The sequence below is a fragment of the Thermonema sp. genome (genome assembly GCF_026003375.1).
In the GTDB taxonomy this organism is placed as follows: Bacteria; Bacteroidota; Bacteroidia; order Cytophagales; family Thermonemataceae; genus Thermonema; species Thermonema rossianum.
In genome coordinates this window covers 534544-591768 of record NZ_BPHD01000003.1, presented here as the reverse complement: position 1 = coordinate 591768, position 57225 = coordinate 534544, and the positions used below count along the sequence as shown (strand labels likewise).

The following is a 57225-nucleotide window of genomic DNA, read 5'->3' as shown; positions in this document are numbered from 1 at the left end:
ATCCTCTTCGAGCGCTTCCAGCTCCTCGCGCGATACCGATGCCTGCTCGATGCGCCGCGCCAGTTCCTCTTTGCGCTGCAACAGCTCTGCCTCGCTGTTTACTTTATGTTTTTTTTGCAGGGAATAAAGCAGGTCCAAACGCTCTTGAATACGCTGCACCTCACGCGGGTTGACTTCTACCTCTTCCACGGCGTCGGCTATGTCGCGGCTCAGCTCGCGCACCTCAATCAAGACGCTTTCGGCACGTTCGTGCAGCTCGCCAAAGTCTTCGGAATAAGAGCGCAAGCGTTTGAGCGCTTCCACGGCTGTCAGCAGCACACTTTCAGCCCCGTATTCTTCATTTTCCAGGGCTTGCATGGCTTCGGCTGCCGCCTGCTGAATGGCTTCGGCATGCTCCAGCTTTTCCAAACGCTGCTCCAGCTGCTCCTGCTCCCCCTCTTCCAGCTGTGCCTTTTCCAGCTCCTGCCATAAAAAGCGTTCATAATCGAGTGCCTGCTCTTGTCGTTCTATTTGTTGCTTAAGCACTTCATAGCGCTGCAGTGTGGTGCGGTAATGGGCAAAACGGCGGCGATATTCATCCAACAGCGCCCCATTACCGGCAAACGTATCGAGCAAAGCAAGCTGGTAAGCCCCCTCGCCCAACAAAAGATGGTCATGCTGCGAGTGGATGTCTATCAAGCGGCGCCCCAAAGCCTTCAACACCTCTAAAGTTACGGGGGTGTCATTGACAAAAGCCCGCGACTTGCCGGCGGGGCTAATCTCGCGCCGCACAATGGTGAGCGCCTGATAGTCCAGGTCATGCTCTTCAAAAAGCGCCTCCAGCTGATAAGGTGCCAAATCGAAGGTAGCCTCTACAATGCACTTCTCTGCCTCATTCATCAAGGCTTTTTTGTCGGCACGCTCGCCCAAGAGCAAGCCAATAGCCCCCAACATGATGGACTTGCCGGCGCCCGTTTCGCCGGTAATGACGTTCAACCCACGATGCGGGCGCATCTCCAATTGCTCAATCAGGGCATAATTGCGTATAGACAAGTGAATAAGCATGAGCCAATGTTTTTGGATGTTTTTATGAAGCCGGCAGGTCGTACCATATTTCTTGCAATTGCCCCAGCTCAAAAGTCAGGCGCTTGCCTTTGCTGTCTATGCCTGAAAGCTCTTGTGCGTCGAGGCGATCCGCTTGTATGGTCCACACCCGTCCTTCGTTGTCAACAAGGTGCAGATGTGGCGTAGGCAGTTCTGCCCACCGCCGGGGCAAGTCTTCGGGCATTATATACGCCAAACGTTTAGGCATCGTTCAACGGTTTTGTATTTGTAAGCTGCCGGCGGCATTTTGTCCAAATGCTTGTTGAAACAAAGGTACCTTGGGCGGGTCCACACGCCGGAATATGTCCGTTACTTCTTTCTGCTGCTGCGCCGGTATTTTTTTCAAAATAGAAGCCAGCTCCTGCGCCTTGGTGTCGCTGAGTACTGCCAACAGCAAGGCGTTGGGTTTCAAACGGGCGGCTTCGCCCATGCTGCGCACCAGCTGCATGGCAGCCTCCACGGCGGCTTCGGGCTTTTCGGTGTAGTAGTCCAAGCCTTTGCGATGATACACATAATACGCTTGCAAGACGGGCTGCAGTTGCTGGCTCAACAGGTTTTCTGCCAGCCAATAGCGGTTGCGGACGTCACCACGCCGCCACCCCACATTGCCTGCGGTCTGTGCCAGATTCACCAAGTTGTTCATCTTTTGCACCCACTCATCGCCGCCCTCTTCGGCAAACGAATAGCCATCCATGGCCAGCACAAAATAGGCATAATAAGCCAGCATGGCAGTGAGGTCGTCGGTAAATACATTTTCATTAAAAATCAGCTGTTGCCCTTTTTGAAAGCGGAAATTAAACTGACGGTCCACGTAAATAAGCAAAGGGGTTTCGTAATCGCTATTGTACACGGGGCGTAGTGCCCGAATCTGAGCGGTAGCTTGGTAGTTTCCGCTGTTCACGTCGCCCTGGATAAGCGTAATTTCCAGCGTACAGTCAATGCGCTCTTCGGGCAAATAGGCATCGGTGCCCCAGCTGCGCTCGTTCATGAACACCGTAATTGCCTGCTCCATTTCGCGAAAAATGCTGCGCTCGGTGGTCTGTGCCGTCTGTATTTGCTTGTCGTTCACAATGACACGGCAGTTCAGCTCCTGTGCAGAAGCTGCCGGCACGCTTACAAGCAACGCAATAATAATGATGAGTATTTTCTTTTGCATGAGACAAAGAGCATTTCTGCCAAGTGGTGAAGTTAAAAAACAAAGCCCGCTCTTGCAAGCGGGCTTCTTCACAGCTTTATTTTACCAGTTTTTTGTAACGGAAGCGTCGTATTTCATCGCCTAAGCGCTGACGGCGGTTTTCTTCGTATTCGCTGAAGTTGCCTTCGAACCAATAGACTTGGGCATCGCCCTCGAAGGCCAGTATGTGCGTACAGATGCGGTCAAGGAACCAGCGGTCGTGCGAAATCACCACGGCACAGCCGGCGAAGTTTTCCAAGGCTTCTTCGAGTGCCCGCAGGGTGTTCACATCCAGGTCGTTGGTGGGCTCGTCCAGCAACAAGAGGTTGGCTTCTCCTTTCAGCATCATAGCCAAGTGCACGCGGTTGCGCTCGCCCCCCGACAGGTTTTTGATTTTCTTCTCCTGGTCAGAGCCCGAGAAGTTGAAACGGCTCACATAAGCCCGCGCGTTCACCTGGCGGTTGCCCAGCTGAATGAGTTCGTTGCCGCCGGAAATGGTTTCAAATACGGTTTTTTCCGGGTCAAGCACGTCATGCTCTTGGTCCACATAAGCCATCTTCACGGTTTCGCCAATGGTGATGGTACCGGCATCGGGCTTTTCTTTGCCGGCAATCAGTTTGAAGAGGGTGGTTTTACCTACCCCGTTGGGACCAATCACGCCCACGATGCCACCGGGCGGCAAGGCAAAGGTCAGGTTTTCGAATAGCAGCTTGTCTTCAAAACCTTTGGTCACGTGGTCAAACTCCACCACTTTGTTGCCCAAACGGGGTCCGGGGGGTATATACAACTCCAAATGTGCTTCTTTCTGCTTGCTTTCTTCGCTCAATAGCTTTTCGTAAGCATTGATGCGGGCTTTGGCTTTGGCTTGGCGGGCTTTGGGCGTCATGCGAATCCATTCCAGCTCGCGCTGCAGGGTCTTCATGCGCTTCGATTCGTTTTTTTCTTCCTGTGCCAAGCGCTGCTGCTTCTGCTCAAGCCAGGATGAGTAGTTGCCCTTCCACGGAATGCCTTCGCCACGGTCCAGCTCCAGTATCCAGCCGGCTACGTTGTCAAGGAAATAGCGGTCGTGTGTGACGGCAATAACGGTGCCTTTGTATTGTTGCAGGTGCTGCTCAAGCCAATGCACCGATTCGGCGTCCAGGTGGTTGGTAGGCTCATCCAGCAAAAGCACGTCGGGCTGCTGTAGCAACAAACGGCACAAAGCCACCCGGCGCTTTTCGCCCCCGGACAAATGCTCTATTTTGGCATCGGCAGGCGGCAGTTGCAGGGCATCCATGGCACGCTCCAGCTTGCTGTCCAAGTTCCACGCATCGAGCTGGTCCAGCTTTTCCTGCACTTCCCCTTGGCGTTCAATGAGGCGGGCCATCTCCTCATCGTCCATGGGCTCGGCAAACTTCATGTTGATTTCTTCAAACTCTTTGAGCAGGTTTACGACTTCCTGCACCCCTTCTTCCACTACTTCCCGCACCGTCTTGTTTTTATCCAATTCCGGCTCTTGGGGCAGGTAGCCCACACTGTAACCCGGTGACCACACCACCTCGCCTATGTAGTCTTTATCGACGCCCGCAATGATGCGCAAAAGCGTGGATTTACCCGAGCCGTTCAAACCAATGATGCCAATTTTGGCGCCGTAGAAGAAAGATAAATAGATGTCTTTTAACACATAGCGGTTGGGCGGATATACTTTACCCACCCCCGACATAGAGAAAATAATTTTTTCGTTGCTCATACAAGCCTCTTTGATTTGCTGTTGTTGTCAAATGTGCTGCAAGTTAGCAAATTTTGCGCTCATGCGCCCGGCTTCTGCCTCTTGCTCACACCCCTTGCATGCGGCATAAAAGCAGCCAAGTAAGATTTATTTTTTCAAAAAAAATTTAGAACTTAGCAAAAAAGTGGAAATTTGCAGCTTATTGCTGCCCAAAAGTGGCAAAAAAAGAACGGATTGCCTTGATTCGTTTCCTTTTTCGCTTGACAGACCCGATAAACACTTTGAATATTGGCAACCCTTAAAAAGATGTACTACCATGAAGTATGATTTAGAAACCACTTACGGCTATGTAAAAGATGGCAAGGTGTATTTGAAAGGCTACCTTGACTACCCCGACCGTGAAATAGGCTTTGTAAAAGAAACCCCTGAAGCTGCCATTGAGTACTTCGAAAAGCGCTACCAATTAGCCGTAAACAAGGTGGAAGAGCTGAAAAAACAAATAGAAGAAGCCGAAAACAAAGGCTCTTACTTAATGAAGCTCTTGCACCTGCGCGAATATCTTTTGAAATTCAACGGTTTGGGCGACTTTCCCAGCCTGCTCAAGCAACTCGACGAGCTGGAGATTTACCTGCGTGAAATGATTGCCCAAAACCGCATCAAAAATCTTGAAATCAAGCGTGAAATACTGAAAGAGCTGGAAGATATTGCCCAACAACAAACCAACTGGAAGGCCAACAGCGAGCGCATTCAAGATTTAAAAATGCGCTGGATTCGTACCGGACCGGTGGATGAAATCTATGAAGAAGAGCTCGAAGAGCGCTTCACCACTGCACTCAAAACCTTCTTTGCCAACCGCAAAGAGTTCTTCCAAACCAAGCGGCAAGAGGAGAAAGAAAAAGTCGATCGCTATCGCCAGCTCATTCAAGAAGTCAACGACCTGAAATATTCCAACGACTTCGAAGCCGTGGCCGAGCGCATCAAAGAAATTCAAGCGCAATGGAAAGAGGTAGGCAAGGTGTCGCAAAAGCGCATGGTCAAGCTGTGGAAGCGCTTCCAAAAGGTAAACAATGAGTTTTTCCACCGGTACAAGCAATACAAAGAGGGCGTGCCCGTAGAAAATATTCAGCCGCTCAACATGGATGAATACATACGGGTAAGACAAGCCGAATTTTGCAAAGAGATGGAAGCTTTGGTGGGCATCAATACGGATGAGTCTATCCAACGTGCCAAGTTTTTGCTGTCGGAATGGAAAAAGCTCACCCAAGACCCGCGCCTGCTCGACAAAGCTTTGGCACGGCGTTTCCGTCTCATCAGCGACCGTGTGTTTGAAGAAAGTTATTTGATGCGTGTGGTACGCCGCAAATATCCGGACTTTGACTTCAAGCCCGAAGAGGACCAATTAAAAATCAAAATCAGCTTTTTGCGCGAAACCATTCGCCGCGATGAGCAGGAAATAGCGGAAGCCGAACGCGACCTGGAAAAAGTACGCGCCTATAAGCCCAATTTCAACCCGCGCACACAACAACGCAAAGTGATGGTGAAGCAAGTGATGCTCAGAGAATTTGAAGAGCGCCTGCGTGTGGTGCTGGGCGAAGAAGAAAACGATAATTTCAAGTTCTTTTAAGCTTCGAAAAAAAAGCACTGCTTTTTGAAACCTTTTTTTGTAAAAATCGATTACAATTGCGATAATCGATTAGGGATAACTTAAAATTGTGTAGCGTATGTACTGGACACTCGAACTGGCATCTTATCTGGAAGATGCACCTTGGCCTGCTACCAAAGAAGAGCTGATTGACTATGCTCTGCGTTCAGGTGCACCGATGGAAGTGGTAGAAAACTTGCAGGAACTCGAAGACGACGGCCAACCCTACGAAAGCATCGAAGAGATTTGGCCCGACTACCCCACCAAAGAAGATTTCTTCTTTAACGAAGATGAATTCTAACAATCATTAAAAATCAAGCAAAAATAAAAAGAGCTGCCTTTGAGCAGCTCTTTTTATTTTGACAGCAAAGCCGAAGCAATCAGCAAGTCTTCGGCAGTAGTGATTTTTAAATTCCGGTAGTCTCCCTCTACCAAACATAAGCGATGCCCCGCTGCCTCCATTACCGAAGCATCATCGGTGAAGCGTTCCATATCTCCGGCAAGCCATGCTTGGCGGTAGGCTTCCAGCAGGTCTTGCAGGCGAAACACCTGTGGCGTTTGTACCAAACGGAAACAGCTGCGGTCAAGTGCGCGGTGTGTGCCTGTGGGCGTCACTTCCCGGATAGAGTCCTTCAAAGGCACCGCAGGAATGGCACTGCCATGATTTGCCGCCATGGTAAAAGCACGCTCAAGCAAAGCCGTATCCACCAAAGGGCGGGCGCCGTCGTGCACCCCCACCAATGTGCTTTTTTTTGAGGCACCCAAGCGCTGCGCCAGCGCCTGCAAGCCGTTCCAAACCGAATGGCAACGCGTGGCACCACCCGGCACACATACAAAGGGCATTTCCGGCTCTATCTTTTGCCACTCGGCTTGCCAATAGTCAATATACTGCTCCGGCAGCACCACCACCAAGGGCATCCGTGCATCAAACTGCAAAAAAGCCCGGATGGTATGCCACAAAACGGGCTTGCCTTGCAAAGGCAGAAATTGCTTGGGCATGTTTGCCCGCATCCGGCTACCGGAACCACCGGCTACAATAACAGCTGCAAAAGAGGTCGTACTCATTCGTTTAGTCGAAATGGCGTTTGGGGAATCCATCCATACCGAGTGCCCGGATACGAGGCAACAGCAACAGGGCTTCTTCACGTGTAGGATATGCCCCCACGATGACACGGTAAATGCGTCCACCGGACCATCCCACTTGAATATACACTTCTTCCAGCCCGCCTTCCTTTATGAGCGTACGGCACTGGTCTATGGCATTTTCCACATCGCGATACGAGCCCACCTGAAGTCCTACACCTTTGGGGAAGCGCTCTGTGCCCCACATGCTGTAAGTGTGGCCGGTCTTGAATTTTTGTGCTACCGGCGCGCTCTCTTCTGCCCCCACCGGCACGGCCGGCACCTCGCTGTCTGTGGGTTCAGGCGCTGCCACCTCTTCTACCAGCACTTTGGCGGTACCGGTGCGCACCATATCCAGCTGAATGGCTGCCGCCTTGGTAAGGTCTATGATACGCCCGTGTGCATAAGGGCCCCGGTCATTGATACGCACCACCACACTTTTGCCGTTGGCTAAGTTGGTTACCTTTACATAGGTGCCAAAGGGCAAGGTGCGATGCGCAGCCGTCATACGGGAATTGTCAAAAATTTCTCCGCTGGCCGTTTTTCGCCCGTTGAATTTATCGGCATAATACGAAGCCATGCCTTTGGCTTTGTAGGTGCGCTGTGCGTGCAGCGGAGTGACTGAAAAACAAATCATTACCCCCCACAACACACACACCCAATAAGAGCTTTTCATACACTTCATTCTCTTAACTTGCTTGATTCACTTCTTCAAAAATACACAAAACACACAAATGAGTGCCTGTTTTTTTAAAATACGAAGAATGAAGCCATTACACAATTGGGCTAAATACAAAAAAAATAATTCATTATTTTACTTGTGACTTAAGGAAAAAACTTTATATATTTACAACCGATGTTTAACCAAACTGTCAGATTTGTGGAAGAGAAAAGAGTGAACAACGGACAAAAGGAAGAGCTCTTCTCCAAGCGCGTGCGCGCCGGTAAAAGAACCTACTTCATTGATGTAAGAGCTACTCGCGGTGATGATTTTTACCTGACAATCACTGAGAGCAAGAAGCGTTTCCGCAACGGGAACTACGTGTACGAAAAGCACAAAATTTTCCTCTACAAAGAGGACTTCGCCAAATTCACCGAAGCATTGCAGGAAGCCATCGACCACATCAAGAATGAGTTGATGCCGGATGTGGACTTCTCACAGTTCGAGAAAACAAGCGAAGAGCTGACAGAAAGCTTTCTCAACGATGGCTTGGATTCGCTCGATACCGAGTTTTCTACCGAAGACAGCGACTTAAAGTGGGACTAAGCGCCCGGGCGCATAGTTCATTCACGATTTTATGATGCGGGCAGTTCTTTTAACCAAAAGGGCTGCCTTTTCGTTTATTGTTTCATTATCTTTTGCCCACGGTCAACGGCTTCAATTTCTTTTTTCCATGCAGCAGAAAAAACAAACGCGCATTATTGCTCTGGTTCGTTTTATTGACTTTCAAAAGCCTATCAACCGCATTTTGGTGCAAGGTGCCCTGCTGTTGACAGGCTTATGGTTTTTTACTTACTACTTCGGCAATATTGCTTCTTATCTCATCATTTCGCTGATACTGTCGGCCATCTTGGGACCCATTGTCAATTTTCTGCATGACCTTCAGTTTTTCGGCATTCGCATGCCCCGGGTGCTGGCAGTCATGCTAAGCTTTCTTATATTTTTCGGCTTTCTCATTACCTTTTTGGTGCTGTTTGCACCTTTGGTTTATGACCAAATACAACTCATTAAAAGCATACAGTTCGACGAGCTGCTCAAGCGGGGGCAGATACCGCTTCTCAGAATCGAGCGTTTTTTGAATGACAGCTTCGACATGCAAATCGCCGAAGGGCAACTGCTGCAAGAAATACAGCGGTCACTTTTGCGCCTGCTCGACTCGGTGCGCTTTGGTGACCTGTTCAATACCTTGCTCAGCTTCGCCGGACAGTTTTTTATCGGCACCTTGGCCGTTTTCTTTATTACCTTCTTTTTTCTTTATGAAAAGAATTTCATTCACAACCTGCTCACCGGCATGATTCCCAACCGCTATTTTGAAGTGGGTATCAGCACCATTGACAAAATCGAGCGTTTGCTGTCCAATTACCTGTTGGGCATTCTGCTGCAAATGGTGGCTATCTTCACCATCGTATCTACCGGTTTGAGCCTGCTGAATATCCCCTATGCCATCACCATCGGGGTATTTGCCGCAGTGGCCAACCTCATTCCTTATTTGGGTCCTGTGCTGGGCGGCAGCTTCGGCTTGATTGTGGGCATCTCTTCCATAGCCCTGCACGCCGAATTGAGTACCCAAGCCGTTTCTTTCCTGGCACTGAAAATACTGATTGTCTTTGCCATCACACAACTTACTGACAATGTCGTGCTGCAGCCGGTCATTTTTTCGCGTAGCGTGAAAGCCCACCCGCTGGCCATCTTCATTGCCATATTTTTTGGTGCCAACATAGCCGGCGGCATCGGTATGATATTCGCCATTCCGGTTTATACCATTTTTAAGGTTATCATATCCGAGCTGCAAAGGGGCATTAAAGAATATCAAGTATTCAAAAAAGAGAGAGAGGTTATATTGAAAGACAACAGGGATTTACTGCAACGGCTCCCCTAAGGGCGAAAGTTACGCACGCCTTCTTTTTGTCATGCAAAAGATTGCATAAGTCGTTAAAAAATCAGATATTTGCGCTTCGTATTTTGCCCGCGAAGGGTAATAGCGCTTTGAGACTTAGAGAAAATAGCCTAAGTTTGTAAAAAATTTCAAAACAGGAACGTTTCAAAACCATGGCTGACCCAAACTTTGTCAAACTGTTCTCAGGCACCAGCTCCCGCTATCTTGCCGAAAAGATAGCCGAAGCGTATGGTAAGCCCTTGGGCGCTATTACCATTCAGCGATTCAGCGACGGCGAAATATCGCCTTATTACAACGAGTCTATCCGCGGCTGTGATGTATTCCTCATTCAGTCCACCTTCCCGCCGGCAGACAACCTCATGGAACTGCTGCTGATGATTGATGCAGCCCGCCGGGCATCGGCAAAATACGTAACCGTCGTAATGCCTTACTTTGGCTATGCACGCCAGGACCGCAAAGACAAACCACGCGTGGCCATTGCTGCCAAGCTGGTAGCCAATTTGTTGTCGGCGGCCGGCGCTGATCGTCTGATGACCTGCGACCTGCATGCCGGGCAGATTCAAGGCTTTTTCGATTTTCCGGTTGACCATCTGGACGGGTCTGCCATCTTTGCCCCCTATCTTGAAAAGCTCAACTTGGATAATCTTGTATTTGCAGCGCCGGATGTGGGGGGTGTGGGACGTGCCCGTGCCTTTGCCAAGATGTTTGAAGCCGATATGGTTGTTTGCGACAAGCACCGCAAGCGTGCCAACGAAGTAGCCGGCATGCAAGTAATTGGCGATGTAAAAGATGCCAATGTGGTCATTATAGATGACATTGTGGATACAGCCGGCACCATTTGCCGGGCTGCTGCTGTCCTTAAAGAAAAAGGGGCGCGTAGCGTGCGTGCCATCTGTACGCACCCGGTCTTGTCGGGCAATGCCTATGACAACATCAACAATTCGGTATTGGAAGAGCTGGTGGTGTCCGATACCATTCCTTTGCGCCAGCAATCACCGAAAATAAAGGTGTTGAGTGTGGCTGACTTGTTTGCTACTGCCATCAAGAAAGTGCACGATTACGAATCCATCAGTTCGTTATTTATCTCAACTCATAAATAAACGTTTAAAACGAAATAAAGAAGGATTACCTAAACAAAAGAAAACAATGAGAACTGTAGAAATTGTAGGGTATAAGCGCAACGAGCTGGGAACTGCCGCAGCCAAAAAACTTCGCGTAGAAGGATATGTTCCTTGTGTGTTGTACGGTGGCGAAGATGTCGTACACTTCTATGCTCCCATGTCTTTGTTTAAAGACCTGGTGTACACCCCCGAAGCAGCTTTCGTGAAGCTGAACATCGAGGGTGATGAGTACGATGCCATCCTGCAGGAAGCTCAATTCCACCCGGTAGCTGACTACATCACCCATGCCGACTTCTTGTTGCTGCAAGAAGACAAGCCCGTGAAGATGGAAATCCCTGTGAAGGTAGTAGGTTCTTCCATCGGTGTGCAAAAAGGTGGAAAAGCCGAAATCAAGCTGCGCAAGCTGAAAGTAAAAGCTTTGCCGAAAAACATGCCTCAATATGTAGAGGTGGACATCTCACACCTGGACTTGGGTAAATCAGTAAAAGTAAAAGACTTGAACCCCGAGTCTTACACCATTCTGAACAGCCCTCAAAACCCCATCGTTTCGATCGCCATTCCTCGTGCTTTGCGTTCGAAACAAGCACAAGAAGCAGCTGCCGGCAAATAAGCAGTGCTTGCATAAAGCTGAAACCAAGCAAGAAGGCTACCTGCCGGGTAGCCTTCTTTGTTTTATGTTGTTCCAATAGACCGGTTTGCCGCTACTCTATGACAGGATAGCGCTTAAAAGGTTTTTGGCGGTCAAACAGATAGCGATACGTAATGTGTGTTTTGTAGATGCTCCCCCCTACATCTTCGGCTACGCGCATCATCTTAGGATTAAAATCACCTATCCAGTTCATTTCCATCTCTTTATAGCGATAGCCGGGCTTATGCGCCATGGTTGAATAATAATAAACAATGGCAGACTCTACGCCTTTCCCCTGGTGTTCGGGCACCACGCCAAATACCACTCCAAACAATTTTTTCACTCCCACCACGCGGCGATACCATAAAAACTTCAGCTTTCCCCACCAATTCAATTGCCCATTCAGATGCTTGACAATTTGGTTCATTTCAGGCAACATAATGAAAAAGGCAACGGGCTCACCATCATAATACGCATACAAAATAATTTCAGGATCCAAAATAGGCTTCAGCTTTTTCATGATGGTCAATGCCTGTTCGGTAGTCATAGGCTCCACACCGCTGTGTTTTGCCCATGCTTTGTTGTAAATGGTGCGAAAATCTTCGGCATACTTTTCCAATTTAGACAGGCGCATGTGGTCAAAGGTGTAGCGCGGGTCGTCGTATATTTTTTTTGCTTTTTCGTGCACCTTGGGCTTTAGCGGGTCGGGAATCCAGCGATAATAAGTGTATTGTTTAAAATAGGTTTGAAAGCCGTAATTTTCGAAAAGGGTGCGGTAGTAAGGGTAGTTATAAGGCATGCAATAATTAGGCTCGGTAAAACCATCGACCAAGCATCCCCACCAACGGTCGCGCGTACCGAAATTAATGGGACCATCCATGGCTTCCATGCCGCGAGCCTGCAACCAGGCTTTACAGGTATCGAAAAGCAGGTTGGCTGCCGCCTGGTCGTTGATGCAATGAAAAAAGCCCATGCCACCGGTAGGCTGCTCATTGTCTTTCATCGCCAGTTTTTCATTGTAAAAAGCCGCCACACATCCGATGGTTTGCCCCTGCGCGTCTTGTAAAATCCAACGGCAGGCATCCCCCCCGCGGAACAACTTGTTTTTGGTGGGGTCAAAAACTTCTTCAATGTCCTTGTCCAGCGGTCGAATATAAGCCGGATCGTTTTTGTAGAGGCGCACCGGGAACTCCAGAAACTCTTTGCGCAGCGCCTTGTTGGTTACTTCCACGATTTTCATAAGACTCTTCAAAGACAGGTTTTATTTTTTAAATTTGGGCAAAGCTATATAATTGAAAGCGCATAATAAAATGCCACGCTTACGCCAAGCTCTGTACTTCGCCTGTTTGCTGTTTGTTTGCCGGCTGTTTGCCGGCTGCAGCAGCAGCCGCATCACGCACAGCACTGACCGTGCGCCTGCAGCCGACTTTAACCAATACCGCTCCTTTGTAGTGGTTGACTATTACCGCTTTCGCAACGATAAGGACCCGGTCGTGAACAGCGACCTAAATCGACAACGGATGGCACGCCTCATTACAGACGCCCTTATAAGCAAAGGGTTGAGTCCGGCTGCCGAGCCTGCCAATGCACAGCTGCATGTGAAATTCAGAATGGACCTGCAAACGCAGCAGGAATTCCAGCAGAGCTTCAACAACAACTGGGGGTGGGTAGGCTGGCGCCCCTATCCTTACTATCCGGCGAGCATGAACACCTACCAGCGCCAATACGAAGAGCTGACCGTAGTAATAGACATTGTGGATGCCCGCAACGACCGTCTGCTTTGGCAAGGATGGGCTTTTGCCGAAATAGATAAAAAAAGAAAGAAGCTGCCCGTCCTACAGGCAGCCATTGTGGAACGGCTTTTTTCGGAATATCCATTTCCACCACAGAAAAACAAGCGCTAAATAGCTGCTTTTTTCAGCGCAAGCGCCCGTCAGCAAGCATTTGTTCTACTTTTTGCACGTCCTCCGGTGTTTCTACACACACGCTGTCGTGGGTTGTGATTGCCGTGTGGATACGATAGCCGTGCTCAAGCCAGCGCAGCTGTTCGAGCGATTCGGCACGCTCCAGCATGGAAGGTGACAAACGGCAGACGACCTCCAGTATGTCGCTGCGGTAAAGATACAAGCCTACATGTTTGTAAAAGGTATAATGCTTCCACGCTTCTTCGAGGGGCATATCGCGCACAAAAGGTACCGGATAGCGGCTAAAATACAGCGCCTCGCCGCGCGTGTTAAGCACCACCTTCACCTCGCCCGTGTCGGTGAGCTCATCCGGGCGCTCTACCTGCTTGATGAGCGTGGCAATTTCCAAGCGGTGTGCTTCATCAATCAGCGCAATCAAGGCTTCAATTTGCCCGGGCACAATAAAAGGCTCGTCGCCCTGTATGTTCAACACATAGTCGTAATGCGCACCGCTTTTTTGTAGCGCTTCAAAGCAGCGGTCGGTGCCACTTGGGTGCGCAGGGTCGGTCATAACCACACGCCCCCCCAACGCCTGCACGTGCCCGGCGACACGTTCGTCGTCGGTAGCTACCAATATATCTGCCAAACCTTGGGCTTGTTTTACACGCTCATAGACACGCGCTATCATGCTTTTCCCTGCAATAGGGTGCAACACCTTGCCGGGAAAGCGAGTCGAAGCATAGCGCGCAGGTATTACTGCCAATACTTTTGTTGCCATATGGTGGATGTGCGTTTTGTTCGAAAAGCAAAATAAGAAAGGCAGACACCGCCTGTGGTGTCCGCCCTCGGTCTATTTTCAAAATTTCATTACTTAGAAGCAGCTTCCACTACGGGTGCCCCACTCATGATTTCGTCGTTGGCAAACTCTTCGTACTTCGCAAAGTTCTGTATAAAGAGCTGAGCCAGCTTTTGTGCTTGCGCGTCATAGGCTTCTTTGTCGCTCCATGTGTCGCGCGGGTTCAGCACTTCGGCAGGCACACCGGGGCAGCTTTGCGGCACAGCCACGCCAAACACAGGATGTGTTTTGTAGTCTACGTTCTCCAGCTTGCCTTCGAGCGCCGCACTCAACATGGCACGGGTATAAGCCAGCTTCATGCGCGAGCCCACGCCGTAAGGTCCGCCGGTCCAGCCGGTATTCACCAACCAAACGTTTACTTGGTGCTTACGCATGTTTTCGCCCAGCAGTTCAGCATATTTGGTGGGGTGCAAAGGCAAGAAGGCAGCTCCAAAGCAAGCCGAGAAGGTAGCTTGAGGCTCGGTAATGCCTACTTCGGTGCCGGCTACCTTGGCAGTGTATCCCGAAATGAAGTGATACATCGCCTGACCGGGGGTGAGCTTCGAGATAGGCGGCAATACGCCGAAAGCATCGGCCGTCAGGAAGAATATGTTTTTGGGATGCCCGCCAATAGAGGGTTCCAATGCGTTTTCTATGTGGTAAATAGGATAAGCCGTACGGGTGTTTTCCGTTACCGACTTGTTGGTATAGTCGGGTGTGCGGGTGCCCTCAAAACAACGGACATTTTCAAGAATAGCACCAAACTTGATGGCATCCCAGATTTGAGGCTCACTCTCGCGGGTAATGTTGATCACCTTGGCATAGCAGCCACCCTCAAAGTTAAAGACGCCATCGGGTGCCCATCCGTGCTCGTCGTCACCAATGAGCTTGCGATTGGGGTCAGCCGAAAGGGTGGTTTTTCCTGTGCCCGACAGCCCAAAGAACACAGCCGTATCGCCTGCTTCGCCCATGTTGGCAGAGCAGTGCATAGACAAAATGCCGCGTTCGTGCGGCAACATATAGTTCAATACCGAGAATATTCCTTTTTTCATTTCACCGGCATAACCTGTGCCCCCAATCAAGATCATGCGTTTGCTGAGGTTCAGGATGGCAAAGTTTTTTTGACGGGTGCCATCTACGGCCGGGTCTGCTTCAAATTCGGGAATGCAGATAATGGTGAAATTAGGCTCGAACTGCGCCAGCTCTTCACGCTTGGGGCGCAAGAACATATTGTAGCAAAACAGGTTTTGCCATGCTTTGGTATTAATGACACGCAGATTCAAACGGTAGTCGGCATGTGCCCCGGCATAGGCATCACGCACATAAATAGTTTTATCTTTCAAATAGTCGAGCATCTTGCGATGCAGGGCATCGAATTGCTCGGGTGAGAAAGGTATATTGATATCCCCCCACCAAACGGTACTTTCGGTGCGTTCGTCTTTTACGATAAATCGGTCTTTGGGCGAGCGTCCGGTAAACTGACCGGTATCACACATGATGGCTCCGTTGTCGGCAAGTAGCCCTTCGCCATTGGCTAAGGCATGTTCTACAAGCTCTGCGGGACACAAGTTCCAGTACGCCTTGGCAGCCGTTATGTTCATGTCTGCCAAGCTGCGTTTTTCAGACTTCAATCCGAACTCTTGCATTTTTTATAAAAATTAAAAGGTTCAAAATAGACGAAAAGTCACGAAGGACGGGGCAAAGTTACGCATTTGTTTTCAAAAGATTAAATGATAAACATCAAAGCGCTGCCCTAAGGGCAACGCTTTGAGCTACATACGGTAGGCGGTCTGTCTTTTGGGCACTTTCTTTTTAAAGAGCCGCTTGGTGGCATAGCCGCTCCATGCTGCCATAAAAGCCACTATGCCCCCCAACAAAGCCGATACCAAAAAAAGCCACTCACCGATTTGGGGCATGCCCAGCATGGCCGCAATACGGCGCGAGAGCAGTTGGTCGTTTTGCAGGTCGGCAAAGAAAGCCCGGATTGCCCAAATAAAAAAAACCGCCAGAAAAGCAGAAAAAGTAGTTCCCCAAAAGCGCTTGCCAAACAAGGCAGCCACCACAAAGCAGACCACTGCCATGCTCCACCAGGGGAAAAATATTTGCACCAAGATGCTAAGTATTAAAATCAGAATAAAGACCATAATAAGCAGTGCTTTTAGTTGATTATTTAGATTTTGCCCATTGAATGCCCGGCCCAATTACAAAGCTTATACAACATGCGGGCGCCCACATTGGCGTCCCACTCATCTTCGAAGCTGCCCCCTACTTCCACCAAATCGAAACCTATGATTTTACGCCCCGAGCGTACCACTTGTTTAATCAAATACAAAGCTTCAAAGAACTCCAGCCCACCGGCTACGGGGGTGCCGGTCATGGGGCACAGCTTGGGGTCCAGTCCGTCAATATCAAAGCTAATATATACATTTTCAGGCAGTTGTTCCACGATGGCTTGGCAGTAGTCTTTCCAGCTCTTGCCTTCGTAAATGCCTTCTTTTATTTGTTGGTCGAAGAAGGTGACGATGCGCTCCGGCTGCGAACGAATCAAATCCCATTCTGCTTCGCAGTAGTCCCGTATGCCTACCTGTACCAGCTTGGTCACTTCGGGGAAGTCCTGCAGCACATTGTACATGATGGAAGCATGAGAATAACGAAAGCCCTCATACGCTTCACGCAAATCGGCATGAGCGTCTATTTGCAAAATGCCAATGTCGTCGTAGCGCTCGGCAAGGGCACGTATCAGACCGTAAGGGGTGCTGTGGTCACCGCCCAATACTGCCACTATTTTGTCTTCATCGAGCCAGTCGGAAGCCGTTTCATACACCCACAAGTTCATCTTTTCGCACTCTTGATTGACCACCGACGGTATTTCGTGCATGTAAGGGGCGCCCTCCCAGTCGGCAGGCTTGCCTTGTTCGAGCCAATGTATGTAATCTTCGGTTTCCTCGCGCAAGGTGGCACTCATCTCTGCCAGATGCTCCGGCAAGTCGAGCATGGCGATGCCCATCTTCCAGGCATCGGGAATATCCGGGTCGTAGAGGTCCACTTGCGCCGAGGCATACAATATGTTTTCGGGGGCGTCGGAAGTACCGGTACCATAAGACACCGTCACTTCCCAAGGCACGGGCACAATCACCACTTCGGCATGCTCGGGCTCATAGGGCAAGCCAAACAAGCGCCCTACCTGCCCCACATCATTGGGGTCTATGCTCTTGATAATTTCTTCTTTTGAACGCTTTGCCATATTGCTGCTTTTTTAAAAAGGCTTACTGTATTGAGTCTGCAATGTTACGCATTTTTCAAGACAAGACCGGTAGCTTCTCTATCGCTTCTTGCACTTTGCGATACACCGCTTCCAAATCTATGCTTTCCGGGTCGTTTTGTTGACGGCAGATGTCCAACAAGATTTTATTTTGCAGCTCCCCTCGTTGCTTCGCCACATAATAGGGGATTTCCGGATGAAAGGTTACCAAAGCATACTTTGAGAAGTAATCCGGATAGTGTTGCTCCAGGCGGTATTCCAGCTTGCGCATGCGCTGAAAGTCTTCATCATTCACCCGGTCGCGCATTTCATAGAAGTTATCTATGGCCAGGTCGGCAATGGCGTCGGTATCTTTTTTTCTGCTTGCCTGATAGGCATCAAAAGCCTTTTGCCAATCGCCCCGGCAGGCATCCAGGTGCTCTTCCAAACGCAGGCAGTCTTCAAAAGCGGCATTCATGCCTTGCCCGTAAAAAGGCACAATGGCGTGGGCGGCGTCGCCAATCAACAACACCTTGCCTTTGTATGCCCAAGGGTAGCAGCGCACCGTTCCCAAAACACCCACCGGATTGCGGAAATACTCTTCGGTAAGCCGGGGCATCAAGGGGGGCACATCCGGGAAGCAGGTATCAAAGAAAGCGCGCACTTTTTCGGCTGTGCTCAGCTGTTCGAAGCTATAGCCCGGGCCCTCTTTAGGCAAAAAAAGTGTGCAAGTAAAGGTGGCGTCCAAGTTGGGCAACGCAATGAACATAAAAGTCTCACGCGGCCATATGTGCAAAGCATGTTTTTCTATCAAGAAAGCGCCATCTTTGCCGGCCGGCAGGGTCAGTTCTTTGTAGCCGTAATCTAAAAAATCCACCTCTTCCTGCAGCAAACCGGCGCTCTTCAGGGCGCGGCGCACCACCGAGCCGGCACCGTCGGCAGCAAAAAGCACATCGCCTTCTATGCGTTGGCGTTGCCCATTTGCTTCTACTTCCACGGCCGGGCATTCCCAGTCCACGCCCACACAAGCAGTGCCAAAATGTATGTTTACATTCGGATATGCCTCGGCATGGTTTACTAAAGCCACGTTCAACTCCAGGCGGGAAATAGAGTTGATATATTCGTGGGGCTTGGTGCTGTAGGGCAGCAGCAGGGTGTGCCCCTCCGTGTCGTGAATCATGCGCCCACGCATGGGAATCATCAAAGGGAACACGGCATCTTGCAATCCCAAACGCTCCAGAGCGCGCAAGCCGCGGTGCGAGAGCGCCAAATTGATAGACCGCCCTTCTTCCATTCCGTATAGACGGGGGTCGCGGCGCTTCTCAAATACTTCTACTTCATAACCACGCCGTGCCATGAAAGAGGCGAGCAAAGAACCTACCAAACCGGCACCTACAATGAGCACTTTAGGCATACTACTTTTCGTTTTCTTCGTACATGAAATCGCACATAAATGAAGGGGGTAATTTAAGAAGATTGCCTGTAATTGACCGATGACTTTTCTTCTTTTGCCGGCTTATTTTTTTGTTTATACTCCCAAAAAGGCTGCGGGTCTAAATTCAACCAGGCAAAAGCATTTTCGCCCAAGAGTTTGCGTTTTTGGGCTTCGGTTAACCCTTCGGTTTGCTCTATGAGGCGCCCGGGTGTCAGCTCGCCCAAGGGGAAAGGGTAGTCGGTGCCCAGCGCCACCTTGTCTTCGCCAAACAACTGCACAATAAAACGCAGGGCTTCGGGCGAGTGCACCAGTGAATCCACCCAAAAGCGCCCAAGATACTCTTTCGGATGCACGTTGTTGTCTATGGCGCAGAGGTCGGGGCGCACTTCAAAGCCATGGGCAATGCGCCCAAAAGTAATGGGAAACGAACCGCCACCATGGGCAAAAGCTACCCGCAAGCGCGGCAGGCGCTCAAACACCCCGCCGAAAATCATGGAACAAATAGCCAAAGAGGTTTCGGCAGGCATGCCCACCAACCAAGGCAACCAATATTTGGGCATACGCTCTTTGCCCATCATGTCCCAAGGGTGTATAAAGATGGCTGCGCCCAGCTCTTCGGCTGCCTGAAAGAAAGGGAAGAGCTCCTCGTCCGACAAGTTCCAATCATTCACATGCGTGCCTATCTCTACGCCTGCCAAGCCCAAATCCACCACACAACGCTCCAGCTCTTTGATGGCCAACGAGGGGGCTTGTAAAGGCACCGTGCCCAAACCGATGAAGCGGCGCGGATAGCGTGCCACCACCTCGGCTATGTGGTCGTTCAAGTATTGACTGACGGCAAGCGCATCCAAAGGCTTCGCCCAGTAACTAAACATTACGGGGATAGTAGAAAGCACCTGCACATCTACGCCGAAGTCGTCGCACTCGCGCAAACGTGTCTCGGGGCTCCAGCAGTTGTCTTGAATCTCGCGGAAAAACTTACCGTCAATCAACATGCGGGCGCGGCAACTCTTATGATGGTCCAACGACACAAAGCCTCCATAGCCGAATTTCTCTTTGAAAGAAGGCAGCTTCTCGGGGATAATGTGTGTATGTATATCGACACGAAGACACATGAGCAGAAAAATTGAGTTGTTTGAATCAATGAAAAGATAGGACGTTTACAAGTATTTTACAAGCCGGCGCCCCACTCCTTTTCCGGGAAAATTTGCATACAAGGAATTTCTTGCTTATCATTGCGGCAACGATGCTTACGAGAAACCGCATATATTCCCTCCTCACCGGATTTTCTCTGCAATCCGCCCACCGGACTGCATGGCATCATCATGCCTTCCATCATGGCTCTCTGTCCTAAGAGAGCCAAAGCAGCAACATATTACCCCATTCCTTTTGGGGCATGTTCAAAAAAACATGCCGGCATGGTGTTTTAAAACAAACGCCCCATCAAGCAGTTATATTTTCCTTTTTCCGTTCGTCTAAAAAACACAATCATATGTTGCGCATAGCATTACAAAAATCCGGAAGGCTAAGCGAAGCCTCGCTCAAGCTCATAAAAGAATGCGGCATTAGCTTCACCAACGGCACAGGCAAGCTGAAAACCATTGCCGACAACTTCCCCGCCGAGTTTCTTTTCCTACGCGACGACGACATTCCGCGTTATGTGGCCGACGGCGTGGCCGACATAGGCATAGTAGGTGAAAACGTAGTGGTAGAAGACCGTTCCGAAGTAGTCATCACCAAAGCGCTGGGCTTTTCGAAATGCCGCCTGTCCATCGCCATACCGCGCGGCGAAACGTATGAAGGCATCGAAAGCCTGCAAGGCAAACACATTGCCACCTCTTATCCCAACATTCTGCGCGACTTCCTGAACAAAAACGGCATCGATGCCACCATTCATGAAATCAGCGGCTCGGTAGAAATAGCCCCAAGCATCGGCTTGGCCGATGCCATCTGCGACATCGTCAGCACGGGCAGCACCCTCATGAGCAACGGGCTGAAAGAAGTGGAAGTCATTTTCCGCTCTCAGGCCGTCTTGATTCAAACGCCCGTATTGAATGAAGAGAAGCAGGCTGTACTGCAAAAGCTGCTGTTTCGTATTGAAGCCGTGCAAAACGCACGCAACAACAAATACATTCTTTTGAATGCCCCCAAAGAAGCCATTCCCGCCATCATCGACATACTGCCGGGCATGAAAAGCCCCACGGTCCTGCCCTTGGCAATGGAAGGCTGGTATTCGCTTCATTCGGTCATTCAAGAAGACCAATTCTGGGAAATCATCGAGCAGCTCAAAGCGGCCGGTGCCGAAGGTATATTAGTGGTTCCTATCGAAAAAATGATTTACTGATGAAAATATTTATTGAACCTGCACCCGACCAATGGGCAGAGCTGTTGGCGCGCCCCGTGTTGCAAACGCAAGACCTGCGCGCACGCATTGCCCCCATCATTGAAGCAGTGCGCCAAGAAGGCGACGCTGCCCTGCTGCGCTTCAACCGCCGGTTTGACGGCTACGAAGGGGCTTTGCAAGTCCCCGCGCATGCCATCGAAGAAGCCCCCAAACAAATAGACGCCTCTTTGTGGCAAGCCCTGCAGCAAGCCTATGCCAACATACGGGCATTTCACGAAGCGCAAAAAGAAGAACCCAAAATAATAGAAACCATGCCCGGTGTGCGCTGCTGGCGGCGCAGCGTGGGCATCGAACGAGTGGGCATCTATGTGCCCGGTGGCACGGCGCCCCTCTTTTCCACGGTGCTGATGCTGGGCGTGCCGGCTCAAATTGCCGGCTGTAGCGAAGTGGTGCTGTGCACCCCGGCCGGTGCCGAAGGTGCCGTGCACCCCGCCATATTGGCTGCCGCTTCGCTCTGTGGTATTCGCAAAATATTTGCCGTAGGGGGCGCGCAAGCCATTGCTGCCATGGCTTTCGGTACCGAAAGCATTCCCAAGGTGGACAAGGTCTTCGGACCGGGCAACCAGTATGTAACCGCCGCCAAACAGATGCTTTCAGCCGAAGGCATCATTGCCATAGACCTGCCGGCCGGGCCTTCGGAAGTAGCCGTGTGGGCAGATGCCCAAGCCCCTGCCCCCTTCTTGGCAGCGGACCTGCTGTCGCAAGCCGAACATGGACCCGACAGCCAAGTAATATTGGTATGCGACACCGAAGCTCAAATACAAGCCGTTTTGCAAGCCATTGAAAAGCAGCTGTCACAACTGCCCCGTGCCGGCATAGCACGCGAAGCCCTGCGCCACAGCCGCGCCTTTGTCATGAAGCAGCCCGAACAGGCTTTGCGCCTACTCAACAGCTACGCCCCCGAACACCTTATCATAGCCCGTCAGGATGCAAGCCACTGGGTCAAGCACGTCACCCATGCCGGCTCGGTGTTCTTGGGCTACTACACCCCCGAGTCTGCCGGCGACTATGCTTCGGGCACCAACCATACCTTGCCCACCAACGGCTTTGCCCGTATGTATAGCGGCGTGTCACTCGACTCGTTCGTGAAGAAAATCACCTTTCAGGAAATCAGCGCCGAAGGTTTACAAAAGCTGGGCAAAACCATTGGCACCATGGCAGCCGCCGAAGGCTTGGATGCCCACCGCTTAGCCGTAGATGTCCGTTTAAATGCCTTGTCTCCCAATCCACCTCAGCTATGAACATGAACCCAACCATTCGTATTGAAGACATCATGCAGTGTGTGCGCCCCCACCTGCGGGGGCTGCAGCCCTACAGCTCTGCCCGCGACGAGTTCAGCGGGCAGGCACACATCTACCTCGATGCCAACGAAAACCCTTTTGGCAGCCCTCTGTTAAGTGTTTCTGTGTATAACCGCTATCCCGACCCCCACCAGCAGAGCCTGAAAGAGCGCTTGGCAAAGCTGAAAGGCGTGGCGCCCGGACAAATTTTCCTGGGCAACGGCAGCGATGAAGCCATAGACCTGCTCATAAGGGCATTTTGTGAGCCGGCACAAGACCGCATCCTTATCACCCCGCCCACCTACGGCATGTATGAAGTGAGCGCTGCCATTCATAATGTGGGCGTGCTGAAGGTGCCCCTTTTGCCCGAAGTGTTTCAGCTCAACACAGCCGAAATAATAGCACAAAGCCGGCAAGCCAAGCTCATATGGCTTTGCTCGCCCAACAACCCTACAGGCAATCTGCTTCGTCGTGAAGACATTCACGCCATTTTGACACAAGTACACTGCCCGGTGGTAGTCGATGAAGCATATATCGATTTCAGCGAAGACGAAGGCTGGTTGCCCCACTTGGAACATTATCCCAACCTGATAGTGCTCCAGACCTTTTCCAAAGCATGGGGGCTTGCCGGCTTACGTTTGGGAGTTGCCTATGCTCATCCGCAAATCATTCATTTGCTCGACAAAATAAAACCACCTTACAACATCAATGCTTACACCCAAAAGATGGCACTGCAAGCCCTCGACCAAAGACGCCAAGTGGCGTTGTGGATAGAAAACACACGCCGTGAACGCCAAGCCCTAAGTCAAGCCTTGACAAACCTGCCTTTCGTGGAGAAAGTGTTTCCTTCCGACGCCAACTTCATATTGGTGCGCATGCAGCAGGCAAGTGCCATTTACCGCTACTTAATAACGTGCGGCATTATAGTGCGTGACCGCAGCCGCGTTGTTCTGTGCGACAACTGCCTGCGAATCACCGTCGGGAAGCCCGAAGAAAACCGGCAACTATTAAATGCTTTACGGGAGTGGCAAAAAAATGGCTAATTTCCTTTTGCTGCTTTTGGAGTTCCTCTCGTGATTTAGTAGCTTCCATCATATGGTTCAACCCTAAACACTTTTATTCTCATGACTCCCGAAGTACAGAAAGTGCATGGCATGATTGAAAAATTTGCCCAATCGGTAGGTGTCGATCCCAAAAAAGCCTTCGACCCGGAGAAAAAGGCTTGGTATTTTCAACGTGGTTCTGCCCGCATCGAGGTGTTTGTGCAGGGCATTCCGCTCAGCAATGGCGAAATGCGCTACTTCTTGCGTATTTTCTCCCCCATTATGAAAATACCGGCCGGGCGCGAATGCGAAGTGTATAAGCACCTGCTCGAGCTCAACGATCAGTCGCTGGGCGTAAAACTCACGCTGATGCCCAACAGCAATCAGGTATATGCCACCTACGAGCGCGACATACAAGGGCTCGATGACGAAGAACTGGCTACCTGTATGCTCGACTTAGGCTGGTGGGCAGACAAGCTGGACGATCAGTTGCAAATCACCTTTTCTTCTGACCGTTAAGCCAACACAGGGGGCGGCCGTTTTGCCCGCCCGGCTGCCCGCCTGTTTTTTCTATACAACAACCCAATAGCAAACCCATGAAGCCCGAAGTGCAAAGAGTACACGATATGATTCGCCAATTTGTGGCGTCGGTAGGCTTGGACCCCGGCAAGGCATTCAACCCCGAAAAACAAGCGTGGTTCTGGGTGCGTGGTTCTGCCCGCATCGAGGTGTTTGTGCAGGGCGTGCCGCTCAGCAATGGCGATACCCGCTACTTTCTGCGCCTTTTCTCGCCCATTGCCAAAGTGCCCAATTACCGCGAAAAAGAGTTTTACCGCCATCTGTTGGAACTCAACGACTCGCGCCTGGGCGTAAAACTCACCGTCATGCCCAACAGCGATCAGGTATATGCCACCTATGAACGCGACATACAAGGGCTGGACTACGACGAGCTGGTGACCTGCATTGCCGACCTCGAATGGTGGGCCGACACCCTCGATGATCAACTCATGGCGGCCTTCCCCCCCGACGACCGCTAAAGCAGCCTTGGCTTTTTGCACTTTTTTTGCTACTTTTCTTGTTTAGAAGACAAAAAAGTAGCGGCATTTCTTATGCGTAGTATTTATTTTCTGCTTGCATGCCTCATAGGCTTTGAACTCCATGCACAAACGCCTTCCATCCTGGAAACCGACAGCATCCCCGACCTTTCGGTAGAACTGTCACAAAAGAAGGAAAAGAAAGACAAGGGGCGAAAAATAAAAAAGCGCCGAGTTTATTATGGTGTCAAAACCAAAAAGACCTTCATCAAGCATGACAACGGCACCGTAGAGATTTTTCACTACCTGCCCGAATGGCACGAGCCCTACAATAAAGTGGAAGAGATTGGCTGGTATTGGGAAAAAAGGCGCAAACTATATCATACTGAATATGGTTCCATCAAACGTGGCGAAGCCAAGTTGCTACATGGACCTTATCGCAAGCTCTACAAAGACCGGGTCATGGAAGAAGGTTTCTACTACTACGGGGCAAAGCATGGGCGCTGGGTGCGCTATGGGCGCGATGCCCTTGACCGCGACTGGGTGCTCATCGACAAAACCAAGTATTTCCGCGGCTGGCTCAAAGAGTCGAAACGCACTTACTACGATGAAAAGCAAAACAAGCTGAAGGAAGTCATCCCCATCAAGCACGGCAAGCTGGAAGGCAACTACTATTTCTTTTACCCCAATGGGCGCATTGCCATCAAAGGGCAATATGAAGCGGGGCAGCGCGTGGGCGTATGGATGGAATACTACCCCAACGGGCAGCGCAAACGGGAAATACACTACCCCCGCAAGCCGGATACCAACGAAAAGCCCTACATCTTGCGCCAATGGGATGAACGCGGCAAAGAAACACGCTATCAACCCCATGAAGTAGAGCTGGACGACTACCACCCCTTGAAAGAAGACCGAGAAGAAGCCCGCCTGCAAAATTAAGGGCTTCTCTTGCACGAGCATGGCCAATGGCTACTCTCTGCGCACTCCCTTCTTTCTGTGCGTCTCTTTTCGCTTGTCCTTTTGGGCTTTCCTTCCTACCATTCGCTCCATCCCTTCATTTCGGGCGCAAGCGAGAAATCTCTTTTTGCTTTTTGTAGCATGGCTTGATGAGATTGAGATTTCTCACTACGCTTCGCTCCGTTCGAAATGACATACTTCACTGTGCTCTGTTGCAAAAGGGCAAAGAAGTTTTTTCTTTGTGTATGAGCAATTATCTCATTCTTTCGCCCTCTTTGCCTACCTTATACCTCTTATCCTTTTAGGCTTTCTTTTCTCTTTTTGAACTCCGCCCTTGTCATTTCGGGCGCAAGCGAGAAATCTCTTTCCCCTCTTGTTACTTGGTTTGACGAGGTATCTCGCTATACTGCATTCGAAAAGACAGGATTGGCTTCCATGGCGTTCGAAACAATATATGTCGCTTTCATTTAGAGCAGCGCAATAAAAAAAGCCCGGCTTTCACCGGGCTGAAACGTGCAGTAGCTATGGACAGTTACTCGCCAATAATCTTGAACCCTATGGTAAATTGAAAAGTGCTCACACGGTCATCGGCTTCGAAAGTGCGGTTAAATACCTGATAGCTGTCTTTTCCCAACTTACTCAGGCTACCTTCATAGCGGGCATCAATAGTGAACTTGCCGAAGTCGAAACCCACCCCCGCCTGATAGCCGATGGTCGAATTTTTCACTTCATAATCGGTGGTGGTGGTTTGTCCGTTGCTGTCGGTCACCTCTTCTTTTGCAGAATAAGGGAAGCTCAAGACCGGACCGGCATTGATGCGCATCACGCCACCCAAGAAACGGCGCCCCAGCAAAATGGGCACATCCAAGCTGTTGATATTGCGCTTCACGGTTTCGATATTCGAGAAGTTGCCACTGCCTTTCATGTTGGCACCCTTCTGCGAAATCAATAATTCCGGTTGCACAAACCAGTCGCCAATGCCCAAACGCAAGAAAGCGCCGCCCACAAAACCATATTTATACCCATCGTTTTTCAGGTCGTCGCTGCTTGGTACCAGCTTATTGGCATTGATACCGGTGCGAATACCAAAGCTATAAGACTGCGCCCAAGCCGAGTGAGCAAAAAGGGCAATCACTGCCATCATCATCCATTTTTTCATAGCGAGTTTTCTTTTTGGTGAACATTGAGAGGATACGCAAAAAATAGACCAAAGTTTGCCTAACGCAGTTTCAGCGTAACCAAAGTCAAGATTGCCAGCAAGATACCTACTATCCAAAAGCGTGTTACAATCTTGGCTTCATGGTAGCCCAACTTTTGATAGTGATGGTGCAAGGGCGCCATTTTAAAAATACGCCGCCCCTCGCCGTATTTGCGTTTGGTGTATTTGAAATACCCTACTTGCAACATCACCGACAGGTTTTCAACTACAAAGATGCCGCACAGCAAAGGCAACAAAAGCTCTTTGCGCACACACAGAGCCAGCACCGCAATGGTGCCCCCCAGCGAAAGGCTGCCCGTATCGCCCATGAACACCTGTGCCGGATAGGCATTGTACCACAAAAAGCCGATGCAAGCCCCGGTAAAAGCGGTACAGAAAATGGCTGCTTCGCCCAAATGCGGGATATACAACACGTTCAAATAGTCGGAAAAGATGACGTTGCCCGAAATATAAGCAAAGATGGCCAGCGTGGTGCCTATAATAGCCGATGAGCCGGCAGCCAAACCATCGATGCCGTCGGTAATGTTGGCACCGTTCGATACGGCCGTAATGATAAACGTAACCACCAAAATATAAATCAGCGGCGTAAGCCAATCTACACCGAAGACATTGAGCATTTCATAATCGAACTCGTTATTCTTCATGAAAGGCACATTGGTCTTGGTGCTTTTGTATGTAACAGCCCAATAAGCGCTGCCCTCACGCACAACCAGCCGCTTGCCCGTCACAGCCGGCAGTGCTGCCATCTGTTCCGAGTGCTCGACAGGTATGTTCTCCTGCAAAACCACCTCTTCGTGAAAAAAGAGCGTAGTGCCTACTACCACGCCTATAATCACTTGCCCCACTATTTTCAACTTGCCCGACAAGCCCTCTTTGCTTTTTTTCAGCTTCAAGTAATCATCTACGAAACCAATGATACCCAATCCCCCCGACGTAATGAGCAACAATATCACATAGATATTCGACAGGTCGGCAAACAACAGCACGGGAATAAAAATAGACAACAAAATGATGATGCCACCCATGGTAGGCGTGCCTTGCTTTTCGCTTTGCCCTGCCAAGCCCAGCTCGCGCACCTTTTCGCCAATCTGCTGTTTTCTTAAAAATAGAATGATTCTTTTGCCCAAGATGGTGGCAATGAGCAATGAAAAAACGGCCGCCATGCTGCCACGAAACGATATGTAACGAAAAACACCGGCACCTATCAGATCAAATTCTTGGTCTAAGTAAGTAAACAGATAGTACAGCATAATAATTTTCGACTTGTTTTTCTTTCTTCATTGAAAAATGAGCACTCACCAAAGGCACAAGTTAAAGCGCTTATGGAAATCAAACAAAGAAGTCAGCGGCTTTCGGTGTTTTTTTGCCAAATAGCCTTTTGCATAGCTCTTACAAAAGACTGTTTTTCAGAGTCTTGCGATATTTTATATCCTTCAATTTCCTGTATGCTGCGCACCCCGGTTACATTCACCAGCCAACAGCCTTCGGCCTGAGCCATGAGCTGCGCAGGCTGCAACCGTACTTGGCGGCATTCAATGCCTTGCGCGTGCAAATAGCGCAGCCATTGCAGGCGCATGATGCCCGCCACGCAGCCCGTATGCAAGGCAGGCGTATAGAACACATCACCCACTGCCCAAAATAAATTCGACGAAGTGGCTTCGGCCACATGCCCCTCCACGTCCAGCAGCAGGGCGTCGTCGAAGCCTGTTTGCTGGGCATGGCGTGCTGCCAACACATAGGGCAAGGCTGCCAGACGCTTTACCCCCGCCAACGGATGGGCATGCAGGCGGTAGGCATCATAAAGCGTCACGCGTATTGCCTCCCCGTCATGAAGGCGCTCCTGTACCCTGACGCCAAGCATACAGTGGGCATCGGCATGCGTGGCTCCATAAAGCCCCCCTTCGCGCCGCCACAGCATGATTTTCAAGCGTAAGCAGGGCGCTGCCACCCCCGACAGGCGCTGCCACTCTGCTCCCCTTTCCGCCAGCCAAGCCGCAAAACCGGACGCTTTCGCCGGCAAATAAGCAGGCAAATCCAAACCCAAAGCTCCGGCACCGGCTTGCAGGCGCGCGTAGTGGTCTGCGGCAAACAATGCCCGCCCCCCACGCAAAATAATGGTCTCGAAAATGCCGTCACCATATTGAAAAGCACGGTCTTGCGGGGCAATACATGGATTTTTCACCCATTGGTTATCGAAATAATACCACATTTTCTTTGAAATATTGTGTACCTTTACCCACAACAAAACTACAAGATTATGTCTGAAGGCAGCAGCATCTTCGATATGATTGGACCCGTTATGATTGGACCCTCCAGCTCACATACCGCCGGAGTGGTGCGCATCGGAAGAGTGGCCGTCCGTTTATTGGGCGGCATACCCGAAGAAGCCACCATCACCTTTTTCAACTCTTTTGCACGCACCTACGAAGGGCACGGCAGCGACCGCGCCATCATTGCCGGCTTGCTCGACTTTAAAACCGACGACAAGCGCATCAAAGAGTCGTTTGAGTACGCCAAGCAACAAGGCTTGAAGTACCGCTTCCGGGCGGTGGGCAATGCCTCTACCCTGCACCCCAATACCGTCAAGCTGGAGCTTCGCCGGGGCGAACGCAGCATAGAAGTAGTGGGCGAAAGCCGGGGCGGCGGCCTCATCAATATTGCTTCTTACAATGGTTTTCGTGCCAACTTTTCTGCCTCACTGCATACCCTCATCGTGATGGCGCAAGACACCAAAGGGGCCATTGCTTTCCTTGCCGACATCCTTGCCCACGACGATTGCAACATTGCCACTTTATCCGTATCGCGCAAGGCAAAGAACGAACTGGCTTGCCATTGCTATGAAATGGATTCGGGCATCCGCCCCATCACCCTCGAATACATGAAAAGCATTCCGTGGATAAAAGAAGTCATCTACATTCCCGACATTGACCTGTAAGCAGCTCTTTCCCGTCGATTCGCTGTTCGATTAAGAGAGCAAAAATGCAAATCTTTTTGCCCATAGCATACTAAAAAGTAACTTGTAAGAGTTATTTCAACAAAAAACCGATACAGCATGAAGCGAATCACGGGACTTTTCCTTTTGCTTTTTATTCTTGCAGGCACGGCAAGCCACGCCCAGCAAACATACACGCTGGAACAGTGTGTAGAAACCGCCGTACAAAACAGCCTCAGCATACAACGCAGTAGCCTGCAGGTGGAAGCTGCCCAAAGTAACTTCCGTCAATCGAAAGAGAACCTCTTGCCCACCATCAACGGCAGTGCCACCGAAACTTTTCGCACGGGGCGCTCCATCGACCCTTTCACCAACCAGTTCATTCAAACCACCATCAACTCCACAAGCGTAGGCATCAATGCCGGCATGACCCTCTTCAATGGCTTTCAGCAAAGCAACAACATACGCAAGAACCGCATCGATTATCAGGCTGCGCAATACGATGTGGAACAGCAAAAGCAACAGGTAGCCATCGACGTAGCCAATGCTTACCTGCAGGTGGTCATGGCAAAAGAGCAGCTGAAAGTAGCCCAAGCACAGCGCGCCTCTACCGAAGCCCAGCTTAAGCGTGTGCAGGCGCAGTATGCAGCCGGGGCGGCAGCCGAAAATCAGGTGCTCGACCTCGAAGCCCAACTGGCAAACGACGACATCAACATAATAGCTGCCGAAAACCAATTGCGCCTTGCCAAGCTCAACCTGCAGCAAATCATGAACATTCCTTTGGATACTGCCTTCGACGTGGCAGATGTGCAAATAGAAACCATCACCAATCCTTACAGCGGGCAGTCTGTTGAAAGCCTGTACCAAATGGCTGCCCGGCATCAATACAGCCTCAAAAGCGCCGAGTTGCGCGCCCAAAGTGCCCGCATCAGCCGCGAAATAGCCCAAGGCAGACGCCTGCCCACCCTCTCTCTCAATGCCGGCTTGAGCTCGTTTTACACCAGCTCGGCACCCGAGCAGATTTTTGAGCCCGACGGCACCACCCGCACCGTAGAAGTGCCCATCGGTTATTTGCAAAGCGACCCTTCGCAGGTGGTTGTTGCCCAACAGACCGTGCCCAACGGCAAAATCGTAGATAACCGTTTTTGGAATCAGATGGATTATAACCTCAGCTCTTTCGTATCCATCAACCTGAACATACCCATCTACAGCGCAGGCACCACCCGCAACAGCATACAGCAAAGCAAAATACAAGAGCGCACGGCGCAAATACAAATGCAAGAAACACGCAACCAACTGCGCCAAAGCATAGAGCAGGCATACAACAACCTGTTGAGTGCCGAAATCACCTACAATGCACGCCTCAAACAGGTAGAAGCCCTCGAACGCACCTTCCGCAATGCCGAAAAACGCTTTGAGCTGGGCGGCACTTCCTTCGTCGATTACAACCTGGCAAAACTCAATCTTGCCCGGGCACAAGCCGACCTCATCCGTGCCAAATACGAATACTTGTTCCGCATTAAAGTGCTCGACTATCTCACCCAAGGCAACAACCCAAACGGACAGTAAAAAAGTATTTCACGCATCCCTTTTCATCCAAGAAAACAGAACTTTATTCATCATGGAACAGCATACGGTTATGAAAGAAAACAAAACTAAAAAAAGCCGCCGTTGGAAAGCATGGCACTTCATCGTGGCCGGCATCGTGTTCATTGTGCTGCTTATTGTGGCTCAAAAAGCCGGCTGGATAGGCAAAAAGCCGCTGCTTGAAGTAGAAACAGCCAAAGTGCAGCGTGCCACCATCGTAGAGAAAGTGGCAGCCTCCGGCAAAATACAACCCGAAGCCGAAGTGAAGGTAAGCCCCGAAGTGTCGGGCGAAATCATAGAGCTCACCGTGCAGGAAGGCGATTCGGTAGTGAAAGGGCAACTGTTGGTGCGCCTGCGCCCCGACCTGCTGCAAGCCGCCGTGGACCGCGCCCGTGCCGCCCTGCAGCAGCAGCAAGCGCAGCTCATGCAGGCACGCGCCCGTGAATCGCAAGCCAATGCCCGCTATATGATTGCCAAAGCCAACTTCGAACGCAACGAAAAGCTTTATGCCGAAAAAGTCATTTCGGACCTTGAGTACCAGCAGTCGAAAACCGACTACGAAGTAGCCAAAGAAGAGTATGAAGCAGCCAAAAGCAGCACCAAAGCCGCCGAATATGCCGTGGCAAGTGCCCGCGCCACGCTCAAAGAAGCACAAGACAACCTGCGGCGCACCACCATTTACGCCCCCACCAGCGGCATCGTTTCCCTGCTCAACGTAGAATTGGGCGAGCGCGTCGTGGGAACCGCTCAAATGGCAGGCACCGAGCTGCTGCGCATTGCCGACCTCAACAACATGGAAGTGCGTGTCGATGTGAACGAAAACGACATTGTAAAAGTGTCGGTAGGCGATACGGCCACCGTCGAGATTGACGCCTTCATGGATGTGGAAGAGCCCATCTTGGGCGTGGTTACTGCCATTGCCAACACAGCCAACCAAACGGCCACTGCCGATGCCGTTACTGAATTCGAAGTGCGCATCCGCATTTTGCCCCGCTCCATAGAGATGCTGCGCCGCCATAGCGGCAAGCGCTATCCCTTGCGTCCGGGCATGACCGCTTCGGTAGAAATCACCACCAACCGGAAGGAAAACATTTTGGCAGTGCCCATTGCCGCCGTCACCACCCGTTTGCCCTCCGAGCTGAAACAGTCCGGCAGCAAAACCCAAGACGAAGGTAAAAAACAAGCAGACAGTGCGCAAGAAAAATCCAATGCACAGGCCGAAGAAGAACCGCTGACCGTGGTCTTTGTCTATAAAGACGGAAAAGTAGAAGCCCGTGTGGTAGAAACCGGCATCAGCGACTTCGACAACATAGAAATCACCAAAGGCCTGAAAGAAGGCGAGCAAATTGTGGTAGCTCCCTTTATTGCCATCTCCAAACAGCTGACCGACGGCAAGGAAGTGCAGCTGAAAGGTGAAGAAAAAGGCAAAAAAAGCAAGTCCGGCAAAGAGCAAAGCGAAGACAAATAGCGCACTCACACCACACGCAAGCAAGACGTCCGGCATGGGCGTCTTTTTTTGTTTCGGCCTGCTTACAGGACTTTCAGGAACATGCCGCCTGTCCTTCTTTGCAAGACAAGCGACAAGAAGCATTGCGCGCCGAAGCGGCTAAATCAAACCCAAAGAGCGCACGGGCTGCCCGTGCCCTTCCTTTCTATGCCCCTTTCAGCTTTTAGCTGCCTGCATGGCAAAACGGTTTTTCTTTTTGTCCTTCCGCCTGCCCTTTCAGGCACCTTCTTTTTTTGTCATTTCGAGCACATGCGGGAAATCTTTTTTAGCTGCCTGACGCTTGGTTTGAGTGTGCCCAAAGCCTTCAAAATGCATGAAATCACTTCCGTTTAGAGAAGCCAACCGGCAACAGAGGCGCCAAGACAAAAGGAAGAAAAAAAGGCAGCCCGGTGGCCTGTGGCTGTTGAGACCTCCCACGCCTGACTGTTTATCCTTCCCTCTGTCAAATATTTTTGACTTATGAAGTAATGACACAACACTATTTTCAATTGTCCCGAAAATTGCAAAAAAATTTACCGGCACCGTGCCATAAACGCTTTTGCACACGCAACATGCCCTGCTGCCCTATATGCGCCGCAGCCCTCCTTTTGAGGATAGATGCATATGTGGCATAGGCAAGCTTACCGAAGGTATCCTGCGGGATTCCGGAAACAAAAAAGTATTGCCTTTCATGGGGGAAGGCACTGTTTCCCCCGCCCTTAAAGGCAGCAGGGAAAAGATACTCGAAAAACTGCGCAAGCTGTTAAAATAAAAAATGCCCCGTCGGGGTGGTCTTATGTGCCGTAGCACTGCCACCCGGGGCGGAGCGTCTTGCGACGCGGGTACCCTGCCAAAACAGGGCGCCCGCATCGCAGCGCATGGTCTCGAATATAGCAAATTTAAACCAATCTTCCAAATCTCGAACCATCGCAATCCTTCTTTTAATGGTAGATGCGCTGCGCGGTTTCGCTTAGTCGAACTTTTGATAACTCTCTGGCTGAAAACGGCGAAAGTGCTGTGTATTTAAGTTGTCTAAAATTGTCAGTAACTACGCCATCATAATTTGGTCCCGTCAAAAAGAGAACAACATTTGGTTTGATAATTTGTAACTCGTCTTTTATAACTGAAAAATGTTTTCTTTCAGTTTCATAAATAATGTAGCCGGGTGGAAAACCTTTTTCACCGGACTTTCCTATTTTGACAATGTTATTCCAGATGTATTTAATTTTTTTGTTCGAAAATTTTTCTTCAAACATTGTCCTGAACTTGCTGAACCCATTCCAAAATTGTCCACCGTAACTCCAACATTCTCCACCGTTGTAAAACTTGTCGTCATAATCAAGAATTGGTTTTATGTGTTTGTGAATTGATGCTCCGTCTGTAAGATCTATGTCTGTATTAAAATCTCCCCAATCATTAGTTTCCTGTCCAAAAATCATAACACGAATGTCTGCATTTTGCCATTCGTTTTCTTTGTCAATGTAGAATGGCACACAACGGTTTGCATAGGCTTGTGACGGTTTAGAAGCGTTTTCCTGTCCAACGAAACCAAAGCTGGCTACGAAGCGAAAAATCTTGCTGGCAGCCGTTCACCCACCATAAGCTATATGCTTTGTTGTGTGGCGTTTTATTTTAATTCGTATGTTTTCTAATCAATATTTTGTTCTCTAAATACCAAGATTTACCATTGTCGCCTGTTCCAAAAAAGAAGTCAGGATGTCCATGGTAATTAGGGTTGCTATTCAATAATTCTTCTCGTATATCGTTTGGAAGCCAATCAAAATTGAATTCCTCTTTCTTAAAATTTGGTGCGTCATACTCTGTATTTCTGTCAAACTCATAGAATTTCTCCATTGTAACTGTGTCAAAGTACAAAAGTGCTTCAAGAGAATAGTCAGATGGTCCAGATACTGAAATTCGCTTGTTTTGCCCTAAATTGTCAATATAAGTGTACTTGAATTTCACAGAAATAGGTTTGTAGGTCGAAAAGTCAAGTAATTTTCCGAGTTTATCAATGTCTGTTGAAATAGTTTCAGTAACGTTCTTAGATTTCACTACTTCTTCATTCTCTCCAGCTTTTTCAGAGTTTTTGTTAGCCTGCCGATCACAGGCAAACAATAGAGAAGACGTCAATAAAAATGCCAATATGTATTTCAAGTTATTCATATCTTAATGCCACACAACGGTTTCGTATAAGCGCAGTGCGGGTTTGGAGGCTATTCGCTGTCCACCGAAACTAATATCATGTATAAGCAAATAGCTTCAATTTTGTTATCCCGCATTACGCTTATACATTGTTAGCGGCTTTTTATTCTGTTATCGTCTGAATTAGTTTTATCCATTTTTCTTTTAAGTCCTCTGGTGTTCTATCAACTATTCTGTCAAAACTTTTCTGAAAATCCTTAGCCAATTCGACTTTCCAACCTTTTTCAAGAGTGTAACCATTTTCATTTGCAAATTTTTCCATTTGTGGAACTATTGGTATACTCTTATCATATATGTAATCAAATTCATCTTCACTATTTACTCTACGATATTTTTTTGCAAAAGTCCTTGCCAATTCTTCATTTGGCATTAAGTCTTCAATTTCCCAATCACCTTCTCCTAAAAAATCTCGCATTGTTAGAATCTTATTCTTTTCTTCTTTATATAAACCGTTTTCTAATTGCTGTTTTTTCTTTATACCTGGGGTATCAGCATCTAAAATAACAAATGGTAAATTATTATCTCTACCCAATAGAATTTTAATAACAGGTGACATCCCTTTTACACCACCTGTCGGAACAAAAACCAATTCCCTTTTATTTTTGTATTTACCAATACTTAAAATATATCTTTTTATCAACTGTAAATATATTTGGTCTGATACTCCTTCTACTAAAATAGGATCACTTCCTAAAAGAAGTGTTTCCGAAACTGTTAATCCTATTGCAGCGTGAACTGGATAAACTGATTTGCTTGATATTTCAATATTTGCTCTTAAATCGGGTGAAACAATAGATTCTCCATTCTCTCCAATAAACATAGCATAAACATTTCCTAAATTATTTGCATCAACTAAAAACGGTGAATGAGTTGTATAAATAATTTGATTGTCTTTTGAAAGCGAACTAAAGAATCTAATAAGATCCATTTGTGCAACAGGATGTAAAGAAATACCGGGTTCATCCAATAATAGAATGCAATTTGAGTGAGCATCTTTACTTTCTACAAGAAAAACCAAAAAGAAACTAAAAAACCATTGAAGCCCACGACTTCTACCTTCCAATTCAATTTCTTCACTTCGTTTTTCATCACTAACCCAAATTCTAAAATGGTTACCATCTGCTTGAAATCTAAATTTATAATTTCCTTGTTTCCACCAATTCTTAAAATCTTGTGTTAATTTTGTTGAGGCAGATTGAAGTAAAATTTCACGTTCTTTCTTATGCTCACTAACTTCATTTATATCTTCATACTCAGGGTGTTCAATATCTTCATTCCTATTTATTTCACGATTATATTGATCTTTTTGAATAGTGATTACTTTTCTTGGTAGTGCTTCTTTTCCAAGTTCTAATATTTCTTCTGGTGACAATTTTACAAAATCAAATAAAACTTTTAGACTTCTCACTTTTGCACGTTCTTTTTCTCCTAAATCATCACGTCCCATATTTTCAATAACGTGAGGTAAATATATTTCAGTATCAAGGTTACCATAATCAGAGTAATAAACAAATGTTGGTATTGTTTTTAAAATAAATTCTTTTGCATTTTTGTTTAACTCGATTCCTTGTTCACTAAAAGCACTTAATAATTTCGTTTTTTCTGAAAAATAATTATTTTCAAAAAAACTATTTATATTCTTTTTCCTACTGTATTTACTTGTTAAGTTATCTTCAATTTTAGATAAGGCATTTTCAATGGATTCTTTATCCAATTCCGTGTCGGGTTGTAAATCTGAAATAACTCTATTTATATTATCAATTAAATCTTTTTTGTTGACTTCATCTTCGTTTTTCAATATGTCAGAATTATTTATTTTTTCTTTTATAATTTCAAGAAATTTTATCAATTCATTGCTAGGAAATTCATTGATTTTATTTTTCGATAATTGGATTATATAATCTCCATTATATCTTCTTTGAATTAAGACAGTTTTACATAATTCTTTATGCCAACCGCTTAAAGTTGATAAATTTTCCGCTTCTTTATCTTCAAGTTCAAATTCGGCTGAAATAAAAATTTCATTTCCTTTTGTTTCTTTGTAATCAACATATTTTTTTCTAGGGTAATCAATTAATGGAATAATTGGTTCATCATTTGCAGGTTTTAATTTCCATAAAGCTAATAGTAAGTTAGTTTTTCCGGATTCATTTGTACCTATCAAACAAGTATTATCATTTGATAAAATCCAATCAGAGTCAACAATTGATCTAAAATTTTGAACTCTAAATTTTATTAGTTTTGCTTTCATATTTATTCCTTTGATTTTTGTTATTTTAAATTGCCGCTAACACTCAATATACGCAATATATTCTTTTTTCGCATCTTTATGACGGGAAAACTACATAAGAATTCCAACATTATGCAACATAACGGGAAACAGAATATATTGGAAGATTTTACGAAACTTATGAAAATTAAGTGTTATGCCCATATTCCATTCGTTCCTACAAATTTCAGGAAGTTTTAAGTGAAATTTCATAGAGCATAACAAAATTATTTTGATTTGAAAATTGCAATTCGCTCAACAACTTATATTTTTAAGTTTGGGCGGGGGTTGAAGCACAAAACTGTCAAGCCGCTACAAAGGTAGTTGCTTGCACACACTCCGAAACTATTTGTCAGCCGGCATATTTGCATAGCCTTTGTTGGCGGGAGGATTTCTTTTGTTTGCCGTTAGAGTTTAATTTCAGAAGTTTTAATTGTTTTAAAAGATGCAAATCTTTTTTTAAAAAACTCACTTTGGTCCGCCGGGGTCCTGCAGCCCTTGCCAAAGGGTTTGCATTTTATAACAGGTTTCGTTCCATTCTTTTTCCGGCTCGGAATCGGCCGTGATGCCGCAGCCGGCATAAAAGTAGAGCTTGTGCCTGTCGTATTGCATGCATCGCAGGTTTACGAACAAAGCGCTTTCGCCTTCTATGCCCATGGGTCCCCAAAAGCCGCTGTAGAGGCGGCGGTCATAGCCTTCATGCTTTTGCAGGAAAGTCATGGCTGCTTCTTTGGGCATGCCGCAAACTGCCGAGGTAGGGTGCAACAGCGGCAGCATGACATCGAAAAGGTTGGGATAGGCTACTGCCCGGGTATCTACTGCAAAGTCGGTGCGCAGATGAATGAGATTGGCAGCCCGCACGGTGCGCGGTCCCTGCTCTTCGAATTCGCGCAGGCGTATTTGCTTAAAGCAGTTGATGATATAGCGGCTTACCAGTGCCTGCTCTTCTATTTCTTTTTGCCGCCAGGCTACTTCCTGCAAAGGCACGGCAGGGTCGTAGGGCTGCGTGCCGGCAAGTGCCATGGTGCGAAAAATGCCGTTTGCATCTTGCGATGCCAGGATTTCGGGCGTGGCGCCCAACCAACAACCATAGGCGGGCACATACAACAAAGTAACCATGGCATGAGGATAGCGCGCGGCCAGGCGCAAAAACCAGTCGCTCAGCGGGGGCAGCTGTGGCATGGGCAGGGCTTTGCGGCGCGAAAGCACCACCTTTTGCAGTTGCCCCCTGCCGATGGCACGCACGGCACGGCGCACCAAAGCTTCGAAACGCTCTTTTTCTTGTGGCGGCTCGTCGGGCCAGGCGGACAGCTGCCCCATTTGCCTGCGGTGCTTGCCTTCCAGGTAGGCATAGATGCTGCCGGTGAGGGCAGCGGGCAATGCGCCCAGGCGGGCTTCAATCGCGGCGGTGGTCATGTGGGTAGAAAAGTGGCAGGAAGCCCGCAAACAGAGCGATTGACGCAGTCCGGGGGTGTTCACAAAGGGGCTTACGACAAAAGAGGGGCGGGCATCGAGCACCGAAGGGGGCGCGCCGTGGCTGCCGCCGCTCAGGTCTATCAGGCAGTGCTGCTCGGTGCGGTAAGGCAAACGCCACAACACCACCGGCACTTGGTGGTGATAGGCAGCGTAAAAGGCGGCTTCGAGCCAGGCCGCCTGTGTGGGGGTATCGACATCGACGGTATGTATCATGGGCGGATAAAGTCAGCGATGGTAAAAGAAAAAAGCGTTGTGCCGGCAAAAGGTTTTTTGGGGCGAAGGTCTTAGCGCTCTTTCACTGCCATGGTCAGACGGCTGATGCAGGTAAGCTTGCCTTCTTCGTTGGTGATGCGTATTTCCCACACTTGGGTGGTGCGCCCCAGATGAATGGCTTCGGCACGCCCGTAAATCCACTGCCCTTTGGGCACCGGGCGCAGGTGGTTGGCATTCACTTCCAGCCCCACGCAGTAGTATTTTTCGCGATCTACGGCGAAGTTGGCAGCTACGCTGCCCAGCGTTTCGGCAAATACGACATTGGCGCCCCCATGCAAGATGCCGAGGGGTTGTATGCTGCGTTCGGTCACGGGCATTTTACCACAAAGGTAGTTTTCGCCTATTTCGGTGAACTCTATGCCCAAAAAATCCGACATGGTGCCTTTGTTGCGGGCATGCAGGGCATCTAAGGTAGCTTGTTGGTTCAATTTCACGCTCATCGCTCAATTCGTTTTATCTTTGTGCTTAAAAATACGGTTTCGCAAAGTAAATGACAAACCTACAGACTCACGAGCCGCTGCCCGAGCCGGCAGTGGTGTATTTGGTGCGCCACGGACAAACAGACTACAACAAGCGGCGCATAGTGCAGGGCAGCGGCGTAGATGCCCCGCTCAACGAAGAAGGACGGCGGCAAGCCCGGCTTTTCTATGAGCGTTTTCGCGACTATCCTTTCGACAAGCTCTATATTTCGCGCCTGCGCCGCACCTATGAATCGATGGAAGCATTCATACAGGCACAATTGCCTTATGAAAGCCATGAGGCACTGAACGAAATCAGTTGGGGCATACACGAAGGCAAGCCCTTCGATCCGGCACAGCACCGCGAATATTTGCAGGTGGTGTCGGCATGGCAACGGGGCGAAACACATCTTGCCATCGAAGGGGGCGAGAGCCCCGAACAGGTAGCTGCACGGCAGCGCCCTTTCATCGAGCAGCTCATTGCCCGCCTGCGTGGTGGTCAAGAGAAACGGGTGCTCATATGCATGCACGGGCGCGCCATGCGCATCTTGCTCACGCAGCTGTTGCGCTATCCGCTCTCTTATATGGATGTGTTTGAGCACCACAACATGGCTGCCTACAAGCTGCTGTTTACGGGCAACATGTTTCGTTTGGAAGGCTATTTTCTTGCCGGTGAAGAGCAGCAGCAGTAAGCAAGGTGCCCGTTCAGTACTCTTGCTCTTTATTCCAGAAAGGCAACATCACTTCTTCGATGCTTTTGCGGCGTTCCATGAGCTTGAGGGCATACTGTTCGTAGGCTTTTTGCTCTTCGGTTTGGGGTTCCCAGCGGGGCACTTCCACACGCCGGCCTTCTTCATCTACCGCCACAAAAACGATGATGCAGTGGGTGGTTTTGTGATGATAGCCTTTGCGCAGGTTTTGCGCCCACACGTCAACGGCTATGTGCATGCTGGTGCGGCCGGTGTAAATGACTTGGGCTTGAATTTCCACCAAGTCGCCAATATGAATGGGCTTCATGAAGCGGATGCCCCCCACGTACACCGTCACGCAGTAGTGGCGCGACCAATTGACGGCACAGGCATAGCCGGCCTGGTCTATCCACTTCATAACGGCACCGCCGTGCACTTTTCCGCCGAAGTTCACATCTTGCGGCTCTGCCAAAAAACGCAGCAGAATGCTGTGGTTTGTTTCCATAGTATAGGGTTTGAGTTTTTAGCGTTTGTTTCAAAACGTAGGTTGCCGCTTCCTTTTGCCACAAAGCAAAGGGTGACTGCTGCCATGGTATGCGCCCCCTGTTTTATGTATTGCTTGTGTCCAAAGGTGGGTAGCGTAGCGGCAGGGCTTCGAGTGTTTCTACCACTTTCGACAACACCACGTAAGCTTTATACCAGTTTTTGTCGGCAGGCACCAAATGCCAAGGCACCCGGCTGCAGTGTTTGAATATTTGTTCATAGGCACGGTAATATTTATCCCTTTTTTCAGCCACTTCCCAATCGCTGTCGTTGTGCTTCCAAAACTTTTCGGGGTTGGTGCGGCGCTCTATGAGGCGGCGGCGCTGCTCGGCAGGCGACACATGCAAAAAGAATTTCAGCAGGCGGGTTTCGTTTTCTTCTTCGAGCAGGGCTTCAAAGCAGTTGATAAACTCATAGCGGCGGCGGGTGCGGGCTTCGTCTATCAAGCCTTCCACAACCGGCACCAGTACGTCCTCGTAATGCGAACGATTGAAGATGTGAATCATGCCCTTGGCAGGCACATGCGGATGCACACGCCACAAAAAATCATGAGCCCTTTCTTCTTCGGTAGGCACCTTGAACGCTTTCACATGCACACCCAAGGGGTTCAAGCCGGAAAACACCTTTCGAATGGCGCCATCTTTACCGGCTGCATCCAGCCCCTGAAAAATGACCAGCAGGCTGAAGCGTTGCTGCGCATACAACACTTTTTGCAGCTCTGCCAATCGTTTTTTCAGCGCTTTGGTCTTTTCTTTGATTTCTTCTTTTTGCAAAGAAGCGGGGGGCGCCGTGGGGGCTTGTTTCAGGTCTATGGTCATGCTTGTGTTTTTGTTGGGAAAAATAAAATACTGATTTGTACCTTTTCAGCCAAAAATGCAGTTGACAAAACACGGTCATTTCTGTTCTTTTGCTTAACTTGAATGTTGCAACAACTCACTATCGCTCTATGACTCAACCTTCTGATGCCGAAAGAGAAAAACATTTGCGCAGCCTGAAAGAAAGCATTACACAGGCCCGCTATGCTCTGCGCCACTATACCAATGAGCGTCGTCTGTCGCTGAATGCCGAGCAACTCTTCGAGTTGGTGATTGCCAGCCCCATTGCCTTTGCCATTTCATGGGACGAACAGGTCGATGAAGTGGAAAAGCAAATCATGCAATATGCCGCTCAAAGCGTGGCTTTCTTTTTCAATGAGCAGTTCACGCCCGAGCTGAAAGCCCTGTTCGAAGAGCTGCCCGTGCCCGACGACCTGCTTGATGACCGCCGTGTTCCGGAAGTTCTTTTCAAAGAACTGCGCTATTTGGCAGCTCACGCCGGTGAGTGGCAAGCTGCTTTCACCGATGCCCTCAAAGCCATATTGCAGCTCGATCCGCTGGTGCGCCACTATGTGCCCGAACTCAAGCCCCTGGCGGAAACCATCACCGAAACCTTGCTTATCATCTTATTGAAAAACATAGGCAGCGACCACATAGAGGAAGAACACCTGTACACCATGCTTTCGCGCCTGGGGCTGAGCTTCAGCAAAGAGTTGTATATGCGTGTGCTGGACCAAGTATCGAACGACTAAGTGTCGCGGCGATTCACCAAAGTAGAGGTAGCCTGGTCAGCCGGAAGCACCAGCACTTCGGCTATGTTCACATGGGCAGGCCGCGTGACAATGAACCATATCAAATCGGCAATATCTTCGGGGCGCAGAGGGCGGTAGCCTTCATACACTTTTTTGGCGCGCCCGGCGTCCCCTTTGAAGCGCACCAGAGAGAATTCGGTTTCTACCAAACCGGGGTTGACTTCCGACACACGGATACCTTCCTTGTAGAGGTCTATGCGCATGGCTTTGGAAAGGGCATCTACCGCAAACTTCGAAGCACAATACACATTGCCTGCCGGATATACTTCTTTGCCTGCAATAGAGCCTATGTTCACGATGTGCCCCTGCTTGCGCTCAAGCATATAAGGCAACACCGCTTTGGTTACATACAGCAGCCCCTTCACATTTCCATCAATCATGGCGTCCCAGTCGTCCGGGTTGCCTTCCTGAATGGGTGCCAAGCCATGGGCATTGCCTGCATTGTTTATTAGCACATCGATGGCCTGCCATGCTTCGGGCAGCCGGCTCAGGGCTTGAGTCACGGCTTCGCGCTCGCGCACATCGAAGCGTAAGGTAAGCACTTCGGTGCGGGGGCTTAGTTCTTCTTTCAGGGCGTCGAGGCGTTCCCGGCGGCGTCCGCATAAAATAAGGCGCACGCCATGGGCTGCCATCAAGCGGGCGGTAGCCAAGCCAATGCCCGAAGTGGCGCCGGTAATCAAAGCGGTTTGTGGTTGTGTGCTCATAATAGTAAGATGGTTTGAAAGGTGTTTCATTTATTGGCAATAATGCAAAAAGATTTTTATTTTGGAATAGGTTGAAGCCCCATGCCCTTATGCTTACGCTCTCTTCTTTGCTAAAATGCAGTGCCCGGGCTTACCATATCAGCCGCCACGGGCAAGCCTGTCATATATACGAATGGCTACAAAGCCACAACGGTGCCTGCTCAGCCTTGTTTTGCGCGCGGGTGTTGCCACGCATAGCACGTAGCGCGCAGGAAGCATTAGGCGTTTTTGCGGATATACATGCCCATTTTCCGCTGCCCGGCTTCCGCAAGCAGCAGCACCCACCCCGCAACAGCCATGCGTATTTTCAGTGGGGCAAAGCCATTTTTCACGCTTACATACGCTACTATTCTTCCACGCCGCCCTTGCCTCATGCCTTTGCTTTCGGCTTTGAAGCCGGCGACTGGCGTGCTTCGCTGGGTTTTCTTGCTTTCTTGGAAGAGCACCACAAGCATATCGCCCCTAAGGCAAGGGAAGAGCAGGCAGCAGCCCTGCAGCGCCGTTTGGGCAACCGCATCACACAATTGCAATCGCTGCTGCCCTTTCTGCCTCATGTTCCCTATCACTCTCTTTATGAAAACATGGCAAAAAGCCGGCAGCCCGGTGCCACTGCCCTGTGCCCGCATGCACTGATTGCAGAGTGGGAAAAAATTTATCAAGATGTGTTTCTTTCAGAACCGTTTGCCTTATGATACTACGCTTACCACAGAGCGCCACTGCCCGCATCGCCTACCCTTTCCGGCTAATTGCCTATAGTCTGGCATTTGTTTTATGCCTTATCAACTTTGAACAATATGTACAGGTGCACAAAACACAGCTCTACTTTTTAATAGGCTTTTCTTTGCTTTACCCGCACCTTATCCATTGGCTTTTTGCCTACCTGGAGCAGCACGTATGGTGGCGGCAGCACTTTCTCTTGCCCGATGCCGTGTTGCTGGGCTATACACTTCATGTGTTTGGTTTGCCGCCGGTCATTTCCATTACACTCAACGCCATGCTATTTGGCAGCCATGTTGCACTGCGTGGGTGGCGCCACAGCCCGGTCCTCCTCCTTGCCGAAATGGCAGGCTTTGGGGCTACCGTGCTCATCGAGGGGGGGCATTGGTACCTTAGCCCGCCCAACTATTTAAATACCGTCATATGTTCCATGGTCATGGCTTTTTATTGCCTTGCCTTCGGTTATGAAGCCTATCGTCAGTCTTCTTCACTCAAAAAAGCACGGATAGCCATTGAGCAGCAAGCACATATGTTGCAGCAGCAAAAAGAAGAGCTGGAAGAACTCCACCACAAAAAAGTACAATTGATGCAGATTATCGCACACGACATGAAGACCCCCTTGCACAATATTATGGGCTTATTGGATGTGATGCGCCTGAGCGGCGGTTTCAACCAACAGCAAACCGAGGCTTATGAGCGCATCCTTAAGGTAGTGGAACAGCAAAGAGAACGTATTGATAAAATACTAAGCGAGCGCGCCCGGCAAACGGGACAAATAGAAATGCAAATCGAGCGGCTGCCCGTCAATGAGCTGCTGCACGAGTGTTTGGAACTGCAGCTTCCTTCGCTCAAGCGAAAGCAACTGCGCCCCTTTGTGAGCTTCGATAAACGCCCCCTGCATATTCGCGCCGACAAAAAGCTGCTCATGGAAGTGATGGAAAACCTGCTTTCCAATGCCATCAAGTATTCGCCACCGGGCAAGTGCATAGAGCTCAACAGCTATGCCGAAGGCGGCCAGGTCATCATAGGCGTCCGCGATGAGGGACCGGGCATTCCCGAAAAAGAGCAAAGCCATTTGTTCAAACGCTTTCAAACCCTCAGCCCCCGCCCCACTCAAGGCGAAGACAGCAGCGGGCTGGGCTTGTTCATTGCCAAGCAGCTTACCGAACAAATGGGCGGGCACCTGACCTTCAAAAGCCAAGAAGGCAAAGGAAGCACTTTTTATTTGTTTTTTCCTGAAGCGTAGTTTTTTCGAAAATTTTGTATATTTTGGCTAAAAGGGAATTGACTAAAATTTTTACGGACATGAATACCAAAGCTTCTGTAGAAACCATTCAACTGGCATTGTCTGACGAAGCTGTGCTGCGTTGCAAACACATTTTACGCGAACTATATCCGCATATACCACAGGAAGACGACGCTTTTTTGTTTGCAATCCGGAAGTTGCAGGTAGAGGGCTATAACCTCGCTTATATCGAAAAAGAGGGCATTGCCGCTTCTTTGGTAGGATTTCGCGTAGGCGAAAACTTGGCATGGGGCAAGTATATTTTCATTGATGAACTTGCGACGGCAAAGAAGTACCGTCATCAGGGGCTGGCATCTGCCATTATCGACTGGCTGGTAGATTATGCCAAAACAAAAAAATGCAGCAAGATATTTCTTGACTTCGTAATGGTGGACGATAGAGCCAAAGCATGGGCAAAACAAAAAGGATTTAAAGAATACAGCACCCGCTATGCCATCACCTTGTAAACCGTATTTTTTTGCCGTGGCTTGGCTCCTGCTTTTCTGCTTGGGGCAGCCGCCGGGCGCAGTGGCTCAAGAGGTGCATCCGGCCATGCTCTTCCACGATGTGCAGGTGCTTGCCCACGACAACATGCAGGGCAGAAAAACAGGCACCGAAGGCAACCGCCAAGCACGGGCTTATATTGTTCGCCGTTTAAAAGAAATCGGGCTGCAGGGCTTTGCGCCCAACTATAGCCATACATTCAACTACCCACAGGGCGAAGGCGTCAACCTGGTGGCATACATCAAGGGGCAAAGTGAAAAGTACATTGTAGTGAGTGCCCACTACGACCATCTGGGCGTGCAGGAAGGGCAGGTATTCAATGGCGCCGATGACAATGCCTCCGGGGTGGCTGCTGCCCTGCAGCTGGCTATCGTCCTGAACCAACAAAGCTCACTGCGCTATTCGTGGTTGTTTGTGTTCTTCGATGCCGAAGAAGCCGGCCTGTTGGGTGCTTGGGCTTTTGTCAACAAGCCACCTGTGCCACTAAAAAACATCGTGCTCAATCTCAATTTCGACATGCTGAGCCGCAGCAGCCGCCACGAATTGTATGTATGCGGTACTGCTCATTACCCCAAATTGCGTCCGCTGGTGGAGCGCTGTGTGCCCCCACCGGGGCTGCGCATTGCCTTTGGGCACGACACCCCCAAGCTGGGCACCCAAGACTGGACCAACGCCTCTGACCATTATGCCTTTCACCAAAAGGGCATCCCGTTCCTTTATTTCGGCGTAGAAGACCACCCCGACTACCACCGCCCCACCGATGATTACGAAAAAATAGACCGGGACTTTTATTTGAAGGTAGTAAAGTATTTGGCTCAACTTGCCCTGCTCATCGACAAGCAGCTGTAGACACTCAGGGGGCCGGGGGCTCGGTAAACACATGGCAAGGAATATGATGAGCGGCGCAAGCTGCTTCAAGCTGCTTGAGGCGGGGCGTGTGCCGGTGCTTTTCTTTTATCAGGCGCAGATAAACGCCCTTTATGCGCCGGGGATAGTGTTTCACCAAATAGGCATATATGGAGGGGTCTTGTTGCCCGCTATCGCCTATCAACACAAAAGGCAGCCGGTACATTTCCAAAAGGTGTTCAATGGTCGTGCGTTTGTGCGAATGCTTTTTTTGAAAGAGCGTCTTCCAGTGGTGCACACGCTCGCGTAACAACAAGCAGCCGTCAGGGAAATGGTTGATTTTTAGAAAGTCGTGAATCAAGTCAAACAAATTCCACTCACTGTTGGATACATAAAAAAACAAAGGCGGGGCAGCCTCGCGCCTTATTAAGGAAGCATAAAATGCCTGCATGCCGGGGACGGCTTTCCGTCTGTGTGTGTCATAAAACAGGAGGTATTGCAGACGCTTCCACCAACGGGTGGCATGTGTTTTCAGTACGGTGTCGTCTACGTCCGACACCACAATATAGGGCGTATGTTCCCGGGGTTTATGCAACGGTATTTGTATATACACACGGTGGGCTTCCATTCCCAAACGAACAGAAGATGGCATGAAGCCGCTTGCTTCTACTTCAAAGCTAAAACTTCCGTCTTGGTCCGTGGTGTGCACATGGCGGCGGTCCTGTTCATAAAGGACCACGGGCACATGCTCAATGCCTCTTGCCAAATAGCGGCGCAACAACAAACGCAAAGGACGCCAAAAAGAAGAGGACTGCCGGGCAGAGGTTTCACTACACTCCACCACATGTCCTTTTACACAAATTTTCGTATTATTAGCATACGCAACGCAAGCCTGAAAACAGGGATGCGGACGTATTTTCAATATTTTCCTTAGTAAAGCCGGTAACATATATGTCTCACGAATTGAAACGTTTTTTGTTTGTGGTCAATCCCATTTCGGGGGGGCGTGACAAAAGCACTTTTTTGCAACACCTTCCCCAATGGGCGCAAAACCATAACTATGAATTACATATTTACAAAACGACCGGCAATAACGACCGGCAAAGTATAGAAGAAACAATAAAAAAAGAAAAACCACAAGTGGTGGTAGCGGTGGGCGGCGACGGCACCTGCAAATTGGTAGCCGAAAGCCTGCAAGGAAGCGATGCGGTGCTGGGCATCATCCCCTTTGGTTCTGCCAATGGTTTGGCCACCTCATTGCGTATTCCTACCGACCCGCAAGCAGCCCTGCAAGCCCTGCCGCAAATGCAAGTTTACAAACTGGATGCCTTGTATGTAAACAAATCACTGACTTTGCACCTTGCCGACATAGGCTTCAATGCCAAGGTCATTCACCGTTTTCAGGAAGAAGAAGTGCGCGGATGGTGGGGATATTTCAAACTCTATTTGCAAGAGCGGCGCTCGCTTACCCCTTTCAAAATACGCTTTCACCTGCCGCACGCCCAAGAGCGCAAGTGGTTTAGCAAAAAAGCCTATATCTTGGTCATTGCCAACATGCAACGCTATGGAACCGGGGCGCTCATCAACCCTGTGGGGCGTGCCAACGACGGCAAGTTTGAGCTGGTGGTCATCCGTCCCATTCAGTGGTGGCGCCTGTTGCTGGCACTGCCTCTGTTCTTTTCGGACAAACACCTGCAAAGGGGGCTAAGCAAGATATGGCAAACCGATTATGCCGAGCTTTATTTAAAAAAAGCCGAAGAGCTGCAGGTGGACGGCGAACCCATGGGCAAGCATAAAAAGGTGGTTGTGCGTCTGAAAAAACAAGCGATTCCCATTCTCTGCCCCCAAGAGCAAACAAACAACGGACTTTCATTGTTTTCTTAGCAAACACAAGAGACAAGCCCATGCTTTATCGCCTAATTATCAGTAGCTTTTTGCTGATGAGCATCCTGACCGCCTGTGGCCAAAGCCCTCAACAAAACCCAAAAGAAACCTCACAAAAAAGTATAGCCATGGACAAGCCCAAACACTCCCTCCCCACTTCCGAAGAAGAGTGGCGCCGGATACTTACCCCCGAACAATACCGGGTACTGCGCCAAAAAGGCACCGAGCCGCCGTTCAGCGGCAAATTCTATAAACACAAAGAAAAAGGCACCTATGTGTGTGCAGCCTGTGGCAACGAACTGTTTCCCTCCGGCACCAAATACGACTCCGGTTGCGGCTGGCCTGCCTTTTACGACGCCCTTCCCGGCGCTGTTGTCTTTCAAGATGACTACAGCCACGGCATGTACCGCATAGAAGTGCTGTGTGCACGCTGCAAGAGTCATTTAGGGCACATTTTCGACGATGGCCCGGCACCTACGGGTAAGCGCTACTGCATCAACTCGGTGGCAATGGACTTCAAAAAAGAAGAAGATGATGCAAACAAGTCTTCTGAATAAGAAAAACCAAATGCTTCTTGTGGCTTGGCGGGATGAGATTGAGATTTCTCACCTCACTGCGTGAGGTGAGAAATGACAAATAGCTTTTTCTTCTTCTAAAAAGTATCCTTTTCTAACACTCTCCCCTTTGTCATTTCGAGCGTAGTGAGAAATCTCTTTTGCCTCTTACAACTTGGTTTGACGGCAATCTCACTCGCTTCACTCGTTCGAAATAACAAGCTGTGTGAAGTTCAAAACGACAACCGGCACCAATATCATTACACACCCTGTTTTTTGGATAACACACTCAAAACAAAAAGCCCCTCGCGATGAGGGGCTTTGCTATCTACTACATTGGCAGTTTCTACACATCAGGGGAATAAGCCCATCATTTGATAGCTCAAGGCTACCTTGTTGATACCGTTGAAGAAAGCAGCCGTGCGGTAGTCGGTAATACCGGGCACGGTCAGCAAGGTTTCGCGCATTTCGTGGAAAGCCTCAATCATGGTGTCTTCCAATCCGGAATGCACCAGGGTTTTTTCATCGGCGCCCTGAATAAGCATGGCTTTTTCCTCGGGTGTCAAGCTTCTGCCGGTCAGTTTTTCTATGGTGCTTACTATCATCGAATATTTGCGTTCTTCGGCACGCTTGGCCATACGACCGAAACGCACGTTGGCCAGGTTTTTCAGCCATTCGAAATAAGACACGGTTACCCCGCCGGCATTCAGCCACAAGTCAGGCAGAATGACCACGCCTTTTTGATGCAAAATTTCTTCGCCTTCACGTGTCACAGGACCGTTGGCTGCCTCGGCTACTACTTTTGCCTTGATACGCGGTGCGTTTTCAGCATGGATTTGGTTTTCCAAAGCCGCCGGTATCAAAATGTCGCATTCCATTTCAAGCAATGCTTCGGGCTCGTCGTAGTGCTCTACCTCAGGATACTGCGTGATGAGGTTTCCATCTTTTCTAAATTGAAACACGTCATCTACATCCAGTCCTTTTTTGGAATAGATGCCCCCTTCCCGCTCGGCAATACCTACAATGATGGCACCCGCTTCTTGGCAGAATTTGGCTGCGTGATAGCCCACATTCCCCAAGCCTTGCACAATAATGCGCTTGCCCTCTATGCCACGGCTCAAGCCCAGCTTGGCCACCTCTTCTTCTATATCAAGGAATTCACGAATACCAAAAAATACCCCCAAGCCGGTGGCTTCCGTGCGTCCGCGAATACCGCCTGCCCCTATGGGTTTACCGGTTACACAACCTTGGGCGTCGGTATCGCCGTGTTTAAAAGCCAGATAGGTGTCCATAATCCAAGCCATCTCGCGGCTACCGGTACCGTAGTCCGGCGCAGGCACATCCAAAGAAGGACCAATCAGGTTTTTGCGAATCAGTTCGGCAGCAAAACGGCGGGTGATTTTTTCCAATGCTTTTTCGCTATACTTGGTAGGGCTGATTTTTACACCGCCTTTGGCACCTCCAAAAGGCACATTGACCACCGCACACTTAAAGGTCATCAAGGTAGCCAGTGCCTTCACCTCGTCTTCCGATACATAACTGCTGTAGCGGATGCCGCCTTTGGTTGGCAATTTATGGTGGCTATGCTGCACACGAATACCTTCTATTACCTCTACTTTTCCGTCGATTTCTACGGGAAACATCACCTTATACACACTATTGGCGACGCGGATTTGTTGAATCAAACCCTTGTCCCATTTGGTATGACGCGCTGCCTTGTCGAAATAGTACAGCACGTCGTTCATAAACTTGGTGCCCTGATCTGCTATCTTGTTCATAGACAATTGGGTTTTAAAATAGATGGAATCTCCGTGCAAAGTTTGTAAAAAATAAAGATACAATAGCAATTTTTTGTAAAAAACATTCAAAAGAACGGCTCGTCACTTGTTAACAGGCTAACTTTTTTCTATCTTACAGAGAAATAAGCTATTCCTGCCTTGCTGCCTTAGTTTATTTGCTCCTTTGCATCTTGCTTCATCGTTATCTTTTCCTTCACATTAGTTGCCATAGCAACTAAATTACTTCCTATATTTGCACACTACAAACATCCACTTTAAAATTTTTCTTATGAGCACCTCATTGATTCAATTATCCACTGAAGAAAAAGCCGCCGTAAAAGAAGTATGGGTTCAGCTGCTCGTACACAAAAAAGAATGGGGCTTGCGCTTTTATGAGCGTTTGTTTGCCCTTCATCCTCACATGCAGTCTTTGTTTAAAGGCAATGTGGAAGAGCAAGGGCAGAAGTTGGTGAACGTGCTCACGCTGGTTGCCTCCAAGCTGGACAAGCTCGAGCTGATTCGCCAAGAGGTCAAAGCATTGGCCGAACGCCACAAGCAATACAACGTAAAGCCGGAGTACTACCTGCCCTTCATCAACCTGTTGCTGTCGGTATTGGCCGAAGCCATGGGCGACAAATGGACCGAGACCACGGACCAAGCCATGCGAAAGATTATGTTTGTTATGATGGAAGCGGTCATTGAGCACATGATGCACTCCGAATCGGCATACAAAGAGGCGGTGGAAAGTGCCCGCCAGTTCCTGAGGATTGCCGGTTGAGCATGTCGCCGTTGACCGGTATCATTGTTTGCTCTTTTGAAAAGCATTAGTGTTGCGTACGCTACAAATGTCTAATTTTCAAAAACTAACATCATGGCTACCAACCAAATATCACTCACACCGGAAGAAAAAGCCGCCGTAAAAGAAGTATGGGTTCAGCTGCTCGTACACAAAAAAGAATGGGGCTTGCGCTTTTATGAGCGTTTGTTTGCCCTTCATCCTCACATGCAATACCTGTTCAAAGGTAACATGGAACATCAAGGGCAAAAACTGGTCAATGTGCTGACATTGATTATCAGCAAACTGGATAAGATTCACAATATCCGGGAAGAGGTCAAAGCATTGGCCGAACGCCACAAGCAATACAACGTAAAGCCGGAGTACTACCTGCCCTTCATCAACCTGTTGCTGTCGGTATTGGCCGAAGCCATGGGCGACAAATGGACCGAGACCACGGACCAAGCCATGCGAAAGGTCATGTTTATTATTATGGAAGCGGTCATTGAGCACATGAGCAGCGGCAGCGACTATCAACAAGCCGTAGAGAATGCCAAGCAGGTATTAAAAGTAGCGAGTTGAGTGCCCCACGGACTTTCCTCAAACAATTGCTTTGACAATTTCATTTTTTCCCTAAATTAGTGTCAGGGAAAAGTTATTGATGCACTATGAAACCTGCCTTATATTTTATTTTGGGGCTATGCCTATGCTTTCAAGCCTACGCACAAACCACACCTCACACAAGCGACAGCCTGTATAAGCTTATACAGGAAAAAGAACAAAGGCAGGAATACCGGGAAGCACTTCGCTATGCCAAAAAAAAGATTGCCATACAAGACAGCCTTTTGAATGCCACCCGGCAGGCACAGCAAGAGATGGAAGAAGCCGTGGACAAAGAAAAGCAGGCTATGCGCCTGGGACTGGTCTTGATGATCGTGCTGCTGCTGGTGTTGCTTTTATTTTTCATACAGTATCAGAAAATAAAAGCAGGTCTGGAAAAGAGCAAAAGAGAGCTTGAAAATAAAAAATTTGAGCTCGAACGCTCCGAAAATGCTTTAATTCAGCAAAATCTGCGGTTGAGCCAACTCAGCGACGAGCGCAACCAAATTGCCAAAATGGTCAGTAAAGACCTGCGCATGCCTTTCAACCGCATTATTTCTCTGGTTGACCTGCTTCGTTTAGACGAAGGCTATGACCGCCTCACGCCCAACCAAAAAGAATACATTCAAAATATATTGCAAGTAGCAATGGACGGGCTGAACACCCTGCAAAACCTCATAGACATTCGAGACATAGAGAAATACAAGGAAGAGATCCGGGTAGAAACTTTTAATGTGGTAGAGCTGCTCGACGAGCTGCTGCGCTCTTTTCGCAACTATGCCTATGCCAAAGAGCAAGTCATACAAATAGAGCGTAACCGGGAAGAAATAGAGATGCGCAGCGACTCTTTTTTGGTGCGGCGTATCATTGCCCAATTGTTATCCAATGCCATTAAGTTCTCGCCCAAACATTCCGAAATATTTGTGCGCCTTCTGGACCATGGCGACGAGGTCATCATAGAAGTAGAAGATGAGGGCCCCGGCATTTGTAAAGAAGACCGCGAGCGCCTCTTTCAAAGCGGCGAACCCGGTATGTTTAAAAATAAACCGACCGGCGCCGAGTCATCGCCCGGTATGGGGCTCATTATTTGCAAACAACTGGTAGAAGCCCTGTATGGTAGTATTGAATGTGAGAGCGAAGAAGGCATGGGGACGCTCTTCCGTGTTCGCTTGCCCAAAAACTATCACCGTAAAGTGAAGGAGCTGAAAGAGCAAGCTCAAGCATAAGCAACTTACCGGCGCTTCCGGTACAAACAAACATTTCCCCGGCACTCCACCGGCTCCCATGCCCCGCTGTTAAAAACAGCCTCATAATCCCGCCCCAGTAGGCGGAATTCATTCCAACTGCTTTTGTTTTTTAACAGCCACACGGAGCGGCACGCTTGCAAGGTGGTATCGTCAACGAGCATCAAATCATAGAGGGTGGGCGCATCTTTTCGAAAAGCAAAATAAAAATCACCGCCCGTAGCCAAGCGGTTATCGCTCACCAAACAGTCTTCTTGTTTACCCTTTGAAAAATACTTTTGAATCAAATACTTCTCATCCCGGTAAGTACCCTGTGTTTGCGCCTTATAGGCAGCGTACATTGGATGAATAAGCCCCAAGACTATCAAGCCCGGCAACAGCAGGCGGCGCGGTATGCCCCCCCCCGGGACGCCCCCCCACAAAATACTGCCTTTCAGGAAATACACTCCGGCCAAAGGCACATTGCCTTCGTAAAAGCACCACACCGAAGCCGCCCATAACAAACACCCCCACACTGCCAAAGCCTTTTTATTTAAAGAAAAAAAATTGCGCCCTATGACGGCTGCTGCCAAAGGCACCAATGGCAAGACCATACGGGCATGTAATGTGATAGGATTATAATAACGAAAAGAAGTCGTAAAGAACCAGAACATTCCCAGCATGCTCAAAAAGACAACACCCCATACAGACAAGCGCCGCCCGCTGCGCCAACTTGCTATCAGAGCAACCATGGCACCGGAAAAGCCCACCCACATATCCGCGCCCACAAACATCAACAAAGGCTGGTAGGTAATGCGGCGCAAAGTGTAAATCCATGGCTTGTCATAGTAACTAAAGGCGCCATAGTTTGGGCTATGCTCTGCTTGAATATGCCAAAAGCGATACAAAGGATGCCCAAATGCCCAAGCATAACAGGCAAAATATAGCACCAATAACAAGCCGCCGGCGAAGCCCAACATTTGCCAGAAAGCAAGATATTGCTTGCGGCGCATATCTTGAATGAAAAACAGCAGCAGCGCAGGCATCATCCATATGACGGTTTCTTTGGTCAGGAAAGCAGCAAACAGCGCTAAAGCAGCCCACAGCCCGGCTACACGCCCACAATGGCGCTTATCCAATGCCATGCAGGCCGCCACTACCCAAAGCATCAGGACAGTATCGGGATACAGCTTGGCTGCGAAATGGAACACGTAATAATCGGTTATCAAAAACAGTGTGGCTACCCACCCCCAATCATAAAAACACCAAAACAAGATAAGCACCAGAAGCACACATAAGACCGGGTAAGCCACGGCGGTCCATTCGTTCACGCCCCCCCAAGCAACAAAAAGCGATACGGGGGCATAGAGCCCCAAACGGTGATCCATAACATGACGCAACTGCCAACCGCCCCGCAGCAGTTCTACCGCCTTGCGCAGGTAATAAACATCATCGTAAAAATAGAAGCCATCGAAGCTTGCCCACAACAAAAGCAGCCAAAACAGCAGGATGCCCACGCTTACTGTTTTTTCGCGAGACAAGCCGGCAGATACATCAAGCCTTTTCATGTGTTTTTCGTAATTTGCAGGCTCAAAATAGCCAAAGCACTGAATATTTTAAAGCCATGAACAAATACGACCAAAGGGGCGTGTCTGCCTCAAAAGAAGATGTACACAAAGCCATAGAGAAGATAGACAAAGGGCTTTATCCCAAGGCTTTCTGCAAGATTATTCCCGACCACCTCACCCACGACGAGCAGTATTGCCTCATCATGCATGCCGACGGTGCGGGCACTAAGTCGGCCTTGGCTTATGCTTACTGGCGCGAAACCGGCGATTTGTCCGTATGGGAAGGCATAGCGCAGGATGCCCTGGTGATGAACCTCGACGATTTGTTGTGCGTAGGTGCCACCGACAATATACTCATCTCTTCTACCATTGGCAGAAACAAAAATCTGATACCGGGCGAAGTGATTGCAGCCATCATCAACGGCACGGAACGCTTCGTGGAAAAAATGCGCCAATACGGCATTCATATGTACACTACGGGGGGCGAAACCGCCGATGTGGGCGACCTGGTGCGTACCATCATCGTGGATAGTACCGTTACCGCCCGCATGAAGCGCAGCGATGTTATAGACAATAGCCGCATTCAGGCCGGCGATGTCATTGTAGGCTTGGCAAGCTATGGGCAAGCCACCTACGAAGAAGCCTACAACAGCGGCATCGGCAGCAATGGACTCACGGCTGCCCGCCACGAGGTCTTTCATCAAAGTGTAGGGCGCAAGTATCCCGAAACTTTCGACCCTGCCATCCCCGACCGGTTGGTTTACAATGGAAAGTATCAACTTGGCGATTTGATAGAAGTGGCCGGGCAAAAAATACCGATGGGCAAGTTTGTCCTTTCACCCACACGCACCTATGCCCCCATTTTAAAAGCCGTCTTCGACGAGATTCGCCCCCATATTCACGGTATGGTGCATTGCAGCGGCGGCGGGCAAACCAAGGTGCTGCACTTTGTAGAAGATGTGCATGTAATCAAAGATCAGCTGTTCGATACGCCCCTTTTATTCCGCCTCATACAAGAGCAAACCGGCATGAGCTGGCAAGAGATGTACCAGGTCTTCAATATGGGCCACCGCATGGAAGTGTACCTGCCGGAAACCTATGCGCAAGTGGTCATCGATGCGGCACGCAGCTTCGGTGTGGAAGCACAGGTTATCGGACGCGTAGAGCCCCTCGATGGAAGTAAAAAACTCACCATCCGCTCGGCTCATGGCGAGTTCGTCTATGCTTAGGCATTTTATTTGCTCAAGTCAGGCAAAACAAAAAACAACAATTACCCATCAAATTCCATGAATAAAAAGACAATACTGGTTACCGGCGGCTTAGGTTTCATAGGCTCACACACGGTGGTGGCACTTCAGGAAGCCGGTTACGAAGTAATCATTATAGACAACCTGAGCAACTCTTTCGCTTTTGTACTCGACGGCATTCAAGCCATCACAGGCATCAAAAGCCGCTTTTATGAAGGCGACTGCAACGACCGGGCTTTCATGCAGTCGGTATTTGGCAAAGAAAAAATCGATGGCGTCATTCATTTTGCCGCATATAAAGCCGTGGGCGAATCGGTTGCCGAGCCTTTGAAGTACTACCACAATAACCTAATGTCGCTCATCGTCCTGCTTGAACTGATGCAAGCGCATGCCGTACCGCATTTGGTCTTTTCTTCTTCTTGCACTGTTTATGGACAACCCAAGCAACTGCCGGTCGATGAATCGGCGCCCATCTTGCCGGCACAGTCGCCCTATGGCAATACCAAGCAAATTTGTGAAGAAATCATCCGCGACAGTGTGCAGGCAGGCATGCCGGTTAAAGCCTTGGCACTGCGTTACTTCAACCCTATTGGTGCGCACCCCACTGCACACATAGGCGAGCTACCCATAGGCGTTCCCAACAATCTGGTGCCCTACATCACCCAAACAGCCGCCGGCATCCGGCGCGAGTTGTCTATCTTCGGCAATGATTACAACACGCCCGACGGCACCTGCATCCGGGATTTCATACATGTGATGGACTTAGCCGAGGCACATGTCAAAGCGTTGGAATGCCTTTTAAAGCAACCCGCCGCCCCTCTGTATGACTTCGTCAATATCGGAACCGGCAAAGGGCATTCCGTCTTGGAAGTGGTGCAAACCTTCGAAAGAGTAAATAACCTTCAGCTTCCCTATAAATTTGCGCCACGCCGCCCCGGCGATGTAGAGCAAATTTACGCCAAAGCCGACAAAGCCAAACAAATGCTGGGCTGGCAAGCACGCCGCAGCCTCGATGAAGCCTTGCGCGATGCATGGCAATGGCAGAAGGCTTTGAAAGAAAAAGGCATTTTGGCAAAGATGCAGGAAACTGAAACAGACGCATAAGCAACCAAGGGGACTTCTCCCCTTTCTTTTTATTTTTACCAATCGCAACTGTTGAATCAGGCAAAAAATGGAAAACAAAACCATACTTATCACCGGCGGTGCCGGCTTTATAGGCTCTCATGTGGTGCGTTTGTTTGTAAAGAAATATCCGCACTACCACATTGTAAATCTCGACAAACTGACCTATGCCGGCAATCTGGAAAATTTGAAAGACGTAGAAGGTGCACCCAATTATACCTTCGTAAAAGGCGACATCGTAGATGCCGGCTTTCTACACACGCTCTTTCAAAAGTATGCTTTTGACGGTGTGATTCATCTGGCTGCCGAGTCGCATGTTGACCGCTCCATTCTGAACCCCATTGACTTTGTCATGACCAACGTGGTGGGCACCGTCAATTTATTGA

The 57225-nt window shown here is 49.2% G+C and carries 58 protein-coding genes (2 of these 58 cut by a window edge); 31 read left to right on the top strand and 27 right to left on the bottom strand.

All coding sequences use genetic code 11. The features are described from left to right. From recN to ettA, 4 genes are all read right to left on the bottom strand, one after another. On the bottom strand, positions 1–1044 hold the 5' portion of the coding sequence (gene recN / locus QVE43_RS12295) for a DNA repair protein RecN (RefSeq protein WP_288007574.1). The gene continues 624 nt to the left of window position 1, outside the view; 1044 of the gene's 1668 nt are visible here — the first part of the coding sequence; its start codon is at positions 1042–1044; its stop codon lies off the left edge, out of view. A gap of 22 nt (positions 1045–1066) precedes the next feature. Next, a complete protein-coding gene (locus QVE43_RS12290) occupies positions 1067–1291 on the bottom strand; it encodes a hypothetical protein (RefSeq protein WP_038030430.1) in 225 nt (74 codons plus the stop codon). 3 nt (positions 1292–1294) lie between these two features. Next, positions 1295–2239, bottom strand: a complete 945-nt coding sequence (locus QVE43_RS12285) for a DUF4835 family protein (RefSeq protein WP_038030431.1) — start codon at positions 2237–2239, stop codon at positions 1295–1297. A 76-nt stretch (positions 2240–2315) separates the two neighbouring features. Next, positions 2316–3986 carry an energy-dependent translational throttle protein EttA gene (gene ettA / locus QVE43_RS12280; RefSeq protein ID WP_288007568.1) on the bottom strand — a complete coding sequence of 557 codons (1671 nt, stop codon included), beginning with the start codon at positions 3984–3986 and terminating at the stop codon, positions 2316–2318. Positions 3987–4281: 295 nt separating this feature from the next. Between ettA and QVE43_RS12275 the strand changes: the two genes are divergently transcribed. After that, positions 4282–5589, top strand: a complete 1308-nt coding sequence (locus QVE43_RS12275) for a DUF349 domain-containing protein (RefSeq protein WP_288007566.1) — start codon at positions 4282–4284, stop codon at positions 5587–5589. A 97-nt stretch (positions 5590–5686) separates the two neighbouring features. Further along, the gene (locus tag QVE43_RS12270) at positions 5687–5908 is read left to right on the top strand and encodes a DUF2795 domain-containing protein (protein WP_038030434.1); all 222 of its coding nucleotides are present in this window, start codon (positions 5687–5689) and stop codon (positions 5906–5908) included. 53 nt (positions 5909–5961) lie between these two features. Here the strand turns inward: QVE43_RS12270 and QVE43_RS12265 are convergent, their stop codons facing one another. Both QVE43_RS12265 and QVE43_RS12260 read right to left on the bottom strand, forming a co-directional pair. Beyond that, positions 5962–6672 (bottom strand): 2-C-methyl-D-erythritol 4-phosphate cytidylyltransferase, encoded by a 711-nt coding sequence (locus QVE43_RS12265; RefSeq protein ID WP_288007564.1) that lies wholly within the window; start codon positions 6670–6672, stop codon positions 5962–5964. Positions 6673–6676: 4 nt separating this feature from the next. Then, positions 6677–7405, bottom strand: a complete 729-nt coding sequence (locus tag QVE43_RS12260; RefSeq protein WP_288007562.1) for a septal ring lytic transglycosylase RlpA family protein — start codon at positions 7403–7405, stop codon at positions 6677–6679. Between the two features lie 204 nt (positions 7406–7609). On the opposite strand from QVE43_RS12260, the gene QVE43_RS12255 reads away from it, so the two are divergent. The 4 genes from QVE43_RS12255 to QVE43_RS12240 all read left to right on the top strand — a co-directional run bounded on the left by QVE43_RS12255 (position 7610) and on the right by QVE43_RS12240 (position 11078). Next, entirely contained in the window at positions 7610–7996 is a 387-nt protein-coding gene (locus QVE43_RS12255; protein WP_038030587.1) for a DUF3276 family protein, read from the top strand. A gap of 127 nt (positions 7997–8123) precedes the next feature. Continuing rightward, the gene (locus QVE43_RS12250) at positions 8124–9329 is read left to right on the top strand and encodes an AI-2E family transporter (protein WP_288007559.1); all 1206 of its coding nucleotides are present in this window, start codon (positions 8124–8126) and stop codon (positions 9327–9329) included. Between the two features lie 170 nt (positions 9330–9499). Further along, positions 9500–10447, top strand: a complete 948-nt coding sequence (locus tag QVE43_RS12245) for a ribose-phosphate pyrophosphokinase (protein ID WP_038030438.1) — start codon at positions 9500–9502, stop codon at positions 10445–10447. Positions 10448–10493: 46 nt separating this feature from the next. Continuing rightward, positions 10494–11078, top strand: coding sequence for a 50S ribosomal protein L25/general stress protein Ctc (locus tag QVE43_RS12240; protein ID WP_288007557.1), 585 nt, complete (start codon positions 10494–10496; stop codon positions 11076–11078). A 91-nt stretch (positions 11079–11169) separates the two neighbouring features. Here QVE43_RS12240 and QVE43_RS12235 read toward each other — a convergent pair whose 3' ends face one another. Continuing rightward, a complete protein-coding gene (locus tag QVE43_RS12235) occupies positions 11170–12348 on the bottom strand; it encodes a hypothetical protein (RefSeq protein WP_308445319.1) in 1179 nt (392 codons plus the stop codon). 58 nt (positions 12349–12406) lie between these two features. Between QVE43_RS12235 and QVE43_RS12230 the strand changes: the two genes are divergently transcribed. Next, positions 12407–13000 carry a DUF4136 domain-containing protein gene (locus tag QVE43_RS12230; protein WP_288007555.1) on the top strand — a complete coding sequence of 198 codons (594 nt, stop codon included), beginning with the start codon at positions 12407–12409 and terminating at the stop codon, positions 12998–13000. Between the two features lie 13 nt (positions 13001–13013). Here QVE43_RS12230 and kdsB read toward each other — a convergent pair whose 3' ends face one another. The 6 genes from kdsB to QVE43_RS12200 all read right to left on the bottom strand — a co-directional run bounded on the left by kdsB (position 13014) and on the right by QVE43_RS12200 (position 19626). After that, entirely contained in the window at positions 13014–13778 is a 765-nt protein-coding gene (gene kdsB / locus QVE43_RS12225) for a 3-deoxy-manno-octulosonate cytidylyltransferase (RefSeq protein WP_288007553.1), read from the bottom strand. A gap of 89 nt (positions 13779–13867) precedes the next feature. Further along, a complete protein-coding gene (gene pckA, locus QVE43_RS12220; protein ID WP_288007552.1) occupies positions 13868–15481 on the bottom strand; it encodes a phosphoenolpyruvate carboxykinase (ATP) in 1614 nt (537 codons plus the stop codon). A 126-nt stretch (positions 15482–15607) separates the two neighbouring features. Next, on the bottom strand, positions 15608–15979 hold the full coding sequence (locus QVE43_RS12215; protein ID WP_288007550.1) for a hypothetical protein: 372 nt from the start codon (positions 15977–15979) through the stop codon (positions 15608–15610). Positions 15980–16005: 26 nt separating this feature from the next. Continuing rightward, positions 16006–17079 carry an agmatinase family protein gene (locus tag QVE43_RS12210; RefSeq protein ID WP_038030454.1) on the bottom strand — a complete coding sequence of 358 codons (1074 nt, stop codon included), beginning with the start codon at positions 17077–17079 and terminating at the stop codon, positions 16006–16008. Positions 17080–17134: 55 nt separating this feature from the next. Then, on the bottom strand, positions 17135–18490 hold the full coding sequence (locus QVE43_RS12205) for an NAD(P)/FAD-dependent oxidoreductase (RefSeq protein ID WP_288007548.1): 1356 nt from the start codon (positions 18488–18490) through the stop codon (positions 17135–17137). A gap of 53 nt (positions 18491–18543) precedes the next feature. Then, positions 18544–19626 carry an amidohydrolase family protein gene (locus tag QVE43_RS12200; protein WP_288007546.1) on the bottom strand — a complete coding sequence of 361 codons (1083 nt, stop codon included), beginning with the start codon at positions 19624–19626 and terminating at the stop codon, positions 18544–18546. Positions 19627–20003: 377 nt separating this feature from the next. Between QVE43_RS12200 and hisG the strand changes: the two genes are divergently transcribed. From hisG to QVE43_RS12170, 6 genes are all read left to right on the top strand, one after another. Next, positions 20004–20855, top strand: a complete 852-nt coding sequence (gene hisG, locus QVE43_RS12195) for an ATP phosphoribosyltransferase (RefSeq protein WP_288007544.1) — start codon at positions 20004–20006, stop codon at positions 20853–20855. Beyond that, entirely contained in the window at positions 20855–22156 is a 1302-nt protein-coding gene (hisD, locus tag QVE43_RS12190) for a histidinol dehydrogenase (protein ID WP_288007542.1), read from the top strand. Before hisG ends, hisD begins: the two co-directional genes overlap by 1 nt. Then, positions 22153–23238 carry a histidinol-phosphate transaminase gene (gene hisC / locus QVE43_RS12185; protein WP_288007540.1) on the top strand — a complete coding sequence of 362 codons (1086 nt, stop codon included), beginning with the start codon at positions 22153–22155 and terminating at the stop codon, positions 23236–23238. Before hisD ends, hisC begins: the two co-directional genes overlap by 4 nt. An 81-nt stretch (positions 23239–23319) precedes the next feature. Further along, on the top strand, positions 23320–23757 hold the full coding sequence (locus QVE43_RS12180) for a YbjN domain-containing protein (protein ID WP_038030462.1): 438 nt from the start codon (positions 23320–23322) through the stop codon (positions 23755–23757). A 77-nt stretch (positions 23758–23834) separates the two neighbouring features. Then, positions 23835–24275 carry a YbjN domain-containing protein gene (locus QVE43_RS12175; protein ID WP_288007537.1) on the top strand — a complete coding sequence of 147 codons (441 nt, stop codon included), beginning with the start codon at positions 23835–23837 and terminating at the stop codon, positions 24273–24275. Between the two features lie 72 nt (positions 24276–24347). Then, a complete protein-coding gene (locus QVE43_RS12170) occupies positions 24348–25211 on the top strand; it encodes a toxin-antitoxin system YwqK family antitoxin (protein ID WP_288007535.1) in 864 nt (287 codons plus the stop codon). Between the two features lie 550 nt (positions 25212–25761). On the opposite strand, the gene QVE43_RS12165 is transcribed toward QVE43_RS12170, so the two are convergent. From QVE43_RS12165 to QVE43_RS12155, 3 genes are all read right to left on the bottom strand, one after another. After that, the gene (locus QVE43_RS12165; protein ID WP_288007533.1) at positions 25762–26388 is read right to left on the bottom strand and encodes a porin family protein; all 627 of its coding nucleotides are present in this window, start codon (positions 26386–26388) and stop codon (positions 25762–25764) included. Positions 26389–26447: 59 nt separating this feature from the next. Next, on the bottom strand, positions 26448–27698 hold the full coding sequence (gene mraY / locus QVE43_RS12160) for a phospho-N-acetylmuramoyl-pentapeptide-transferase (protein WP_038030467.1): 1251 nt from the start codon (positions 27696–27698) through the stop codon (positions 26448–26450). 92 nt (positions 27699–27790) lie between these two features. Further along, on the bottom strand, positions 27791–28657 hold the full coding sequence (locus QVE43_RS12155; RefSeq protein WP_288007527.1) for an aminotransferase class IV: 867 nt from the start codon (positions 28655–28657) through the stop codon (positions 27791–27793). A gap of 48 nt (positions 28658–28705) precedes the next feature. Here QVE43_RS12155 and sdaAB point away from each other — a divergent pair, with 48 nt between their 5' ends. From sdaAB to QVE43_RS12135, 4 genes are all read left to right on the top strand, one after another. Beyond that, positions 28706–29383, top strand: a complete 678-nt coding sequence (gene sdaAB, locus QVE43_RS12150; RefSeq protein WP_038030469.1) for an L-serine ammonia-lyase, iron-sulfur-dependent subunit beta — start codon at positions 28706–28708, stop codon at positions 29381–29383. Between the two features lie 117 nt (positions 29384–29500). Next, complete coding sequence (locus QVE43_RS12145; protein ID WP_288007525.1) at positions 29501–30949, top strand: TolC family protein; 1449 nt, start codon at positions 29501–29503, stop codon at positions 30947–30949. A gap of 52 nt (positions 30950–31001) precedes the next feature. After that, on the top strand, positions 31002–32435 hold the full coding sequence (locus QVE43_RS12140) for an efflux RND transporter periplasmic adaptor subunit (RefSeq protein WP_288007523.1): 1434 nt from the start codon (positions 31002–31004) through the stop codon (positions 32433–32435). A gap of 577 nt (positions 32436–33012) precedes the next feature. Next, positions 33013–33225 carry a hypothetical protein gene (locus QVE43_RS12135; RefSeq protein ID WP_288007521.1) on the top strand — a complete coding sequence of 71 codons (213 nt, stop codon included), beginning with the start codon at positions 33013–33015 and terminating at the stop codon, positions 33223–33225. A gap of 169 nt (positions 33226–33394) precedes the next feature. Here QVE43_RS12135 and QVE43_RS12130 read toward each other — a convergent pair whose 3' ends face one another. The 5 genes from QVE43_RS12130 to QVE43_RS12110 all read right to left on the bottom strand — a co-directional run bounded on the left by QVE43_RS12130 (position 33395) and on the right by QVE43_RS12110 (position 39116). Then, entirely contained in the window at positions 33395–33946 is a 552-nt protein-coding gene (locus QVE43_RS12130; protein WP_288007519.1) for a hypothetical protein, read from the bottom strand. 139 nt (positions 33947–34085) lie between these two features. Then, on the bottom strand, positions 34086–34610 hold the full coding sequence (locus QVE43_RS12125; RefSeq protein ID WP_157630078.1) for a hypothetical protein: 525 nt from the start codon (positions 34608–34610) through the stop codon (positions 34086–34088). Between the two features lie 151 nt (positions 34611–34761). Further along, positions 34762–36909: an AAA family ATPase gene (locus QVE43_RS12120; RefSeq protein WP_288007517.1), complete on the bottom strand. Its 2148-nt coding sequence runs from the start codon at positions 36907–36909 to the stop codon at positions 34762–34764. 486 nt (positions 36910–37395) lie between these two features. After that, on the bottom strand, positions 37396–38616 hold the full coding sequence (locus tag QVE43_RS12115) for a chorismate-binding protein (protein WP_288007515.1): 1221 nt from the start codon (positions 38614–38616) through the stop codon (positions 37396–37398). Between the two features lie 71 nt (positions 38617–38687). After that, positions 38688–39116, bottom strand: coding sequence for a PaaI family thioesterase (locus QVE43_RS12110; RefSeq protein ID WP_038030489.1), 429 nt, complete (start codon positions 39114–39116; stop codon positions 38688–38690). A 50-nt stretch (positions 39117–39166) separates the two neighbouring features. Here QVE43_RS12110 and QVE43_RS12105 point away from each other — a divergent pair, with 50 nt between their 5' ends. Then, a complete protein-coding gene (locus QVE43_RS12105) occupies positions 39167–39826 on the top strand; it encodes a histidine phosphatase family protein (RefSeq protein ID WP_288007513.1) in 660 nt (219 codons plus the stop codon). Between the two features lie 13 nt (positions 39827–39839). On the opposite strand, the gene QVE43_RS12100 is transcribed toward QVE43_RS12105, so the two are convergent. Further along, positions 39840–40328: an acyl-CoA thioesterase gene (locus QVE43_RS12100; RefSeq protein ID WP_288007507.1), complete on the bottom strand. Its 489-nt coding sequence runs from the start codon at positions 40326–40328 to the stop codon at positions 39840–39842. A gap of 103 nt (positions 40329–40431) precedes the next feature. After that, a complete protein-coding gene (locus QVE43_RS12095; RefSeq protein WP_288007505.1) occupies positions 40432–41184 on the bottom strand; it encodes a PPK2 family polyphosphate kinase in 753 nt (250 codons plus the stop codon). Between the two features lie 128 nt (positions 41185–41312). Here QVE43_RS12095 and QVE43_RS12090 point away from each other — a divergent pair, with 128 nt between their 5' ends. Beyond that, positions 41313–41933 (top strand): hypothetical protein, encoded by a 621-nt coding sequence (locus QVE43_RS12090; protein WP_288007503.1) that lies wholly within the window; start codon positions 41313–41315, stop codon positions 41931–41933. On the opposite strand, the gene QVE43_RS12085 is transcribed toward QVE43_RS12090, so the two are convergent. Then, positions 41930–42697, bottom strand: coding sequence for an SDR family NAD(P)-dependent oxidoreductase (locus QVE43_RS12085; protein WP_288007501.1), 768 nt, complete (start codon positions 42695–42697; stop codon positions 41930–41932). The genes QVE43_RS12090 and QVE43_RS12085 overlap by 4 nt on opposite strands. Positions 42698–42786: 89 nt before the next feature. Here QVE43_RS12085 and QVE43_RS12080 point away from each other — a divergent pair, with 89 nt between their 5' ends. From QVE43_RS12080 to QVE43_RS12065, 4 genes are read left to right on the top strand one after another with little or no spacing between them, the layout of a single operon-like run. Beyond that, complete coding sequence (locus QVE43_RS12080) at positions 42787–43428, top strand: hypothetical protein (protein WP_288007499.1); 642 nt, start codon at positions 42787–42789, stop codon at positions 43426–43428. Next, entirely contained in the window at positions 43425–44699 is a 1275-nt protein-coding gene (locus tag QVE43_RS12075; RefSeq protein WP_288007496.1) for an ATP-binding protein, read from the top strand. Before QVE43_RS12080 ends, QVE43_RS12075 begins: the two co-directional genes overlap by 4 nt. A gap of 59 nt (positions 44700–44758) precedes the next feature. Continuing rightward, complete coding sequence (locus QVE43_RS12070) at positions 44759–45205, top strand: GNAT family N-acetyltransferase (RefSeq protein WP_051633180.1); 447 nt, start codon at positions 44759–44761, stop codon at positions 45203–45205. A gap of 16 nt (positions 45206–45221) precedes the next feature. Further along, on the top strand, positions 45222–46091 hold the full coding sequence (locus QVE43_RS12065; protein WP_288007494.1) for a M28 family peptidase: 870 nt from the start codon (positions 45222–45224) through the stop codon (positions 46089–46091). Between the two features lie 4 nt (positions 46092–46095). Here the strand turns inward: QVE43_RS12065 and QVE43_RS12060 are convergent, their stop codons facing one another. Beyond that, complete coding sequence (locus tag QVE43_RS12060; RefSeq protein WP_288007492.1) at positions 46096–46929, bottom strand: phosphatase domain-containing protein; 834 nt, start codon at positions 46927–46929, stop codon at positions 46096–46098. A gap of 110 nt (positions 46930–47039) precedes the next feature. On the opposite strand from QVE43_RS12060, the gene QVE43_RS12055 reads away from it, so the two are divergent. Next, positions 47040–47972, top strand: coding sequence for a diacylglycerol kinase family protein (locus QVE43_RS12055; protein ID WP_288007490.1), 933 nt, complete (start codon positions 47040–47042; stop codon positions 47970–47972). Between the two features lie 20 nt (positions 47973–47992). Further along, positions 47993–48529: a peptide-methionine (R)-S-oxide reductase MsrB gene (gene msrB, locus QVE43_RS12050; RefSeq protein ID WP_288007488.1), complete on the top strand. Its 537-nt coding sequence runs from the start codon at positions 47993–47995 to the stop codon at positions 48527–48529. Between the two features lie 350 nt (positions 48530–48879). Here msrB and QVE43_RS12045 read toward each other — a convergent pair whose 3' ends face one another. Continuing rightward, a complete protein-coding gene (locus QVE43_RS12045; protein WP_288007487.1) occupies positions 48880–50304 on the bottom strand; it encodes a Glu/Leu/Phe/Val dehydrogenase in 1425 nt (474 codons plus the stop codon). A 289-nt stretch (positions 50305–50593) separates the two neighbouring features. On the opposite strand from QVE43_RS12045, the gene QVE43_RS12040 reads away from it, so the two are divergent. The 3 genes from QVE43_RS12040 (at position 50594) to QVE43_RS12030 (ending at position 52905) form a co-directional block, all read left to right on the top strand. Then, positions 50594–51082 carry a globin domain-containing protein gene (locus tag QVE43_RS12040; RefSeq protein WP_288007485.1) on the top strand — a complete coding sequence of 163 codons (489 nt, stop codon included), beginning with the start codon at positions 50594–50596 and terminating at the stop codon, positions 51080–51082. 93 nt (positions 51083–51175) lie between these two features. Continuing rightward, entirely contained in the window at positions 51176–51661 is a 486-nt protein-coding gene (locus tag QVE43_RS12035; RefSeq protein WP_288007483.1) for a globin domain-containing protein, read from the top strand. An 86-nt stretch (positions 51662–51747) separates the two neighbouring features. Beyond that, entirely contained in the window at positions 51748–52905 is a 1158-nt protein-coding gene (locus QVE43_RS12030; RefSeq protein ID WP_288007482.1) for a sensor histidine kinase KdpD, read from the top strand. 5 nt (positions 52906–52910) lie between these two features. On the opposite strand, the gene QVE43_RS12025 is transcribed toward QVE43_RS12030, so the two are convergent. Next, positions 52911–54470 (bottom strand): hypothetical protein, encoded by a 1560-nt coding sequence (locus QVE43_RS12025; protein ID WP_288007481.1) that lies wholly within the window; start codon positions 54468–54470, stop codon positions 52911–52913. Positions 54471–54526: 56 nt separating this feature from the next. Here QVE43_RS12025 and QVE43_RS12020 point away from each other — a divergent pair, with 56 nt between their 5' ends. From QVE43_RS12020 to rfbB, 3 genes are all read left to right on the top strand, one after another. Then, on the top strand, positions 54527–55699 hold the full coding sequence (locus QVE43_RS12020; protein WP_288007480.1) for an AIR synthase related protein: 1173 nt from the start codon (positions 54527–54529) through the stop codon (positions 55697–55699). A gap of 57 nt (positions 55700–55756) precedes the next feature. After that, positions 55757–56821, top strand: coding sequence for a UDP-glucose 4-epimerase GalE (gene galE, locus QVE43_RS12015; protein ID WP_288007478.1), 1065 nt, complete (start codon positions 55757–55759; stop codon positions 56819–56821). A gap of 67 nt (positions 56822–56888) precedes the next feature. After that, a protein-coding gene (rfbB, locus tag QVE43_RS12010) for a dTDP-glucose 4,6-dehydratase (protein WP_288007472.1) crosses the window boundary here: on the top strand, positions 56889–57225 show its 5' portion. 728 nt of this gene lie beyond the right edge of the window; only the first 337 of its 1065 coding nucleotides appear in the window; it begins with the start codon at positions 56889–56891; its stop codon lies off the right edge, out of view.

Coding starts and splice junctions, on each gene's coding strand:
- QVE43_RS12290 (WP_038030430.1), bottom strand. CDS start 1,291: ATGCCTAAACGTTTGGCGTATATAATGCCCGAAGACTTGCCCCGGCGG.
- QVE43_RS12285 (WP_038030431.1), bottom strand. CDS start 2,239: ATGCAAAAGAAAATACTCATCATTATTATTGCGTTGCTTGTAAGCGTG.
- ettA (WP_288007568.1), bottom strand. CDS start 3,986: ATGAGCAACGAAAAAATTATTTTCTCTATGTCGGGGGTGGGTAAAGTA.
- QVE43_RS12275 (WP_288007566.1), top strand. CDS start 4,282: ATGAAGTATGATTTAGAAACCACTTACGGCTATGTAAAAGATGGCAAG.
- QVE43_RS12270 (WP_038030434.1), top strand. CDS start 5,687: ATGTACTGGACACTCGAACTGGCATCTTATCTGGAAGATGCACCTTGG.
- QVE43_RS12265 (WP_288007564.1), bottom strand. CDS start 6,672: ATGAGTACGACCTCTTTTGCAGCTGTTATTGTAGCCGGTGGTTCCGGT.
- QVE43_RS12260 (WP_288007562.1), bottom strand. CDS start 7,405: ATGAAAAGCTCTTATTGGGTGTGTGTGTTGTGGGGGGTAATGATTTGT.
- QVE43_RS12250 (WP_288007559.1), top strand. CDS start 8,124: ATGCAGCAGAAAAAACAAACGCGCATTATTGCTCTGGTTCGTTTTATT.
- QVE43_RS12245 (WP_038030438.1), top strand. CDS start 9,500: ATGGCTGACCCAAACTTTGTCAAACTGTTCTCAGGCACCAGCTCCCGC.
- QVE43_RS12240 (WP_288007557.1), top strand. CDS start 10,494: ATGAGAACTGTAGAAATTGTAGGGTATAAGCGCAACGAGCTGGGAACT.
- QVE43_RS12230 (WP_288007555.1), top strand. CDS start 12,407: ATGCCACGCTTACGCCAAGCTCTGTACTTCGCCTGTTTGCTGTTTGTT.
- kdsB (WP_288007553.1), bottom strand. CDS start 13,778: ATGGCAACAAAAGTATTGGCAGTAATACCTGCGCGCTATGCTTCGACT.
- pckA (WP_288007552.1), bottom strand. CDS start 15,481: ATGCAAGAGTTCGGATTGAAGTCTGAAAAACGCAGCTTGGCAGACATG.
- QVE43_RS12215 (WP_288007550.1), bottom strand. CDS start 15,979: ATGGTCTTTATTCTGATTTTAATACTTAGCATCTTGGTGCAAATATTT.
- QVE43_RS12210 (WP_038030454.1), bottom strand. CDS start 17,079: ATGGCAAAGCGTTCAAAAGAAGAAATTATCAAGAGCATAGACCCCAAT.
- QVE43_RS12205 (WP_288007548.1), bottom strand. CDS start 18,490: ATGCCTAAAGTGCTCATTGTAGGTGCCGGTTTGGTAGGTTCTTTGCTC.
- QVE43_RS12200 (WP_288007546.1), bottom strand. CDS start 19,626: ATGTGTCTTCGTGTCGATATACATACACACATTATCCCCGAGAAGCTG.
- hisG (WP_288007544.1), top strand. CDS start 20,004: ATGTTGCGCATAGCATTACAAAAATCCGGAAGGCTAAGCGAAGCCTCG.
- hisD (WP_288007542.1), top strand. CDS start 20,855: ATGAAAATATTTATTGAACCTGCACCCGACCAATGGGCAGAGCTGTTG.
- hisC (WP_288007540.1), top strand. CDS start 22,153: ATGAACATGAACCCAACCATTCGTATTGAAGACATCATGCAGTGTGTG.
- QVE43_RS12180 (WP_038030462.1), top strand. CDS start 23,320: ATGACTCCCGAAGTACAGAAAGTGCATGGCATGATTGAAAAATTTGCC.
- QVE43_RS12175 (WP_288007537.1), top strand. CDS start 23,835: ATGAAGCCCGAAGTGCAAAGAGTACACGATATGATTCGCCAATTTGTG.
- QVE43_RS12170 (WP_288007535.1), top strand. CDS start 24,348: ATGCGTAGTATTTATTTTCTGCTTGCATGCCTCATAGGCTTTGAACTC.
- QVE43_RS12165 (WP_288007533.1), bottom strand. CDS start 26,388: ATGAAAAAATGGATGATGATGGCAGTGATTGCCCTTTTTGCTCACTCG.
- mraY (WP_038030467.1), bottom strand. CDS start 27,698: ATGCTGTACTATCTGTTTACTTACTTAGACCAAGAATTTGATCTGATA.
- QVE43_RS12155 (WP_288007527.1), bottom strand. CDS start 28,657: ATGTGGTATTATTTCGATAACCAATGGGTGAAAAATCCATGTATTGCC.
- sdaAB (WP_038030469.1), top strand. CDS start 28,706: ATGTCTGAAGGCAGCAGCATCTTCGATATGATTGGACCCGTTATGATT.
- QVE43_RS12145 (WP_288007525.1), top strand. CDS start 29,501: ATGAAGCGAATCACGGGACTTTTCCTTTTGCTTTTTATTCTTGCAGGC.
- QVE43_RS12140 (WP_288007523.1), top strand. CDS start 31,002: ATGGAACAGCATACGGTTATGAAAGAAAACAAAACTAAAAAAAGCCGC.
- QVE43_RS12120 (WP_288007517.1), bottom strand. CDS start 36,909: ATGAAAGCAAAACTAATAAAATTTAGAGTTCAAAATTTTAGATCAATT.
- QVE43_RS12115 (WP_288007515.1), bottom strand. CDS start 38,616: ATGATACATACCGTCGATGTCGATACCCCCACACAGGCGGCCTGGCTC.
- QVE43_RS12110 (WP_038030489.1), bottom strand. CDS start 39,116: ATGAGCGTGAAATTGAACCAACAAGCTACCTTAGATGCCCTGCATGCC.
- QVE43_RS12105 (WP_288007513.1), top strand. CDS start 39,167: ATGACAAACCTACAGACTCACGAGCCGCTGCCCGAGCCGGCAGTGGTG.
- QVE43_RS12100 (WP_288007507.1), bottom strand. CDS start 40,328: ATGGAAACAAACCACAGCATTCTGCTGCGTTTTTTGGCAGAGCCGCAA.
- QVE43_RS12095 (WP_288007505.1), bottom strand. CDS start 41,184: ATGACCATAGACCTGAAACAAGCCCCCACGGCGCCCCCCGCTTCTTTG.
- QVE43_RS12090 (WP_288007503.1), top strand. CDS start 41,313: ATGACTCAACCTTCTGATGCCGAAAGAGAAAAACATTTGCGCAGCCTG.
- QVE43_RS12085 (WP_288007501.1), bottom strand. CDS start 42,697: ATGAGCACACAACCACAAACCGCTTTGATTACCGGCGCCACTTCGGGC.
- QVE43_RS12080 (WP_288007499.1), top strand. CDS start 42,787: ATGCTTACGCTCTCTTCTTTGCTAAAATGCAGTGCCCGGGCTTACCAT.
- QVE43_RS12075 (WP_288007496.1), top strand. CDS start 43,425: ATGATACTACGCTTACCACAGAGCGCCACTGCCCGCATCGCCTACCCT.
- QVE43_RS12070 (WP_051633180.1), top strand. CDS start 44,759: ATGAATACCAAAGCTTCTGTAGAAACCATTCAACTGGCATTGTCTGAC.
- QVE43_RS12055 (WP_288007490.1), top strand. CDS start 47,040: ATGTCTCACGAATTGAAACGTTTTTTGTTTGTGGTCAATCCCATTTCG.
- msrB (WP_288007488.1), top strand. CDS start 47,993: ATGCTTTATCGCCTAATTATCAGTAGCTTTTTGCTGATGAGCATCCTG.
- QVE43_RS12045 (WP_288007487.1), bottom strand. CDS start 50,304: ATGAACAAGATAGCAGATCAGGGCACCAAGTTTATGAACGACGTGCTG.
- QVE43_RS12040 (WP_288007485.1), top strand. CDS start 50,594: ATGAGCACCTCATTGATTCAATTATCCACTGAAGAAAAAGCCGCCGTA.
- QVE43_RS12035 (WP_288007483.1), top strand. CDS start 51,176: ATGGCTACCAACCAAATATCACTCACACCGGAAGAAAAAGCCGCCGTA.
- QVE43_RS12030 (WP_288007482.1), top strand. CDS start 51,748: ATGAAACCTGCCTTATATTTTATTTTGGGGCTATGCCTATGCTTTCAA.
- QVE43_RS12025 (WP_288007481.1), bottom strand. CDS start 54,470: ATGAAAAGGCTTGATGTATCTGCCGGCTTGTCTCGCGAAAAAACAGTA.
- QVE43_RS12020 (WP_288007480.1), top strand. CDS start 54,527: ATGAACAAATACGACCAAAGGGGCGTGTCTGCCTCAAAAGAAGATGTA.
- galE (WP_288007478.1), top strand. CDS start 55,757: ATGAATAAAAAGACAATACTGGTTACCGGCGGCTTAGGTTTCATAGGC.